General features: G+C 67.7%; 52 protein-coding genes (1 of these 52 only partly in view). 19 read left to right on the top strand and 33 right to left on the bottom strand.

The features are described from left to right. The 5 genes from AC5P9P_RS17245 to AC5P9P_RS17225 form a co-directional block, all read right to left on the bottom strand. A protein-coding gene (locus AC5P9P_RS17245) for a TonB-dependent receptor plug domain-containing protein (RefSeq protein WP_033833627.1) crosses the window boundary here: on the bottom strand, positions 1-1,756 show its 5' portion. It extends 1,103 nt beyond the left edge of the window; the window shows 1,756 of its 2,859 coding nt (coding positions 1-1,756); it begins with the start codon at positions 1,754-1,756; the stop codon falls past the left edge of the window. Positions 1,757-2,147: 391 nt separating this feature from the next. After that, positions 2,148-3,470, bottom strand: a complete 1,323-nt coding sequence (locus tag AC5P9P_RS17240) for an ABC transporter permease (RefSeq protein WP_005407726.1) — start codon at positions 3,468-3,470, stop codon at positions 2,148-2,150. A 13-nt stretch (positions 3,471-3,483) separates the two neighbouring features. Then, positions 3,484-4,641, bottom strand: a complete 1,158-nt coding sequence (locus AC5P9P_RS17235) for an ABC transporter permease (RefSeq protein WP_005407727.1) — start codon at positions 4,639-4,641, stop codon at positions 3,484-3,486. 14 nt (positions 4,642-4,655) lie between these two features. Then, the gene (locus AC5P9P_RS17230; RefSeq protein WP_004137569.1) at positions 4,656-5,345 is read right to left on the bottom strand and encodes an ABC transporter ATP-binding protein; all 690 of its coding nucleotides are present in this window, start codon (positions 5,343-5,345) and stop codon (positions 4,656-4,658) included. Positions 5,346-5,447: 102 nt separating this feature from the next. After that, positions 5,448-6,701, bottom strand: a complete 1,254-nt coding sequence (locus AC5P9P_RS17225; protein ID WP_495232981.1) for an efflux RND transporter periplasmic adaptor subunit — start codon at positions 6,699-6,701, stop codon at positions 5,448-5,450. A gap of 202 nt (positions 6,702-6,903) precedes the next feature. On the opposite strand from AC5P9P_RS17225, the gene AC5P9P_RS17220 reads away from it, so the two are divergent. The 4 genes from AC5P9P_RS17220 to AC5P9P_RS17205 are packed head-to-tail and all read left to right on the top strand — an operon-like array spanning position 6,904 to position 10,399. Continuing rightward, positions 6,904-7,800: an ABC transporter ATP-binding protein gene (locus tag AC5P9P_RS17220; RefSeq protein WP_353949711.1), complete on the top strand. Its 897-nt coding sequence runs from the start codon at positions 6,904-6,906 to the stop codon at positions 7,798-7,800. Next, entirely contained in the window at positions 7,797-8,579 is a 783-nt protein-coding gene (locus AC5P9P_RS17215) for an ABC transporter permease (protein ID WP_353949710.1), read from the top strand. Before AC5P9P_RS17220 ends, AC5P9P_RS17215 begins: the two co-directional genes overlap by 4 nt. Positions 8,580-8,585: 6 nt before the next feature. Beyond that, positions 8,586-9,800 carry a sensor histidine kinase gene (locus AC5P9P_RS17210; RefSeq protein WP_033833589.1) on the top strand — a complete coding sequence of 405 codons (1,215 nt, stop codon included), beginning with the start codon at positions 8,586-8,588 and terminating at the stop codon, positions 9,798-9,800. Further along, entirely contained in the window at positions 9,797-10,399 is a 603-nt protein-coding gene (locus AC5P9P_RS17205) for a response regulator transcription factor (protein ID WP_005407733.1), read from the top strand. The genes AC5P9P_RS17210 and AC5P9P_RS17205 overlap by 4 nt, the downstream gene beginning before the upstream one ends. A gap of 625 nt (positions 10,400-11,024) precedes the next feature. On the opposite strand, the gene AC5P9P_RS17200 is transcribed toward AC5P9P_RS17205, so the two are convergent. The 9 genes from AC5P9P_RS17200 to AC5P9P_RS17160 form a co-directional block, all read right to left on the bottom strand. Continuing rightward, complete coding sequence (locus tag AC5P9P_RS17200; protein ID WP_353949709.1) at positions 11,025-11,561, bottom strand: cytochrome b; 537 nt, start codon at positions 11,559-11,561, stop codon at positions 11,025-11,027. Beyond that, a complete protein-coding gene (locus AC5P9P_RS17195; protein ID WP_495232980.1) occupies positions 11,558-12,661 on the bottom strand; it encodes a catalase family peroxidase in 1,104 nt (367 codons plus the stop codon). Before AC5P9P_RS17195 ends, AC5P9P_RS17200 begins: the two co-directional genes overlap by 4 nt. A gap of 136 nt (positions 12,662-12,797) precedes the next feature. Further along, positions 12,798-14,165, bottom strand: a complete 1,368-nt coding sequence (locus AC5P9P_RS17190; protein WP_033833591.1) for a leucyl aminopeptidase family protein — start codon at positions 14,163-14,165, stop codon at positions 12,798-12,800. A gap of 3 nt (positions 14,166-14,168) precedes the next feature. Continuing rightward, the gene (locus AC5P9P_RS17185) at positions 14,169-14,888 is read right to left on the bottom strand and encodes an HAD family hydrolase (protein ID WP_033833592.1); all 720 of its coding nucleotides are present in this window, start codon (positions 14,886-14,888) and stop codon (positions 14,169-14,171) included. A gap of 31 nt (positions 14,889-14,919) precedes the next feature. Continuing rightward, positions 14,920-16,029, bottom strand: coding sequence for an AI-2E family transporter (locus tag AC5P9P_RS17180; RefSeq protein WP_005411982.1), 1,110 nt, complete (start codon positions 16,027-16,029; stop codon positions 14,920-14,922). A 67-nt stretch (positions 16,030-16,096) separates the two neighbouring features. Continuing rightward, positions 16,097-16,558, bottom strand: coding sequence for a hypothetical protein (locus tag AC5P9P_RS17175; protein WP_005411983.1), 462 nt, complete (start codon positions 16,556-16,558; stop codon positions 16,097-16,099). Beyond that, positions 16,555-17,025: a phage holin family protein gene (locus AC5P9P_RS17170; protein WP_033833594.1), complete on the bottom strand. Its 471-nt coding sequence runs from the start codon at positions 17,023-17,025 to the stop codon at positions 16,555-16,557. The genes AC5P9P_RS17175 and AC5P9P_RS17170 overlap by 4 nt, the downstream gene beginning before the upstream one ends. 8 nt (positions 17,026-17,033) lie before the next feature. Beyond that, positions 17,034-17,399 carry a hypothetical protein gene (locus AC5P9P_RS17165; protein WP_004153835.1) on the bottom strand — a complete coding sequence of 122 codons (366 nt, stop codon included), beginning with the start codon at positions 17,397-17,399 and terminating at the stop codon, positions 17,034-17,036. Positions 17,400-17,500: 101 nt separating this feature from the next. Next, a complete protein-coding gene (locus AC5P9P_RS17160) occupies positions 17,501-18,934 on the bottom strand; it encodes a Do family serine endopeptidase (RefSeq protein ID WP_012478904.1) in 1,434 nt (477 codons plus the stop codon). 491 nt (positions 18,935-19,425) lie between these two features. Here AC5P9P_RS17160 and AC5P9P_RS17155 point away from each other — a divergent pair, with 491 nt between their 5' ends. Both AC5P9P_RS17155 and AC5P9P_RS17150 read left to right on the top strand, forming a co-directional pair. Further along, entirely contained in the window at positions 19,426-20,319 is an 894-nt protein-coding gene (locus tag AC5P9P_RS17155) for a histone (protein ID WP_495232979.1), read from the top strand. Between the two features lie 107 nt (positions 20,320-20,426). Continuing rightward, a complete protein-coding gene (locus AC5P9P_RS17150) occupies positions 20,427-21,119 on the top strand; it encodes a hypothetical protein (RefSeq protein ID WP_010486925.1) in 693 nt (230 codons plus the stop codon). 15 nt (positions 21,120-21,134) lie between these two features. On the opposite strand, the gene AC5P9P_RS17145 is transcribed toward AC5P9P_RS17150, so the two are convergent. Beyond that, positions 21,135-21,494, bottom strand: a complete 360-nt coding sequence (locus AC5P9P_RS17145; protein WP_032130337.1) for a DUF1428 domain-containing protein — start codon at positions 21,492-21,494, stop codon at positions 21,135-21,137. Positions 21,495-21,585: 91 nt separating this feature from the next. Beyond that, on the bottom strand, positions 21,586-23,988 hold the full coding sequence (locus AC5P9P_RS17140) for a S9 family peptidase (RefSeq protein ID WP_033833596.1): 2,403 nt from the start codon (positions 23,986-23,988) through the stop codon (positions 21,586-21,588). Between the two features lie 211 nt (positions 23,989-24,199). Between AC5P9P_RS17140 and AC5P9P_RS17135 the strand changes: the two genes are divergently transcribed. Together AC5P9P_RS17135 and AC5P9P_RS17130 are read left to right on the top strand one after the other, a co-directional pair. Continuing rightward, positions 24,200-24,772 carry an OmpO family porin gene (locus AC5P9P_RS17135; protein ID WP_495232978.1) on the top strand — a complete coding sequence of 191 codons (573 nt, stop codon included), beginning with the start codon at positions 24,200-24,202 and terminating at the stop codon, positions 24,770-24,772. Between the two features lie 190 nt (positions 24,773-24,962). Continuing rightward, complete coding sequence (locus AC5P9P_RS17130) at positions 24,963-25,640, top strand: response regulator transcription factor (protein WP_049403468.1); 678 nt, start codon at positions 24,963-24,965, stop codon at positions 25,638-25,640. Between the two features lie 6 nt (positions 25,641-25,646). Here AC5P9P_RS17130 and AC5P9P_RS17125 read toward each other — a convergent pair whose 3' ends face one another. After that, the gene (locus AC5P9P_RS17125) at positions 25,647-26,084 is read right to left on the bottom strand and encodes a DUF6165 family protein (RefSeq protein WP_049403467.1); all 438 of its coding nucleotides are present in this window, start codon (positions 26,082-26,084) and stop codon (positions 25,647-25,649) included. Positions 26,085-26,214: 130 nt separating this feature from the next. On the opposite strand from AC5P9P_RS17125, the gene AC5P9P_RS17120 reads away from it, so the two are divergent. Then, entirely contained in the window at positions 26,215-26,913 is a 699-nt protein-coding gene (locus AC5P9P_RS17120; RefSeq protein ID WP_111188011.1) for a TorF family putative porin, read from the top strand. Here the strand turns inward: AC5P9P_RS17120 and AC5P9P_RS17115 are convergent. Next, positions 26,910-28,058 carry an MFS transporter gene (locus AC5P9P_RS17115; protein ID WP_329772748.1) on the bottom strand — a complete coding sequence of 383 codons (1,149 nt, stop codon included), beginning with the start codon at positions 28,056-28,058 and terminating at the stop codon, positions 26,910-26,912. The two genes, AC5P9P_RS17120 and AC5P9P_RS17115, sit on opposite strands and share 4 nt — an antisense overlap. A gap of 143 nt (positions 28,059-28,201) precedes the next feature. Here AC5P9P_RS17115 and AC5P9P_RS17110 point away from each other — a divergent pair, with 143 nt between their 5' ends. Next, positions 28,202-29,089 (top strand): LysR family transcriptional regulator, encoded by an 888-nt coding sequence (locus AC5P9P_RS17110; protein ID WP_005407753.1) that lies wholly within the window; start codon positions 28,202-28,204, stop codon positions 29,087-29,089. Here AC5P9P_RS17110 and AC5P9P_RS17105 read toward each other — a convergent pair. After that, positions 29,058-29,525 carry a YehS family protein gene (locus AC5P9P_RS17105; RefSeq protein WP_005411992.1) on the bottom strand — a complete coding sequence of 156 codons (468 nt, stop codon included), beginning with the start codon at positions 29,523-29,525 and terminating at the stop codon, positions 29,058-29,060. The genes AC5P9P_RS17110 and AC5P9P_RS17105 overlap by 32 nt on opposite strands. 83 nt (positions 29,526-29,608) lie before the next feature. On the opposite strand from AC5P9P_RS17105, the gene AC5P9P_RS17100 reads away from it, so the two are divergent. Both AC5P9P_RS17100 and AC5P9P_RS17095 read left to right on the top strand, forming a co-directional pair. Continuing rightward, positions 29,609-30,097 (top strand): hypothetical protein, encoded by a 489-nt coding sequence (locus AC5P9P_RS17100; protein ID WP_005407755.1) that lies wholly within the window; start codon positions 29,609-29,611, stop codon positions 30,095-30,097. 99 nt (positions 30,098-30,196) lie between these two features. Continuing rightward, a complete protein-coding gene (locus AC5P9P_RS17095) occupies positions 30,197-30,949 on the top strand; it encodes an SDR family NAD(P)-dependent oxidoreductase (RefSeq protein ID WP_005411994.1) in 753 nt (250 codons plus the stop codon). An 89-nt stretch (positions 30,950-31,038) separates the two neighbouring features. Here the strand turns inward: AC5P9P_RS17095 and AC5P9P_RS17090 are convergent, their stop codons facing one another. From AC5P9P_RS17090 to AC5P9P_RS17075, 4 genes are all read right to left on the bottom strand, one after another. Further along, a complete protein-coding gene (locus AC5P9P_RS17090) occupies positions 31,039-31,938 on the bottom strand; it encodes an SPOR domain-containing protein (RefSeq protein ID WP_033833599.1) in 900 nt (299 codons plus the stop codon). A gap of 21 nt (positions 31,939-31,959) precedes the next feature. Further along, on the bottom strand, positions 31,960-33,648 hold the full coding sequence (argS, locus tag AC5P9P_RS17085) for an arginine--tRNA ligase (protein ID WP_010486900.1): 1,689 nt from the start codon (positions 33,646-33,648) through the stop codon (positions 31,960-31,962). A gap of 113 nt (positions 33,649-33,761) precedes the next feature. Then, positions 33,762-34,466 (bottom strand): RadC family protein, encoded by a 705-nt coding sequence (gene radC / locus AC5P9P_RS17080; RefSeq protein WP_033834996.1) that lies wholly within the window; start codon positions 34,464-34,466, stop codon positions 33,762-33,764. Between the two features lie 69 nt (positions 34,467-34,535). Next, positions 34,536-35,162: a response regulator gene (locus AC5P9P_RS17075; protein ID WP_033834997.1), complete on the bottom strand. Its 627-nt coding sequence runs from the start codon at positions 35,160-35,162 to the stop codon at positions 34,536-34,538. Positions 35,163-35,390: 228 nt separating this feature from the next. Between AC5P9P_RS17075 and coaBC the strand changes: the two genes are divergently transcribed. From coaBC to AC5P9P_RS17060, 3 genes are read left to right on the top strand one after another with little or no spacing between them, the layout of a single operon-like run. Next, a complete protein-coding gene (gene coaBC / locus AC5P9P_RS17070) occupies positions 35,391-36,653 on the top strand; it encodes a bifunctional phosphopantothenoylcysteine decarboxylase/phosphopantothenate--cysteine ligase CoaBC (protein WP_033834998.1) in 1,263 nt (420 codons plus the stop codon). Further along, entirely contained in the window at positions 36,650-37,123 is a 474-nt protein-coding gene (dut, locus tag AC5P9P_RS17065) for a dUTP diphosphatase (RefSeq protein WP_495232977.1), read from the top strand. The genes coaBC and dut overlap by 4 nt, the downstream gene beginning before the upstream one ends. A gap of 12 nt (positions 37,124-37,135) precedes the next feature. Continuing rightward, positions 37,136-39,478, top strand: coding sequence for a phosphomannomutase/phosphoglucomutase (locus tag AC5P9P_RS17060; protein WP_033834999.1), 2,343 nt, complete (start codon positions 37,136-37,138; stop codon positions 39,476-39,478). 96 nt (positions 39,479-39,574) lie between these two features. Here AC5P9P_RS17060 and AC5P9P_RS17055 read toward each other — a convergent pair whose 3' ends face one another. From AC5P9P_RS17055 to pyrE, 8 genes are all read right to left on the bottom strand, one after another. After that, positions 39,575-40,288, bottom strand: a complete 714-nt coding sequence (locus AC5P9P_RS17055; RefSeq protein WP_005412001.1) for a response regulator transcription factor — start codon at positions 40,286-40,288, stop codon at positions 39,575-39,577. After that, positions 40,269-42,929 carry an ATP-binding protein gene (locus AC5P9P_RS17050; RefSeq protein ID WP_111108768.1) on the bottom strand — a complete coding sequence of 887 codons (2,661 nt, stop codon included), beginning with the start codon at positions 42,927-42,929 and terminating at the stop codon, positions 40,269-40,271. The genes AC5P9P_RS17055 and AC5P9P_RS17050 overlap by 20 nt, the downstream gene beginning before the upstream one ends. Positions 42,930-42,965: 36 nt before the next feature. Then, the gene (gene kdpC / locus AC5P9P_RS17045) at positions 42,966-43,616 is read right to left on the bottom strand and encodes a potassium-transporting ATPase subunit KdpC (protein ID WP_111108769.1); all 651 of its coding nucleotides are present in this window, start codon (positions 43,614-43,616) and stop codon (positions 42,966-42,968) included. Beyond that, positions 43,613-45,670 carry a potassium-transporting ATPase subunit KdpB gene (kdpB, locus tag AC5P9P_RS17040; RefSeq protein ID WP_049453639.1) on the bottom strand — a complete coding sequence of 686 codons (2,058 nt, stop codon included), beginning with the start codon at positions 45,668-45,670 and terminating at the stop codon, positions 43,613-43,615. The genes kdpC and kdpB overlap by 4 nt, the downstream gene beginning before the upstream one ends. Positions 45,671-45,680: 10 nt before the next feature. Next, on the bottom strand, positions 45,681-47,390 hold the full coding sequence (kdpA, locus tag AC5P9P_RS17035) for a potassium-transporting ATPase subunit KdpA (RefSeq protein ID WP_033835003.1): 1,710 nt from the start codon (positions 47,388-47,390) through the stop codon (positions 45,681-45,683). 12 nt (positions 47,391-47,402) lie between these two features. Further along, a complete protein-coding gene (locus tag AC5P9P_RS17030; RefSeq protein ID WP_005407770.1) occupies positions 47,403-47,495 on the bottom strand; it encodes a potassium-transporting ATPase subunit F in 93 nt (30 codons plus the stop codon). Between the two features lie 174 nt (positions 47,496-47,669). Next, a complete protein-coding gene (locus tag AC5P9P_RS17025) occupies positions 47,670-48,335 on the bottom strand; it encodes a hypothetical protein (protein WP_049403462.1) in 666 nt (221 codons plus the stop codon). 19 nt (positions 48,336-48,354) lie between these two features. After that, positions 48,355-49,014 (bottom strand): orotate phosphoribosyltransferase, encoded by a 660-nt coding sequence (pyrE, locus tag AC5P9P_RS17020; RefSeq protein ID WP_005407772.1) that lies wholly within the window; start codon positions 49,012-49,014, stop codon positions 48,355-48,357. 162 nt (positions 49,015-49,176) lie between these two features. Here pyrE and AC5P9P_RS17015 point away from each other — a divergent pair, with 162 nt between their 5' ends. The 3 genes from AC5P9P_RS17015 to AC5P9P_RS17005 all read left to right on the top strand — a co-directional run bounded on the left by AC5P9P_RS17015 (position 49,177) and on the right by AC5P9P_RS17005 (position 51,655). Continuing rightward, a complete protein-coding gene (locus AC5P9P_RS17015) occupies positions 49,177-49,977 on the top strand; it encodes an exodeoxyribonuclease III (RefSeq protein WP_024956358.1) in 801 nt (266 codons plus the stop codon). Beyond that, positions 49,974-51,347: an AmpG family muropeptide MFS transporter gene (locus AC5P9P_RS17010; protein ID WP_005412009.1), complete on the top strand. Its 1,374-nt coding sequence runs from the start codon at positions 49,974-49,976 to the stop codon at positions 51,345-51,347. Before AC5P9P_RS17015 ends, AC5P9P_RS17010 begins: the two co-directional genes overlap by 4 nt. Before the next feature lie 77 nt (positions 51,348-51,424). Further along, positions 51,425-51,655 carry a hypothetical protein gene (locus tag AC5P9P_RS17005; RefSeq protein ID WP_005407775.1) on the top strand — a complete coding sequence of 77 codons (231 nt, stop codon included), beginning with the start codon at positions 51,425-51,427 and terminating at the stop codon, positions 51,653-51,655. A gap of 79 nt (positions 51,656-51,734) precedes the next feature. Here the strand turns inward: AC5P9P_RS17005 and AC5P9P_RS17000 are convergent, their stop codons facing one another. Further along, the gene (locus AC5P9P_RS17000; RefSeq protein WP_088436400.1) at positions 51,735-52,862 is read right to left on the bottom strand and encodes an anhydro-N-acetylmuramic acid kinase; all 1,128 of its coding nucleotides are present in this window, start codon (positions 52,860-52,862) and stop codon (positions 51,735-51,737) included. A gap of 65 nt (positions 52,863-52,927) precedes the next feature. Then, the gene (locus AC5P9P_RS16995; protein WP_005407777.1) at positions 52,928-54,400 is read right to left on the bottom strand and encodes a M23 family metallopeptidase; all 1,473 of its coding nucleotides are present in this window, start codon (positions 54,398-54,400) and stop codon (positions 52,928-52,930) included. Between the two features lie 167 nt (positions 54,401-54,567). On the opposite strand from AC5P9P_RS16995, the gene tyrS reads away from it, so the two are divergent. Beyond that, positions 54,568-55,779: a tyrosine--tRNA ligase gene (gene tyrS / locus AC5P9P_RS16990; protein WP_005407778.1), complete on the top strand. Its 1,212-nt coding sequence runs from the start codon at positions 54,568-54,570 to the stop codon at positions 55,777-55,779. Positions 55,780-56,250: the final 471 nt, after the last annotated feature.

Below are 56,250 nucleotides of genomic sequence, written 5' to 3'. Positions count from 1 at the left end.
TGGTCGAACCGAAGGTGTTGTAGTCGGTGTAGCGGCCGGCCAGGTCCAGCGACAGTTCACGCGCGAACGGCATGTCGGCCAGCAGCGGTACCTGCAGCTCCAGGTAGACCTCGTTGAGCGAGTAGTCGCCACGGGTCGGCTGGCCGGTGGTGCCGGCAATCTGGCCCTTCTGCACCATCAGGTCCGGGGTGTAGCTGGCTTCTTCGTTGCGGTGCTCGAAGCCCATCGCGGCCATCACGTCGCCGGCCGGCAGGGTGAACACCGAACCGGAGATGTTGGCGCTGGCGACCTTCGTGGTGCTCTTCATCTTGTCGACGAAGCGGGTGAACAGGTAGTCCTGCACGTCCTGGTTGCTCAGCGAGCCCGGGCCCGCATAGCCCATCGGCGCGGCCGGGTTCCACGGCACGCAGCCGGCGATCACTGCACCCGGGCTGCCGCAGCGTGCCACGGTGCCATCCATGAAGGATGGGCCGACCGCCAGGTCGACGTGCGGCTGGTACATGCTGCCGGTACCGATGCGCTCGCCTTCATTGCGGTTGTACATGTAGCTGACGTTCCAGTCCCAGTAACGCGAACCGGTTTCGAAGCTGCCTTCCAGGCCGATGCTGGCGCGCTTGGTGTCCAGGTTGTTCTCGGTCGCACGCGGCATTTCTTCGGTGCGGTGCGAGAACAGCACGTCCTGGCCCCAGTGGTTGAACGCACTGTCCTTGGACAGGGCAGCACGGGAACCGTTGCGCGCCTGTGCGGTGGACACCGAGTAGGGGTAGCCGGCCAGGTGCTTGGTCGACTCGCGCTTGCTGTACAGCGCGTCGGCCACGATGCGCAGGTCATCGGTGATCGAGAAGCCACCGTTGGCGAACACCGAAGTGCGCTCCAGGCCGCTCAGCAGGCTCATGTTGGTCTTGGTGTTGGCACCATCGGCCGGATTGGGCGTGTGGAAATTGCCCTTCTGGCTCGGGTCGCCGCCCGGGCCCACGGTCAGCGACTTGCCGTCGACAGTGACGCTGCCCCACTGCGTGGTCTGGTTCAGTGCCTTGACGTCGTCGGGATGGCGCGGGCCACCCGGGTAACGGCTGAACTCGCGCTCGCTGCCGAGGATCTCGTCTTCCTTGGTGCGCTCGGCGCCGACGCTGAACCAGCCGCGGTCGAAGGTCTTGCCGAAGGTGGCGCTGTAGGAGCGCTTCTGGCCGTCACCTTCACCGTACTGGCCGACGTAGACGCTGGCTTCGCCACCGTCGAAGTTCTTGCGGGTGATGATGTTGACCACACCGGCGATGGCGTCCGAGCCGTACAGCGCGGACGCGCCATCGGTGAGCACTTCCACGCGCTCGACAATCGCCGAGGGAATCGAAGCCAGGTCGGAGTAGCCACCGGCGCTGACGCCCATGCGGCGGCCGTCGATCAGCACCAGGCTGCGCTCCGGGCCGAGGTTGCGCAGGCTGACGTACGTGCCGCCGAAGTCGCGCGAAGAACTCAGCGACGACGAGCGGCTCAGGCTCGGTGCGCCGGCGGCGGTGACGTCCTGCAGGATGTCGGCGACGTTGATGTAACCCTTCTTCTCGATCTCGGCGCGGCTGAGCGCGACGACCGGCTGTGCGGTCTCGACACTGGCCTGGCGGATGCGCGAGCCGGTGATCTCGATGCGATCGAGGTTGGTCGGGGTATCGCCGGCGCTCTGTGCGAAGGCGGGGGTGGTGCAGCTGGCGGCCAGCGCGATGACGATCGCGTTGCGCAGCGGATTGGTTTTCAGGGACATCCGTGAAATCTCGTGTTTCAGGAAAACAAGCGCCCGTTCTATGGACGCGTGGGGTGCTGCAAACCAACGTGGGGGGGCGATTCTAGAATGTTTCCATTCGTAACTGTTTGCCTCTGCGCCGCGGATGTGCGCGAAAATGAATCGCAACCAACAATCCACAGATGGGATGTGCGCGACGTCACGCGCGTTGCGCTTTCGATGGGCAGAGGCATCGATAGCGGCGTATTTCCCGCAATCTGTAGCCGTGCGCGTGCGCCGGCATCCATCCACGCATGGCGTGGATCTACTGGACGTTCTGGCTCACCAGCAAGCGTGGATGACGCGCAAAATAAAAGGGACGGAGTCTTCGCTCCGTCCCCTGCGTGATGCGCAGTCCACCGCTGCGTGATGCTCAGGTTTCTCGCAACGCCGTGGTGATCGGCAAACGGGCCGCGCGCAGCGCCGGGAACAGGCCGCCGACCAGGCCGATGCCCAGCGCCCATTTCAGTCCGGTCCACAGCAGTTCCGGCGACACATGGAACTTGAACACCACCGCGCTGAAGTTGCTGCCGATGGTGGACACGCTGTAGCCATTGAACAGCAGCCACGCCACCGCACACCCCAGAAGGCCACCCAGCAACGCCAGCAGCATGGTCTCCAGCATCACCGCCGTCACCACCGGCAGGCCGCGGAAGCCGATCGCGCGCATGGTGGCGATCTCGCGCGCACGGGTGGCCACGGCCGCGTACATGGTGTTGAGTGCGCCGAACACTGCACCCACCGCCATGATCGTGCCGATGACCTTGCCGAGGATGTCGATCAGCTTGGTCAGCCCGCCGCCCTGCTTGCTGTAGTAGACACGGGTGGTTTCCACGTCCAGTTTCAGGCGCGGGTCGGCGGCGACCGCTGCCTTGAACTGCTCGAAGCCGGCCTTGCCATCGGTACGCACGCTGATCGACTGCCAGGCGCTGCGCTGGTAGGTGGTGGCCAGCGTATCGGCGTCGGTCCACAGCTCCGAATCGTGCGCATCGCCGGTGGCGAACACGCCGACCACGGTCCAGGTCTGGTTGCCCAGGGTCAGCGTCCTGCCCACGTCCATGTCGCGGAACTGGCCCTTGGCACCCTGGCCGACCACGATCTCGCGCAGGCCGGCTGCGAACTTGCGGCCCTCGATGATCTTGACCTTGTCATGCACGGCCCAGGCCTGCGGACCAACGCCGCGGAACTGCGCGTTGACGTCGGTGCCGTCGGACTTCGATACCAGGTTGACCACCTGCGACAGCTCCGGCGACAGCAGCGGCCGGCCTTCGCCATCGCGGCTGATGCCGGGCAGGGTGGACAACGTCGGCACCTGCTCGCGGGTGATCACCGAGTTGGTCTCGGCCTGCGAGCCGCCGCGCAGCACGATGGCGGTGGTGTCGTCGCCGGTGTTGTTGAGCGTGGCCTGGAAGCCTTCGCCCATCGCCAGCATCGCCACCAGCACGCCGACCACGCCGGCGATGCCGACCACGATCACCGAGGACGCGCCCCAGCGCTGCGGCAGGCTGGCCACGCCGATGCGGGTGGCGGCCAGCGCCAACCGTCCGCCACGGGTCAGCAGCAGCCACAGTGCCACCAGCACGGCCACGGCCAGCACGCCGAACCACGGCAGGCTGATCCACAGCACCAGGCCGATCACCAGCAGCAGCACCGTCAGGCCGTTGCCCAGCCATTTCTTGAGTTTGCTCTTGAACATGTCGGTGTCCTCCTCAGCGGCCGGCCAGTGCGTCGACGATCTTCAGGCGCTTGGCACGCAGCGCCGGCAACAACCCGACGATGATGCCGATCACCACGATCAGGCCCAGCCCCATCAGCCAGGTCGGCGTCGGTACGTGTGGCGGCAGCATGCCCATGCTCTTCGGGCCGATCGCCGGCAGGATCAGTGCGGCCAGGCCCATGCCGATCAGGCCGCCCAGGCCGATCAGCAGCACCGACTCCACCATCACCAGGGTCAGCACGGTGCTGTCCTTGAAGCCCAGCGTCTTCAGCGTGGCCAGCTCCGGCACGCGTTCGCGCACCGCCTGCGCCATGGTGTTGCCGGTCAACAGCAGCAGGGTGAAGAACACCGCGCCCATGATTGAAGTGACGATCATGCCGATGTCGGCGAACTGCTTGACGAAGGCCTGCTGGAACGCCGACTCGGTCTGGGTCTTGGTCTCGTGGTCGGAGTTGGCCGAGATTGCATCAATGGCCTGCGCTACCCGCGAGGAATGATCCGGGTTGTCCAGCGTCACCGTGTACCAGCTCACCTGGTTCTTGATGTAGTCGTTGGATTCATCGAAGTACTTCCAGTTCATCATCAACTGGCGTTCTTCGTTGGCCGCCAGCGCTCGGTCCTTGGAACGGTAGATGCCCTTCAGTTCCAGCGGCCAGTCGTTGCTGCCGCCGCGCGGGAAGATCGTGGCCTGCAACGGGATGGTGTCGCCGATCTTCCAGCCGAACTGCTTGGCCAGCGATTCGCCGACGATGGCGCCGGTGCGGGTCTGCTTCCAGTCCTCCAGCTGGGCCGGATCGATCTGCAGCTCGCGGTAGACATCGAAGTAGTTGGGCGACACCGAGAAGTTCGGGAAGAAGTTCTTTGGATCCTGGTAGATGCCGCCGAACCACATGCCGTAGGCCACGTCGCGCACGCCGGCCACCTGGCGGATCTGGGTTTCCAGGCGGATCGGCAGCGACTGGGTGATCGACAGCCGCGAGGCCACCACCAGGCGGTTGGCGCCTTCCACGCTGCCGCCGGACGAGAACGCCACGCGCACCGAGTCGAGCATGCCGAACAGCAGGAACGCGGCCACCACCGACAGCAGGGTCAACAGGGTGCGCGTGCGGCTGCGGAACAGCTGCGCCCACACCAACGAGAAGTATTTCATCGCCGTGGCCTCCGTCAGTGGGCCAGCGGCGCGTCGGCCAGCTCGCCCTTGTCCAGGTGCACCGTGTGCGTGGCGTACTCGGCGGCCTTCGGGTCATGGGTGACCATGATGATGGTCTTGCCGTGTTCGCGGTTGAGCTGCTGCAGCAGGCCGAGGATCTCCTCGGCGGACTGGCGGTCGAGGTCGCCGGTGGGTTCGTCGCAGATCAGGAAGGTCGGGTCGGAAACGATCGCCCGCGCGATCGCCACGCGCTGCTGCTGGCCGCCGGACAGTTCATTGGGGCGATGGCTGCGGCGGTCGGCCAGGCCGACCAGGGTCAGCGCGATTTCGGCATTGCGGCGGCGCTGCGCGGCATTGAGATGGGTCAGCAGCAGCGGCAGCTCCACGTTCTTCTGCGCGGTCAGCATCGGCATCAGGTTGTAGAACTGGAACACGAAGCCGACGTGGTGGCTGCGCCAGGTCGACAGCTGGCCGCCGCTCATCTGGTCGATGCGCTCGCCTTCGATGCTGATCTCGCCGCCGCTGGGGTTGTCCAGGCCGCCGATCAGGTTGAGCAGGGTGGTCTTGCCCGAGCCGGACGGGCCCATCAGCGCGACGAAGTCGCCGCTGGCGATGTCCAGGTCGATGCCGTGCAGCACCTGCACTTTCTCGGGGCCACGCTGGTAGGTCTTGGTGATGTTGCGCAGTGAAACCAGGGTCGACATGGGTGGTTCTCCACGGAAGGCGGGAAACGGGGAAGCGCACCTGCGGTGGCCGCAGGCGTGCGTCGAGCGGTGTTGCCGGCGGCGCCCATGGGCGCCAGGCCGTTACTGCGCTTGTTTCTGTTGCACCTTGGCGCCATCGCGCAGGGTGTCCGGCGGGTTCACCACCACCGACTCACCCGCGCTGACGCCCTTGAGGATCTGGCGGTCCTTGCCCATCGCCTGGCCGGCCTCGACCGTGCGCTGCTGCACGCGGCTCTGGTCGCCCAGTACGAAGGTCACCGAGGCGCCCTCGCGCTGGACCACCGCGCCAGCCGGCACGCGCACGCCTTGCGGTTTGGCGGCCGTCTGCGGCTGCGCCTGCTCCAGGAAGCTGACCCGCACGCCCATCTCCGGCACGATGCGCGGGTCCTTCACCTTCAGCGCCACGCGCACCTTCACCGTGGCCTTGCCGCGGTCGGCAGTGGGGATGATGGCGATGACCTCGCCCGGAATCTTCCACTCCGGATAAGCGTTGAGCGTGGCTTCCACCGGCATCTTCGGTTGCACGCGGCCGATGAATGCCTCACCGACCTCGACTTCGATCTCCAGCGAGTCCATGTCGACGATGGTGCCGATGCCGGTACGGGTGAAACCACCGCCCGCCGACAGCGGCGAAACGATTTCGCCCGGCTGCGCGGCCTTGGCGGTGACCACGCCGGAGAACGGCGCGCGCACGATGTTGTTGTCCACGCCCAGATCGGCAATGGCCAGCTGGTCGTTGGCGACCTTGACGTTGCGCTGGGCCGTTTCCAGCTGCGCACGCAGGCTGTCACGCTGGGCCACGGCCTGGTCGTACTGCGAACGTGACACCAGTTGCTGGCCGACCAGCGCCTGCAGGCGGCTGGCTTCTGCGGCGGCCTGCTTCTGCTGTGCCTCCAGCCCGGCCACCTGGCTGCGCGCGGCCTGCAACTGCGAGGCATACAGGCTGCGCTGCGCATCGGCATCGATCGGATCCAGGGTGGCCATCACCTGGCCGGCTTCGACCCGCATGCCTTCCTCGATCATCACCTCGCGCACCTTGCCGGTGATCTTGGCCGAGACCGTGGCCATGCGCCGGGCGACCACGTAGCCACTGGCATCGAGCACCGAACTGCTGGCGCTGCCCTGCTGGATGGCCACTGCGGGCGCGGTTTCCACTTCCACGGCCGGCGCGCGGCCGAACAGGAAGGCCACGGCAGCGGCGATCAGCAGCACGACCACGATGATCGCGATCCACAGCCAACGACGGCCACCGCCATTGCTGCCACCACCGGAGGCGGGCGGCGGCGACTTGCGGTCGATACGGAGTTCCTTCAACAGCTCGGCAGAAGCGTTCATTCGTTCCATCACAGGCGTTCGGGCGGGTGTGGCCGGAAGCGCGGACGGCGGCGATTCCGGCGGTGGAGCGTGCGGCACAGCATGAAGGCAGGCACAGCGATGACGGCAGTGACAGCTGTCATCCGATGACACTGACGGCGGCAACTGCGAAATGTGACCACGGCGGCACAGGATGGCAACGTCCCCGCTACCGGTACCGCCCATGGATCCGATCGCCCCGTCGCTGGCCCGCCTGCAGCAGGTGCAGGTGCGCTACCGCGACCATACCGCCCTGCAGGGCATCGACCTGCAGGTCCGCGCTGGCCAGGTGCTGGCATTGCTGGGCCGCAACGGTGCCGGCAAGAGTACCGCGATCAGCGTGCTGTTGGGCCTGCGCCGCGCCGATGCCGGCCAGGTCGAGCTGCTCGGTGGCGACCCGCAGCAGCGCAGCAGCCGCCTCGGCCTGGGCGTGATGCTGCAGAGCACCAGCCTGCCGCCGATGCTGCAGGTGGACGAACTGGTGGCGCAGGCCAGCGCCTGCTATCCGGACCCGATGCCGCTGCAGGAGGTGCTGCAGCGCGCAGGCCTGCAGGCACTGGCAGGCCGTCGCTACGGTCAGCTGTCCGGTGGCCAGCAGCGCGCGGTGCAGTTCGCCATCGCGCTGTGTGGTCGCCCGCGCGTGCTGTTCCTGGACGAGCCCACCACCGGTCTGGACATCCAGGCGCGGCAGGCGATGTGGCAGGCGATCCGGCAGCTGGTGGCCGAAGGCTGCGGCGTGCTGCTGACCACCCACTATCTGGAAGAGGCCGAAGCGCTGGCGCAGCAGGTGGTGGTGCTGGAGCAGGGCCGGGTGCTGGCCGACGCACCGTTGAGCGAGCTGCGCCTGTCCGATCGGCCGCGCCGCATCCGCTGCCGCAGCGTGTTGACTGTTGAAGACGTACAGCAGTGGCCGGGCGTGCAGCAGGTGCAGCGTGATGGCGAGCACCTGCAGTTGATGGCAAGCCCGGCCGAGCCGGTGGTGGCGCGCCTGCTGGCCGCCGATGCACAGCTGCGTGAGCTGGAAGTACAGGGCGCGGCACTGGCCGACGCTTTCCTCGACATGACCCGGGAGGCCGCATGAACACGATGACCCGTACCGGCACTACACCCGCGCCGGTATCGGCGTGGCGCCAGGCCTTGCGCCCGTACGGCGCTGAACTGGTGGCCGAGCTGCGCCGCGCCTGGCGTACACCCGCCTTCGCGGTGCCTTCGCTGCTGTTCCCGGTGCTGTTCTACCTGTTGTTCGGCGTGCTGTTGGGCCGCGGCCATGCACCGCTCTACCTGCTGGCCACCTACTGCGTGTTCGGTGCGATGGCCCCGGCCCTGTTCGGCTTCGGCGTGCAGCTGGCGCTGGACCGTGAAGGCGGCCTGCTGACCCTCAAGCGAGCGCTGCCGATGCCGGCGGCGGCACCGTTGCTGGCGCGACTGGCGATGGCCGTGATGTTCGCGTTGCTGGTAGCCGCCCTGTTGATCGGGGTGGCGCGCGCGCTGGGTGGCGTGCAGCTGCAGGCAGTGCAGATGCTGCAGCTGCTGGCGGTGGCGGGCCTGGCAGCGCTGCCGCTGGGGGCGATCGGCCTGCTGATCGGCGGTCATGTCAGTGCCAGCGCGGCGCCGGCGATGGTCAACCTGGTCTACCTGCCGCTGGCCCTGCTGTCGGGCCTGTGGCTGCCGTTGTCGGCGCTGCCCAAGGTGTTCTCGATGATGGCACCGCTGTGGCCAACCTGGCATCTGGCGCAGCTGGCGCTGCCGGTGGTCGGGCTGCCGTCGGTGGGCAGCATGGCTGGCCACCTGCTGGTGCTGCTGGCGGTCACGGTGGTGGCGCTGCTGCTGGCGCGCCGCCGCCTGCGCCGGATCGGCTGAACTGGCATGATCGGCAGCGATCATTCCCGCCTGGATTCTTCCGTGTCGTCGAGCTGGCTTGCGTCCCTGCTGCGCCCCGCGCCGGACTCGGCGGTGGCCGACCTGCTGCGGCGTGGCAAGTCGCCCTGGAGCGGTGCGATCCACCTGCTGTGGTCGGTCTGGATCTTCCTCACCCCGGTGCTCGGCAATGGCTTCACGGTGCGCTGGCTGCTGCTGACCGTGGCCAGCTATCCGCTGTTCCTGCTGCTCTATGCGAAGGTGATGCTGGCGCCACGGCACCACGCATGGCGCTATGCGCTGGGCATGATCCTGATGGCCCTGGTGCTGCTGCCGTGGTATCCGTCGGGACTGAGCTACTTCGTGTTCGGTTGCGTGATGATCCGCATGAGCAGCCGTGGCGGCTGGTGGGTGTACCTGTTGCAGCTCACCGGCCTGAACCTGTTGTTCTGCGGCGCTGCGCTCTACGTGGGTTATCCGTGGCAAGCCATGGTGTGGATGCCGGCCGTGTCGTTCATCGTCGGCCTGGTGGTGAACGTGGAGGCCTTGAGCCATCAACGGGACGTTGCCCTGCAGCTGTCCCAGGACGAGGTGCGGCGGCTGGCCACTACCGCCGAGCGCGAGCGCATCGGCCGCGATCTGCATGACCTGCTGGGCCACACGCTGTCGCTGATCACGCTGAAGCTGGAACTGGCGCGCAAGCTGTACGACCGTGATGACGCGCGCGCGCGGCAGGAGATCGGCGAAGCCGAGGCGATCGCCCGCGAGGCGCTGGCCCAGGTGCGCAGTGCGGTGACCGGCATCCGCGCCAGCGACCTGGCCGGCGAGCTGGCCTCGGCGCGCCTGCTGCTGGAATGCCAGCAGGTACACCTGCAGTACACACCGCCGCCGCCGATGCCGGTCGACGTGGAACGTGGGCTGGCGCTGGTGCTGCGCGAGGCTGCGACCAACATCGTGCGCCACGCACAGGCGACCCGGGTGCAGGTGGATTTCATGCTTGAGGAACGACAGTTGGCGATGCAGATACGCGATGACGGCCGCGGTGGCGTACAGGCCGAGGGCAACGGATTGTGTGGCATGCGCGAACGGGCGATGGCGCTGGGCGGCCAGTTGTCACTGCAGTCGCCGCGCGGAGAAGGCACGGTAGTGACCGTGCGCGTGCCACTGGTGGCCGCGACCACGCCGCTGTCGCCAGCGTCATTGGCACGGGATGGTGCCGCATGATCCGCATCCTGCTGGCCGAAGACCAGGCGATGGTGCGCGGTGCATTGTCGGCGCTGCTGGGCCTGGAGCCGGACATCGAGGTGCTGGGCAGCGCTGCTGACGGCGAGGCGGCGTGGCGCATGCTGCAGCAGCTGCAGCCGGACATCCTGGTCACTGACATCGAAATGCCTGGCCTGTCCGGGCTGGAACTGGCCCAGCGCATCGCCCGCCACGAGTTGCCGATCAAGGTCGTGATCGTGACTACCTTCGCCCGTGCCGGCTTCCTGCGCCGCGCGCTGGAAGCGGGCGTGCTGGGCTACCTGCTGAAGGACGCACCGGCCGAGAACCTGGCCGATGCCCTGCGCAAGGTGAAACAGGGCATCCGCGCGATCGACCCACAGCTGGCACTGGATGCGTGGTCGCAGGCCGACCCGCTGACCGACCGCGAACGCCGCGTGCTGCGGCTGGCGGGCGAGGGCCGTACCGCCAGCGAGATTGCCGAGCAGCTGGGGTTGTCGCATGGCACGGTGCGCAATTACCTGTCCGAGTGCATCGGCAAGCTGGGCGTGGCCAACCGGATCGAGGCGTACCGGCTGGCGCGGCAGAAGGGATGGTTGTAGCGGCGCCCAGCTGTTCCCAATGATGTCGTTTCCGCGACCGCGGGTGGGTGTCACTTTCTTTGCGCGCAAAGAAAGTAACCAAAGAAACGCTCCGCCGGCCGCGAGCCGGCGTGCTTCGCACGCCGGTGCCCTGCGCTCCTCGGTCCGTCGAGGGACGGCGCGGGAACTCGCTGCGCTCAGACACCCGCACCTCTTCGCCCTCGCCGGACCTGCGGTGCTCGGCTCGCTCAAGGCGGACTTGAAGGGCAAGATCAACAACAAGAGCATTCACGCGCGGCGTGGATCTACGGGGTGCAGCTTTTGCCTTTGACGTCGGGTCCGCCTTTTAGCGAGCCGAGCATCGCAGGGGAATCAGGGGCGTAGAGGCGCCGATGTCTGAGCGCAGCGAGTTCGGCGCCGTCCCCTGATTCACCGAGAAGCGCAGGGCACCGGTGCGCAGCACCGGCTCGCGATCTGGCGGCGTGTTTCTTTGGTTACTTTCTTGATGGCGCACATCCATGTGCGCCACCCTACGGGCCGGCTACGCCGTTCCACGCTGCTCCTGCAGCGTGGTGCACGAGCAAAGAAAGTGACACCCACCCGCGGTCGCGGAAATGACATCACCGGGAACACCCGGCGAACCCGATCAATCCTTCCCGCGCGCCATCGCCTGGAACACGCCATCCCGCCGCACCCACCAATGGAACAGCGCCGCCCCCACATGCATCAGCACCGTGGCGAACAACACATACGCCAACAAGCTGTGCGCATTGCGCAGCGCGGCATACAACGCCGGGGTGTGCGGCACGATCGGCGGCAGGTGCAGGCCACCCCACAGCACGATCGGGTAACCGCCGGCCGACAGCATCGCCCAGCCGATCAACGGCATCGCCAGCATCAGCGCATACAACATCCAGTGCGAGGCCTTCGCTGCCAGCACCTGCCAGGCGGGCAGGTCGGAAGGCAGCGGCGGCGGGCGATGGCGCAGCCGGTTGTACAGGCGCAGCAGCACCAGCAGCAGGATCGCGATGCCCAGTGGTCGGTGCAGGTCGATCAGCATCGGCCGCAGGTGCAGCGAGGCGACCATGGTCACGCCGATGAACAGCATGGCGATGATCATCAGCGCCATGGTCCAGTGCAGCACCCGCGCCAGCAGGTTGAAGTGGCCGTTATGGGTGTTCATCGCGCGGCCTCCTTCGGTTGCTCGACGTTGCCGCTGGCGCGCTCGCGCTCGCGGCGGTTGAATGACTGCGAGTACACCGCAGAGCGTGCGGCCAGGATCGGATCGTCACTGCCGCGCACGCCGCTGGGCAGGATCAGCGGATCGAAGTTGATCTGGCCGCACGCGCCTTGTTCCTGCGACTGCATGCGGTCCAGGCTGAGTACGCCGGCCACCACCTGATCACGCGACTCTGGCCACGGCACCGATGGATCATCGATGGCATCGCCGGGCGCGGCGGTAGTGACGACCAGGTTCCAGCGCACCGGGCCGCTGGCCAGGCGCTGCTGCAGTTCCTGGCTGAGGAAATCGACACTGGCCTGCTTGCGCGTTTCCGCATCTATCTCCACCACCGGCGCCTGCGGCTGCCAGCGCCAGCGCACCGCACGCTTCTGGCCCTGCGCGTTGGTGAACCAGAAGCTGTTGACGCTGTTGAAGGTGGTGTCGGCCCAGCCGCTGGTCCACGGCGCCGTCCTGGCCCACTGCTGGAACGCCTGTGCACTGGGGTATTTCGCCAGCACCGCGGCCATCTTCTGCGGGTCGGGCTTGCCGGTGGCCGGGTCGGGAATGGAGGCGCGCGTCTGCTCGTAGAACGCCTCGGCATCGGGCACCGCGAAGAACGGGAAGCTGTTCATCGCCATGCGCCATTCCTGGCCGTCATCGCTGACCATCTGCACCGCCAGGCTGCGTACGCGCGCGGTGTTGTCGGCGCCGTAGGGATCACCGCCGCCGATCGACAGGCGGCCCATCACCGGCACGCGGCGCTGCGAGAAAACCCGTGCACTGGATAGGGTAGGGGCCTGTGCACTGGGTTCGAACCAACCGCTCACGCAGATGCCCTTGCTGTGCGCCCGGCGGAACCCGGGATGTGCCGGGCCGGTGGCTTCGATGGTGTCGGTGAAGCGCTGCGCGGTCAGGCGGCCGCCAATCCAGCCGGCCAGCCAAGCGAAGGCCAGCGCGACCGCACCCAGGATGAGTGCGATCAGTGCGATCCAGAGCAGGGGTGAATGCTTGCGTGGCGCGCCCGGCGTCTGGCCAGCGCGGGTGTAGCGAAAGAGCGACATGGTCGGAGTCCTGCCTTCACGGAGCGTGTGGGTGGTCGACCCACACATCCTCGCAGAACCCGGCCGGGGCCGAAATTCAATTTTTCGTCAGATTTTCCGGGGACGGCGTGCCGACCAACGGTCGGCACCCACCCGATCAGCTGTAGCGCTGCTTCAGCATCGCCCACGCCGAGCGCAGCGCCAGCGCTTCGCCACCGGCCGGACGACCCGGGCGCTCGCCGTCGTTCCAGGCATACACGTCCAGGTGCGCCCAGCGCTGGCCGTCTTCCAGGAAGCGTTCCAGGTACAGCGCGGCGGTCACCGAGCCGGCCATGCGCGAACCGGCGTTGGCCAGGTCGGCGATGCCGCTGCTCAGGTAGCGCAGGTAGGGGCGCCACAGCGGCATGCGCCAGACCGGGTCGCGGGTCGCGTCACCGGCCTGCAGCCACTGCTGGGCCACCGTGTCGTCGTTGCTGAACAGTGCCGGCAGGTCCGGGCCCAGGGCGATGCGCGCGGCACCGGTGAGGGTGGCGAAGTCCAGCACCAGGTCCGGTTTCTGCTCACCGGCGAAGGTCAATGCGTCGCACAGGATCACGCGGCCCTCGGCGTCGGTGTTGTCGATCTCCACGCTCAGGCCCTTGCGGGTGGCGATGACCTCGCCCGGACGGAACGCATCGGGGCCGATCGCGTTTTCCACTGCCGGCACCAGCAGGGTCAGGCGCACCGGCAGCCCGCGCGCCATCACCAGGCCGGCCAGGGCCAGTGCGTGCGCGGCGCCGCCCATGTCCTTCTTCATGTTGCGCATGCCGTCGGCCGGCTTGATGTCCAGCCCGCCGGTATCGAAGCACACGCCCTTGCCCACCAGCACCAGTGCCGGGTCGGTTTCCCTGCCCCAGCGCAGCACGACCAGGCGCGGCGCACGATGCGAAGCGCGGCCCACGGCGTGGATGGCCGGGAAATTCTGCTTCAGCAGTTCGTCGCCGGTAATCGCCTCGACCTGCGCACCATGTGCGTCGGCCAGCGCACGCGCGGCGTCTTCCAGCTGCTGCGGGCCCATGTCTTCGGTCGGGGTGTTGACCCAGTCGCGCACGCGCAGGCTGGCGGCGATCAGGTCGGCCACTTCGCCGGTCGGCGAGGCCACCAGCTGCGCCGGTGCGCGGTTGCGCTTGCGGTAGCGGTCAAAGCGGTAGCTGCCCAGGCCCCAGCCCAGCTGCAGCAGCGCCAGTTCGGCGGCCGGCAGTTCATTGGCCAGCTGCCAGACGCTGCCTTCCGGCAGCGCGTGCGGCGCATGCGCATAGCTGTAGGCATCGGCACGATCACCCACGCCCATCACGGCACCGGCCAGGCCATCGGCGCCCGGTAGCAGTGCCACGCTGTGGGCGCCGGCGTTGAAGCCCTGCGATGCCAGCCACGCCTGCGTGGCAGCCGGCTGGCTGTCCTTCCAGGCGGTGAACTGCTCGCGGTCCAGCACGTACAACGGCAGCGCCGCAGCGGTGTCGGCGGTGAAACCAGTGATCTCGCTCATGCGTCAGGTACTCCGGGGTGCGGCGGCGTCGAGGTTGGCATCCAACCAGTCGGCCAGGCCGGTAAGGGTGTCGAACTGCAGGTCCGGCTGCAGCTGCGGATGGGTCCAGGTGGCTGCGTCGCGGTTGATCCAGCAGCCGCGCAGGCCGGCGGCAATCGCCCCGGCCACGTCCATGTCGACATGATCGCCGACGTGCAGCACCTGTGCCGGCGCCACACCCAGGCGGGTGCACGCGGCATGGAAGATGCTGGCTTCGGGCTTGGCCGCGCCGTGTTCGCGCGAACCCAGCTGGAAGGCGAAATGATGGGCCAGGCCGATCCGCTCCAGGTCGGCGTTGCCGTTGCTCAGCGCCGCCACCGGTACCCGTGCGGCAATGCGCGCCAGCGCGTCGATCGCATCGGGATAGCACTCCACCTGGTTGCGCGCGGCGTAGAACACTTCATACGCAGGCTCCAGCAGATCGAGGCTGGCACCGCTGGTGCGCAGTGCTTCGTGCAGGGTCAGCCGGCGCAGCGCACTCAGGTCGTGGTGGAGGTGCGGATGGGCGTGGTACAGCCGCTCGCGCAGTTCGCGCATCGCCTCCACCGGATACATCGCGGCGGTAGCGGGGCTGTGTTCGCACATCCAGGCGTGCAGGACCTGTTCGATGCGGGCGCCGATCGGAGCGAACGGCCACAGCGTGTCGTCAAGGTCGAGGGTGATGGCTTGGACGGGGAAATTCACCCCGCCATTCTACCCCTGCCCGCGCGGGCTTTCATTCCAGCAGGCGTGCCCAGCCCTGCATGCCGTCCAAGCGTGCCAGCACCAGCTTGATGCACACCAGCAGCGGCACCGCCAGCAGCAGCCCGATCATGCCCCAGGCCCAGCCGAACACCATCAGCGCCAGGATCAGCACCAGCGGCGACAGCTTCATCCGACGACCCAGCACGATCGGGGTCACCATCTGCCCTTCCAGTGTGTGCAGGCCCAGGTAGGCGGCCGCTGGCAGCAGGGCCTGCAGCGGGTCGCGGAACTCGACGAAGCCCATCAACAGCATCAGCGCCACGCCGATCAACGGACCCACATACGGCGCAAAATTCAGCAGCGCGGCCACCGTGCCCCACAGCAGCGCTTCCTGCAGGCCGATACCGAGCAGCATCAGCACGCCGGCGAACACCAGCCCGACCAGAGTGTTGATGACGCTGATGGTCAGCACGTAACGCGAGACCTCGCGTTCGATCGAACGCAGGATGTCCGTGGTGAAGCGCTGCTGCTGGCGGTTGGGGAACAGGGCGATCGCCGCGCGCTGCAGGCTCTGCCCGTAGATCATGAAGAACAGCGTCAGCAGCACCACGGCCAACACCGAGGCAGCCAGCCGCGGCGCACGGGTCAGCATGCGGTAGGGGTCGTCCAGCTGGGTACGGATCACCTGCACCTTGTGGTTGCTGTCACCGCCGGCCACACGGGCGAAGTTTTCCGCCGCTTGGTTGGCCTGCTGCACCGGCTTGGTCAGGTCCTGCACCTGGCGGGCGACCTTGCGCAGCTGCTGTGGGGCTTCCTGCGCCCATTCCATTGCCGGGCCGATCAGCTGCACGGCGAGCGAACCGGTCACGCCCAGGCCCGCACCGAGGATCAACAGTGCGCCCAGCGCGCGCGGAATCCACAGCTTCTGCAGCAGGCGCAGGATCGGGTTGCCGACCAGGGCGAAGAACATCGCCAGCAGCACCGGCAGGATGATGTCCTGCGCGGCCCACAGCGTGTAGCCCACCGCCAGGGTCGCCAGCACCACCAGCGACATCGGCCCGCGCGGGCGCGACGGTGGTGGCAGCGCTGCCTCTGGCTCGTCGGGGCCGGCCGGTGGCGGGGACAGGAGGGACTCGCTCATCGACGCATCAACCGGAAAGGGGAGCGCATTATCCGCCGGCCGCGATCGGCGCGGCGGATTCCATGGATCAACGTTCGGACAGCTCGGTGGCCGCTTCGGCCGGACGTGGTCCGCGCAGGTCCGGTTCTGGCTCCGGCACGGAGCGTGGTGCCGGTGCCGGCCGTGCTCCGGCAGCGGAGGCCGCTGCCTGTGCCTGCTCGCTGGCATCGTCGGCTTCTTCGGCCGCATCGTCGGCGGTGGCCGCAGCCTGCGCCGCCATCGCCGTGGCGAACGCCGCCTGCGCACTGGCGAACAGGTTCGAGACCGAACCGACCATCTGCAGCCAGCGGGCACCGTTGACCTTGCCCGGTACCTCCAGCTTGCCGGCGATGAAGCCACCGGCAAGGCCGACCACTACGATGCGCAACGGCGACCAGCCCTGTCGCCACACCTGGCCGAGGGTGGACCAGTGGTCCTGTGTCTCGCCCAGACGCACGGTCACCACCTGTTCGCAGCGCTTTACCCGCCGCTGCAGCGCGCCGAACTTCATGGCTTGCCCTCGGGCAGCTGCACGCCGGCATCAGGGTCGTTTTCGCTGGGTTCGTCAAACAGGCCCAGGCGTGACAGCTGACGCCGGGTGGCGTGCATGCCGGTGTGGTGGAAGAAGTAGGACACCCGCCAGATCGCATAGCCGGTGACGGCCAGGCTCAGCAGCGAGGTGATCAGCAGGGCCTGCAGCCAACTCAGGCCCCAGCTCTGTAGCAGCGCGATGAGGGTGGCGGCCATCAGCAGCCACGCCGATGCACCAAACACGATCGCCACGCCGGCCCAGGCCAGCGCACGACCGAATGCGCTGCGCGCCAGTGCGAAGTCGGCCGAGGCCAGCCGGCGCAGTGAACGCAGCGTGTGCTTGGCCGAATCGGCAGCGGCACGACCGGCCGCGCCGACCTGGCGGATGCTCTCATCCAGCGGCGGGGTGGCCGCCGGATCAGGCGCTTGCGTGTTGTCTTCGCTCACGCTGCGGCTTACTTGTCGCTGCTGCCGCGGGCCAGCTTGGCGATGATCCAGCCGGCTGCGAAAGCGACGCCGAACGAGGCCAGCGGACGTTCGCGGATCAGTTCGGCGGCGCTGTCGATCAGGTCCTTGCCCTTGTCCATCAGCGCATCGACCTGTTCCTTGGCGGCGGCACCGCCGAACTCGGCGGCGGCCAGGCCGGACAGTGCACTGTCGGACAATTCAGCCTTGACGTTGGCCTTGCCGATGCGAAGCTCGTCGGTCGCTGCACCGGTTGCACCCTTGATCGCACCGCCGGCGGCCGTAGCGGCCTGCTTCAGGTGGGAACCGGCTTCACCCAGGTGTTCCTTCAGGTTCTCGGTATTGGTGGGGCTCATCGAATCACTCCTGTTGCGATGGGGGAACGGGAGTCGGCGGTGCCGACCTGGACTGACAGCAATAGCATTGCCGGGGTATAGGGGGTGTTACGGCAGGGCGATCAGCGCATCACGAGCTGGCCCTGCTGCTGGCCATTGTTGCGCAGCACGCGCAGCACCAGCGTCGGCGGGCGCTGCTGGAAGTTGGCGCGCCAGCTGGCCAGGTCGGCGAATTCACCGACGGTGGCATCGGTGATGATGTCGCCCTGCTGCAGGCCGTTGCTGGCGGCGCGGCTGCCGCGCTTGACCTCGCTGACCAGCACGCCGCTGGCGCCCGACTGGCGCAGCGACTCGGGCAGGTCGACGAAGGTGGCCCCGCCCAAGCGCGGGTCCAGGCTGTCGCCGGTGACCGCGCGTGCCTGTTCCTTCAGCGTCGCCTTGATCTGCAGCGGCTTGCCTTCGCGGCGTACGTCCAGCGTCATCGGGCTGCCGACCGCCGCCAGGCCTTCCACGTTGTGCAGGGCTTCGGCGCTGTCCACGCGCTGGCCATTGGCCGACACCACCACGTCGCCCGGCTTCAGGCCGGCGGCGGCGGCCGCCGAACCGGCCAGCACGCGGGTGATCAGCGCACCGCGGGTTTCGCCCAAGCCCAGGCCCTGCGCGATCTGCGCGGTCAGGTTCTGGCTTTCCACGCCCAGCGTGCCGCGCACCACCACGCCGTGCTTGACCAGCTGGTCGACCACGCTGCGCGCCAGGTTCGAGGGAATCGCCAGGCCCAGGCCGATGTTGCCGGCCATGCTGCCCTGCGGGTTGAAGCTGGCAGTGTTGATGCCGACCAGCTGGCCCTGCAGGTCGACCAGCGCGCCACCCGAGTTGCCCGGGTTGATCGACGCGTCGGTCTGGATGAAGTTCTGGTAGCCCAGCCCGCGGATGCCGCTGCGGCCCACCGCCGAGACGATGCCCGAAGTGACCGTCTGGCTGAAGCCGAACGGATTGCCGATGGCCACCACGAAGTCGCCCACCCGCAGCTGGTCGCTGTTGCCGAGCTTGATGTCGGTCAGGTTCTGCGCCGGAATGCGGATCAGCGCGATGTCGGTATCGCGGTCCGAGCCGAGGAATTCGGCCTTGACCGTGCGCCCGTCGGCCAATGTCACCTGTACGTCATCGGCGTTGTCGATGACATGGTGGTTGGTCAGCACCAGGCCCTCCCTGGCGTCGATGATCACGCCCGAGCCCAGCGATTCGTTGATGCGTTCCTGCGGGATGTCCGGGAACAGGCGGCGGAAGAACGGGTCGTTGAAGAAGGGATTGCGTACGCGCACCACCTGCTTGGTGTTGACGCTGACCACGGCCGGCATCGCCTTCTCCAGCATCGGTGCCAGTGACGGAACCTGCTGCCCGGCCACTGCGGCTGGCAGTGCCGCCATGGTCGGCACCACCGCTGGAAGCGGAGCGGCATCGGCACGGTTGTCCAGGTGGGCGTTGATGCCGGTGGCAACGAAGCCACCGAAGGCGGCGGCGATTGCGAGCGTGAGCAGGGTAGGTAGCGGTCGCATGGGAGTCGGTTTGCTGGCGGGAATGGGGGCGGTTCGGCTCTACGGTAAAACAAGCTGAATGAGTGTGTCGCGATCTGGATAAATGCGCCATGAAAACCGCGCGTCGGGAGCGCGGATCGCGACGACCAGCGCTGGGCCGGTGACGACAGCGGAGGCGGCGCCCGGCTGTGTGCGGACGTCAGCCGCAGGTCGCGCGGATACAGGACGATACTTGCGCAGTTCTGCGCATCCCGGTGCCGCGACGCGCCATATTGCATGCCTTCCGCGGCATCCGGGCGGGTGCACACAACCAAGGCCTGTCACGACGCGGATCATGCGGCGCAGCACTGAAAAAAAGGGGTTTCCTGTAAACACGGTGTGCCTGCAGGGATGGTCGACTACACCATCGCCGTCGCAGCAGATGCGATTGGTGGCGCATGCCCCGTTCCACGATCGTCAATGTCGGTATAGCATCGCCCCGTTTTGATACTTAAGGCCCCCAGGAGGGCAACATGAGCAACGGTAATGGTGTGTCGGTCGTGACCGACGCTGTCGAGAACGTCAAAGAAACCGCCACCAACGTTGGCGAGACCATCGCCCACGCTGCCGAAGACGCAGTGAAGTCGGTCAAGAAGACCGTCAAGCGCGCCACCAAGGCTGCCGGTACCCGCGTTGCCAAGGCCAAGAAGGCCGTGGCCAAGGTCGAGAAGACCGTTGCCAAGAAGGCCGAAAAGGCTGCCAAGTCGGTCGGCAAGACTGTTGCCAACGCCAAGAAGAAGCTGGAAGCGGCCAAGAAGAACGCCAAGGCCGAAGCCGCTGCCCTGAAGAAGGAAGTGGCCAAGAAGAAGGCCGCTGCAGGCAAGGCTGTGACCAAGAAGGCCGCCGCTGCCAAGAAGACCACCAAGGCCGCCACCAAGGCTGCCGGCAAGAAGGTCGCCACCGTGAAGAAGGCTGCCACCAAGAAGGCCGCCGTCGCCAAGAAGACCGTTGCCAAGAAGACCGCGGCCGCCAAGAAGGTGGTCGGCAAGAAGGTCGCCACCGCCAAGAAGGCTGTGGCCAAGAAGACCGTCGCCACCAAGAAGGTCGCTGGCAAGAAGGCCGTGGCTGCGAAGAAGGTTGTCGGCAAGAAGGTTGCCGCCACCAGGAAGGTCGCCACCAAGAAGACCGCCGCCGCCAAGAAGGTTGTCGGCAAGAAGGCTGCTGTGGCCAAGAAGGCCGTCGGCAAGAAGACCGCTGCTGCCAGGAAGGTTGTCGGCAAGAAGACCGCCGTTGCCAAGAAGGCAGTTGGCAAGAAGGTTGCCGCTACCCGCAAGACGGTTGCCAAGAAGGCTGCCCCGCTGAAGAAGGTCGCCGCCAAGAAGGCTCCGGCCAAGAAGGCCGTGCGCAAGGCCGCCAAGCGCAAGTAATCGCGCCGTGACCAAAGGCCCTGCCACCCACCGGGTGGTGGGGCCTTTCGCGTTTCCGGGACACTGTCCGGGGCAAGATGCAGGTTCTTTCCGCTGGAGCCCCGGGCATGCGCGGTATCGACTTCAGTTCCTGGCAGGGCGTGCTGTCCACCTTGGCCGGCCTGGTCCTGATCACCCTGCTGGGCGTGGGTATCCGCCTGCTGGTGATGCAGACCCTGCAACAGCGCCGCGAACGCGAGAACCGGCAGATCAACGAACGGCTGCGCACGCTGATGGCGGCCTACAAGACCCTAGGCGGTTCGTTCACCGGCGAACTGGGCGTGGATCCCAGCCATCGCCGCGACCTGCGCCAGCGCGAAGATGCCGAAGGCATCGCCGAACCCCGCTCGGATCGCGCGCGCCGCATCCGCGATGCCGTTGAAGCGGCGTTGTCGGACATCCTGCTGCTGGGCACCGACGAACAGGTGCGGCTGGCCGCGCGTGCCGCCAATGAACTGGCACAGGGGCGGCCGGTACATACCCACGAACTGGTGGTCTCGCTGCGCGACTTCGTGCGCGAAGCGCTGGATCTGGCGCCGATTCCGGCCGACCTGCAGATACCGCCGCAGGGGCCGACCCGGCCGGGTGGCGCCAGTGGCGGCGGCAAGGGCCGCAACGAGGGCGATGCCAAGGGCGGTCGTGCGGGTGGAGGAGGTGGCGGTGGCGGAATGGGCGCTGGCATGGGGGGGGTCGGCCTCGGCGCCGGCGCCGCTCTGGGCGCCGGCCATGCGTCTGCCAGCGATGAAACGGACGCGCGCTGAGCACGTCCGCCCGGTTCAGCGCGTCAGCTCGTAGAGCGGCACGAAGCCGCCGTAGATCATCCGCGCGCCGTCGAACGGCATCGGATTTGTCGCCGGATCAAACCTTGGGTCTTCCATCATCTTCTTCATGCCGGCGTCGCGGGTCGGCTTGTCCGGCCATTCGATCCAGGAAAACACCACCGTCTCGTCCGGCGTGGCTTTCACTGCGCCGAAGAAGTCGGTGGTCTTGCCGTGCGGCACGTCATCGCCCCAGCACTCGACCACGCGCAGCGCGCCGTATTCGATGAAAACGGGATCTCCTGTGCGTGCGTGGGCGAGGAACTTCTCCTTGTTGGCGGTGGGCACCGCCAGGACGAAACCATCGATGTAGCTCATTGCCTGCCTCCGGATGGACCGTGCCGCATGCACGGCCTTCAAGTACCCGACGAACCAGGGCGTCGTGGATCGACATCCTGTGTGCGCCTGTTCAGCCCGGGCCACCGGGCAGCGGCGCCAGCACCGTATCCGGTGGCTGCTGGCCGGCCAGGTGGCGCACGAAGTAGTCCCACATGCGGTGCGTGTAGGTGGCGTCGTTGCGGAACAGTTCGTGGTCCTGCCGGGCCAGGTACAGCAGGTCGTAGCTGCGCTGGGCCTTGTTCAGGGCGGCGGCCAGCTGCAGGGTCAGCGCCGGTGGCGCGTTCTCGTCCAGTTCGCCATAGACCAGCAGCAGATGCCCGCGCAGGTTGCCGGCCAGTGCCGCATTGTCGAGCCCGGCAAAGGGCGCCGGCACGCCTTCGGCAGTGGGCGTGGCCGGCAGCACCCCACCGAACAGCCGGTCCATGCCGTGCAGGGCGCCGCCGTACATACCCTGGAAATTGTGGCTGCCAGCCGAGGCCACGCCCACCTTGTAGAACGTGGGATAGCGCAGCAGGGCGCGCGCTGCACTATAGCCGCCGAACGAATGCCCGTAGATGCCGACCCGCTCCAGGTCGATGCCCGGGTAGCGTTCGCCCAGCTGGCGCAGCGCAGCCACATGGTCATCCAGCTGTACATCGGCGGCGCGCAGGAAGCTGCTGTCATGGAACGCCTTGTCGCGGCCACCGGTGCCGCGCGCATCGATGCTGACCACCATGAAGCCGAGTTCGGCCAGGCTGGCGCGGGATACCGGATTCAGGGCAGACACCGCCTCGGCGTAGGTCACCGGCGCATTGCTGATGAAGGAACCACCGTACATCGCGTCGATCACCGGGAAGCTGCCATCATCGCGATAGTCGCGGGGCAGGTAGACGGTGGCGAAGATCGGCGTGCGTCCATCGGCGGCCAGCAGCCGTTCGCGCCGTGGTGCGCGCCAGCCGGCAGCAACGATCGCGCTGTCATCGGCTGTTTCCAGCACCATCACTTCACGTCCGTCGTCGCTGGCGCGCAGCACCGTGCGCGGTGGCTGTTCCAGGCGCGAGACCGTATCCACCAGGTAGCCACCGTGCGGTGACAGTGCCTGTGGCGCGCGTCCGCCGAACAGGGCACCGGTGCCCGCATCGGCCATGTGGTCGCTGCCATCGGCGGCCAGGCGCTGGATCGGACCGCCCTGCAGCGATACCCGGTACAGGCCGCGCACGTAGGGGTCGCCACCGTCGACGCCACCGGCGCTGAAGTACGCCCAGCCACCCGCAGCGTCCACACCCAGCAGGTCACGCACCACCCATTTGCCGCGGGTGAGCTGGCGCAGCACCTTGCCATCGGACAGGCGCACCCGGTACAGATGGCCCCAGCCATCGCGCTGCGAGAACCACACGGCGGTGTCCTGCCCGGGCAGGATGGCCACCGCTGGCCGGTTGTAGGAATACACGTTGAGCTGGAGGCGAGTGTCGCTGGCTTCTTCCACAACCGTGCGCAATGCACCGCTGTTGGCATCGATCTCCACCAGGCGCAGCCTGCGCGGCGTGCCGAAGTGCGCGATCACGGCATATAACCGATCGCCGTCCCAACCCAGGATGCCGGCCTCACTGAGCGTGTTCCAGCCCTCGGGCAGCGCGATGTCATGCTGCCTGCCGCTGGGGATATCGATCACATACAGGCTGTCGCATACCTGCTGTGCATCGCCCAGTACCCCCAGCTTCACGGTATGCACGCGCGGCCGCGCGCTGTGGGTCGGGCTGCTTTCCAGATAGGGATAGTCCTGCAGCGCGCGCTCGTCGTAGCGGATGCCGGCTGCGTAACGGCCATCGGGTGACCAGCTCACCGCAAACGGTCGTGCCGGCATCCGGCCCTGACGGCGTGGAATGCCGCGCAGGGTGAAGTCCGGCAGTACGCCATAGCCATGCCCAGCTTCACCGCCCTGGGTCAGTAGCTGCGGCGCCGCTCCAGAGCGCTGCAGCCACAGGTTGTGGTCGCGTACCTGCAGCCAGGCATCACCGCCGGGCGACGGCAGTGCATCAGCCGGCGGCAATGCCTGTTGTGCGGCCGTGCACTGCAGGCGTGGCCATTGGCAGTTGATCTCCGCCTCGCCGTTGAACTGCAGGCGCAGGCCATCATCCAGTACCTGCACGTTGTTCAAGCGCAGGCGTGGCCCGCTGGCACCCAGAGGTGCAACTGCGGCGTCCAGCGCATCGGGTTCGAACAGGATCTGGCGCGTAGCCTGGATTGGATCGACCAGTATCGCCTGGCGCCGGCCCTGTGTGTCTTCGCGTTCGTACCAGAAGCGCCCATCGGCCAGCCACTGGGGCAGGACCGATGCATTGCGCAGCGCACCGCGCAGATGACTGTCATGCACGCGTTCGGCGCGCTGGTAGTCAGCCGCCTGCAGCGCGTGCGCAGCATGGATCGGAAACAGGGAAGCGCAGGCCAGGAGGGCGGCGCGAACAGGCATCAGCAGCGGATCGGAAACGTGCAAGGCAACCTCCTGTTGCAGTCGGTGACGAACCACAAATGCACGCGCGCCGCGCGCGTATGCCAGAGACAGCCTGAATCAAGCCAAAAAATTCAGCAATGCGAAGAACGCTGTTTTCAGGGAGCGTTGTGGCGAATAACGGAGAATTTACATTCCCGATGCGATGGCGCCCTGGCGCTGCTGCACACCATAAGAAAGTAAAAGGTGTACCCCCATGAAGAATTCGCTGATTGCTCTGGCCCTGGCCGCTGCCCTGCCGTTCACCGCCTCGGCTGCTGAGAACCTGTCGTACAACTACGCCGAAGCCGACTACGCCAAGACCGATATCGACGCGTTCAAGGCCGACGGCTGGGGCGTGAAGGGTTCGTACGGCTTCCTGCCGAACTTCCACGCTTTCGGTGAGTACAGCCGCCAGGAAATCGACCACACCAACATCAAGCTGGACCAGTGGAAGATCGGCGCCGGCTACAACGTTGAAATCGCCCCGACCACCGACTTCGTTGCCCGCGTTGCTTACCAGAAGCGCGACCAGAAGCACGGCCTGGACTTCAACGGCTACAACGCTGAAGCGGGTATCCGCACCGCCTTCGGTGCCCACGCCGAAGTCTACGGCATGGTCGGCTACGAAGATTTCTCGAAGAAGCACGGCATCAATCCGGAAGGCCAGTGGTACGGTCGCCTGGGTGGCCAGGTCAAGCTGAACCAGAACTGGGGCATCAATGGCGAGCTGAAGATGAACCGCGACGGCGACAAGGAATACACCGTCGGCCCGCGTTTCAGCTGGTAATAGCTACCTCGGCGCGCCTGCGCGCTGAAGATGCCTCGACAGGCCCGGCGCATGCCGGGCCTGTTGCGTTGTGACGACCCGAAACCGCAGCTGAGCATGTTCCGGGGCCGCTGCTGCGTTGCAATAAATTGGATTCCGCTGCTCCCGGCGCGGGCCTACGGTGGGCACTTCGTACCGTCGGATCCATGTGATGCCGCCTGCCGTTCCCGCTCTGCCCCTCGATCGGCCCCGCCGCCTGGCAATGCTGGCGCCGCATCCCGTGCTGCGCCTGGGGGTGGAGGTGGTGCTTTGCCAGCACGGTGGCGTGCAGGTCTGTGGCAGCTTCACCCGCGAAGGTGATCTGCTCGATCTGCTGCAGCGCCAGCCGGATGGCATCGACCTGTTGCTGATCGACCTGCTGGCGCCGTGCGGACCCGAACAGGGCCTGGCCCTGTTGCGGCTGTTGTCGCGGCGCTGGCCGCTGCTGCCGGTGCTGGTGCTGTCTGCGCACTGCAATGCCAGCACGGTGACCATGGCGATGCAGGCCGGCGCGCGCGGCTTTCTGTCCAAGGGAACCACGCCGGAGATGCTGCGGCGCGCAGTTGACGTACTGGCGCGTGGCGGCCGCTTCGTGCCCCCGGAGTTGCGCACGCAGTTGAGCCGATCGCGCATGCGGCGCACACCGGCGCCGGTGCTCACGCCCTTGAGCCGACGCGAGCGCGAGGTGCTCCGGCTGGTCCTGCAGGGCTGCACCACCGGGGAGGTGGCGCGGCGCTTCGGGCGCACGGCCAGTACGGTCAGCACGCAGAAGCGGACCGCCTACGAGAAGCTGGGCATCCACAGCGATGGTGAGCTGTTCCGCATCCGGCACCTGCTCGAATGCGGATGAGCGGGCTTACTCGCCCTGGTACTGTTTCTCTTCCACCAGCGCCGAACCGGCCACGCGGTTGATCTCGTTCTTCACCTGCACGCGCTCACCATTGGTGCCATAGACACCGCGTGCCAGCTGGATGAAGGCATCGTCGAATACCTGGGCCGCTTCCTTGTCGCGCAGCTGGTCCTGGATGTCCCACATGCGCTCGTTGATCGCCTTCAGCTGCTGCTGCAGCGCGGCCAGGGCCGGCTGTGCCTGCAGCTGCTGCTGCAACAAGGGCAGCAGGCCGTCCAGTTCGGTGCGCACGTTGGCCAGCTTGGCCGCATCGTCGATGCGCTCGGCCTTGATCTGGAGAATGGTGATCTTGTCGATCAGCTCGCCGATCGATACCGGGGTCAGGATGGCGTCCACGCGGTTGGTTCCTGGAAACAGGGCACCATGATACCGCGCTGCTGGCATGTGGCCCCGATCCGCGGGATTTACGCCGAATTTGCGCCACGGGCCCGGCAGCACCCTCGATCCGTTACGGCCCTCGCCTCGACACTGCGTTCCCGGCGGCGTGACCGCCTTCGACGAGGAACACAGTGCAGTGAACAGCAAGGGGATGATGGCGGCGCTGGTGGCCGCCCTGGCAGGGCTGCTCGGGATCGGCAGCGCGCAGGCACAGGTGCAGGTCAGTGGCAGTGCGGCGTTGACCAGTGACTACGTATGGCGTGGCAGCTCGCAGAGCGATGGCGACCCGGCGGTGCAGGCTGGCGCGAAGGTCTCGATCCCATCGGGCTGGTATGCCAGCGCGTGGGGGTCCAACGTTTCGTTCAAGCCGGACAATGGCGCGCGCAGCGAGTTCGACCTGGTGGCGGGCTGGTCCGGCGCACTGGCACCGGACTGGAGCCTGGATGCCAACCTGACCCGTTACGTGTACCCGGGCACCGGCCGCGCGCTGGACTGGACCGAGCTCAACACCACGGTGACCTGGAAGCAGCGCGCCTGGCTGCAGGTCGCCCATTCCAACGATGCGTTGGCCGGTGGCCATCGCGGTACCTATGCCCAGCTGGGTGTGCGTGTGCCGTTGCACGAACGCCTCCGCCTGGAAGCAGCGGTGGGCCAGTACTGGCTGGCCACCGCGCAGGGCCCGGACTACCTGCATGGGCAGCTCAGTGCCATCGCCTCGCTGACCCCGGCATGGGAACTGCGCGCCACCGTGCATGACACGGACAACGCAGCCAAGCGCCTGTTCCCCGGCAACGCCGGTGGGCGATGGGAGCTGGCGCTGCAGGGCAGCTTCTAGTCGGCCAGCGACGCCTGGCGCGCGCGCAGCGCGCCGGGCAGCCACAGCAGCAGGGCCAGCGCAGCCACGGCAGCGCCGGCCACGCAGACGCCCGTCCAGCCGAAGCGCTGGTAGACCTGCGCAGACAGCAGCGAACCCAGCGAACCGCCGATGAAATAGCCGGTCATGTAGCCGGCATTGAGGCGGTTGCGTGCCGCCGGTTGCAGTGCGTAGATCAGGTTCTGGTTGCTGACGTGCAACAGCTGCGCGGCCAGGTCCAGCACCACCACGCCCACCAGCAGCGCCAGCAGCGAGTGTGCCGACAGCCCCAATGGCAACCACGACAGCAGCAACAGCAGCAGTGCAATGGCGGTGGCACGCCCGGTCTGGCCACGGTCGGACATGCGGCCAGCCAGGGCGGCCGCCAGCGTGCCGGCCGCGCCGACCAGCCCGAACAGCCCGATGGTGGCGTCGCTGTAGGCATACGGCGGCTGTGCCAGCAGGAACGCGAGCGGGGTCCAGAAGATCGCGAACATGGCGAAGCTGCAGGCGCCCAGCAGCGTGCGCTGGCGCAGCACCGGTTCCTGCACGAACAGCACGCCGATCGAGCGCAGCAATGCGAAATAGCCCAAGCCGGCGCTGTGGTGGAATCGCGGCAGACCGCGCTGCAATGCCAGTGCGGTCAGCACCAGGGTGGCAGCGGCGATCGCATACACCAGGCGCCAGTCGCCCAGGCTGGAAAGCAGGCCGGCCACGGTGCGCGCCAGCAGAATGCCCAGCAGCAGGCCACTCATCAGCGTGCCGACCACGCGACCGCGATGTTCCGGCGCGGCCAGCGTAGCGGCGAACGGCACCAGCACCTGGGCGACCACCGAGAACAGGCCGGTGATGGCGGTGCCCACCAGCAGCCAGGTCAGTGACGGTGCGCAGGCACTGATCACCAGTCCGCCGGCCGACAGCAGGCTCATCACCACGATCAGGCGGCGGCGTTCGAACAGGTCTCCCAGCGGCACCAGCAGGATCAGTCCGGCGGCATAGCTCAGCTGCGCGGCGGTAACGACCATGCCGACCTGGCCGAACGGCACACCGAAGGCGTCGGCGATGGTGTGCAGCAGTGGCTGCGCATAGTAGTTGCTGGCCACGGCCACGCCGGTAGCCACGGACATCAGCAGCACCTGCCAGCGGTGCAGAGGGGGGAGGGACGGGCTCACGCGGTGTTCCAGGAAGCGGGGGGCACAGTGTCCACCTGCTGCGGCCATGATGGAAATGAATCATCATCATCCATGCCATCTGGAAACGAGATAGTTGGATGAATCTCAAACAGCTCGAGTTTGCCGTTGCCTTGGCCGAGGAGGGCAATTTCACCCGTGCCGCCGAACGCTGCCATGTGGTGCAGTCCGCGTTGAGCCACCAGATTGCCTACCTGGAGCAGGAACTGGGCACGCCGCTGTTCGAGCGCCTGCCGCGGCAGGTGAGGGCGACGGCAGCGGGTGAGGCGCTGCTGGTGCACGCACGCCAGGTGCTGGTCAGCCTGCGCCATCTGCGCGCCGACGTGGCCGCAGTCAGTGGCGAGGTGCGCGGGCTGCTGGCGATCGGGCAGATCTCCTCGCTGACCGATATCGATGTGGTGGCGATGCTGGCCGCGTTCCAGCAGGCGCACCCGCAGGTGGAATTCCAGTTGCGGGTGGACAAGAGCGAGGACCTGATCGCGCAGGTGCAGTCGCGTGACCTGGATGTTGCACTGGTGGGGTTGGCGCCCTCGGCCGGCCTGGACGGGGTCTGCCACCAGATGCTGCAGGAAGAAGACCTGGTGGCGGTGCTGGCGCCGTCGCACCGCTTGGCCCGGCGCAAGCGGCTGCCATTGACCGAATTGCAGGACGAGGCGCTGGTCGACTTCCCGCGCGGCACCGGTGCGCGGCGGCAGACCGACGATGCTTTCGTCGCCGCTGGCCTGCCGCACACAGTGCGTTTCGAGGTCAACCTGATGGAACTGGTCGAGCGCTTCGTCCGCCATGGTCTGGCGGTTGGCATCGTGCCGGCGCTGATTGCCGAAGGCTTCCAGGGCGTGGTGCGGATTCCGCTGCAGCCAACCCCGACCCGCCGCGTGCACCTGGTCTGGCAGCGGCTGCCGACACCGGCGGCGCGGGCGTTCGTCGAGGCCGTGCTCAGCCGCGCAGGCGCAGGCTCAGGCCCTTGAGGAAGTTGCGCAGCATCTGGTCCAGGCAACGCCGGTAGTTGGTGTGCCCGGGCTGGCGGAACAGCGCACCGACTTCCGACTTGGAGACGTTGAAACCGGCGCTGGCGAAGATTTCCATCAGATCGACGTCGCGCAGCTGGAACGCCACGCGCAGCTTCTTCAGCACCAGGTTGTTGTCGATGCGGGTTTCCACCGCGCGCTGCGGCTGGCTCTCGTCGCGACCGCGCAGGTGCACGATCAGGCCATCGAGGAAGTGCGCCAGCGCGCTGTCGCTCATCGCTTCGAAGCCGGCTTCGTCCTCGCGGCGCAGCCAGGCCTTCACCTGTTCGGGATCCACGGCGAAGGCCGGGTCGGCCATCTGGCACAGGGTCACCACGTGGTGGTCGCCCAGGTCCAGGGAATAGCGCACGCTGCGCAGGACATCGTTGTTGATCATGGCCCATTGTACCGGCCCCTGGCGTGTCACCGGACTGTCATCGAACTGCAGCATCGTGGGCACTCGTTCGCTGAGACCCTTGCATGCGCCGGTATCTGTTTTCCGCACTGCTGCTCGCCAGCAGCTTCGCTGCCTTCGCCCAGGACCGCTTCGTACCCGTCGAGCGGCGCCTGAGTGCATCTCAACTGGCCGAGGTCGGGCTCAGTCCAGCGCAGTTGCAGGCGCTGAACCGGGTACTGCGCGAGGCAGAGCGCGCGGCCACCGGGCCGACGGCAGCGGTGGCCCCCGCCGCTGCGCCGCTGCCTGCCAATGTGCCGGCACCGGCAGCAATGCATCTGGGCCTGGAAGAAGGACCGGTCAATGCACGCGTGGTCGGAGAGGTCGCAGGCTGGCAGCCCGGCACGCTGTTCACCCTTGATAACGGCCAGCAATGGCAGGTGATGAAGGGGCAGATGAAGCTGCGCAAGGTGCTGCAGTCGCCGCAGATCGCCGTTGTTCCAGGAATTGCCGGGCGCTGGTTCCTGCAGGTCGACGAAGACCTGCCCAAGGCCCGGGTATTCCGCGTGCGCTGAGCCGCGCACGCCTCGGGCGTGGTCAGCCGGCATCGACAACGCAAGGGCGGGCCGACGGTGCCAGAATGGGCGTCCGGTTTTTCCCCCTGGAGTTGCCTGATGACCCGCACTGTCCTGATTACCGGCGCCACGTCCGGCTTCGGCGCCGCCGCCGTCCACCGCTTCGCCCAGGCCGGCTGGAAAGTGATCGCCACGGGCCGCCGCGGCGAACGCCTGCAGCCGCTGGTCGATCGCTACGGCAAGGACGTGGTGCATGCCGCCGCCTTCGACATCCGCGATCCGGTTGCGATGGAAGCGGCGCTGCTGGCACTGCCGCCGGCCTTTGGCGAGATCGATCTGCTGGTCAACAACGCCGGCCTGGCGCAGGGCACCGCGCCGGCACAGAGCGCCAAGTTGTCGGACTGGACCACGATGATCGACACCAACATCACCGCGCTGGTGACCCTGACCCACCGCCTGCTGCCGCAGCTGGTGGAGCGCAAGGGCGCGATCATCAATATTTCGTCGGTGGCCGGCGTCTACCCGTACCCGGGTGGCAACGCCTACGGTGGCACCAAGGCTTTCGTCAGCCAGTTCTCGCTGGGCCTGCGTTCGGACCTGCACGGCACCGGCGTGCGCGTGACCACGATCGAGCCAGGCATGGCTGAAACCGAGTTCACCGTGGTGCGCACCCACGGCGACCAGGCGGCGTCGGACAAGCTCTACAACGGCGCCAACCCGATGACCGCCGAAGACATCGCCGAACAGATCTTCTGGGTGGCCAGCCTGCCGCCGCACCTGAACATCAATCGCCTGGAACTGATGCCGGTCAGCCAGTCCTTCGCCGGTTTCCAGGTCGCCCGCGAAGGCTGACCGCCGTTTGTAGAGTCGAGCATGGCTCGACTCTGCAGAAACAAGAAAAAGCCGGGCAATGCCCGGCTTTTTCATTCACAGCGGCAGGCTTACTGGGCCTTGATCGCCATCGCCTGCAGGCCGGTGCCATCCAGCTTCTGCTTGGCTTCGGACAGTTCACCGGCACTGCCATACGGCCCCATGCGCACGCGGTACACGGTCTTGCCGTTGATCTGTGCTGACTCCACGCGTGCCGCAAGTCCCATCATCGCCAGCTTGGCCTTGGTTGCTTCGGCATCGCCGGAGGCGCCGAAGGCGCCTGCCTGCAGGATATAGCGGGCGTTGTCGGCGGCCGCGGGTGCGGCAGTGGCCGGGGTACCCGCCGTTGCCGTTGCGGTTTCCGCGCGCGCTGCCGGCGTGGCGGCGGCGGTGCTGGTCGAGGCCGTGCTGGCCGGCGGCGTTGCCGCAGCCGGACGTTCACTCAGCGGTGCCGGCAGCGGACGGCTGGTGGCGGTCACCTGCGCGGTGCTGGACACGCTGGCGGTGGCCGCCGGTGCCGGTGCGGTCGTGGTCGCCGGCGGAACCGGCTTGCCTTCCAGTGCCGCCTGCGCGCGCTGTGCTTCGGCCTTGGCCCGGCGCTGGTCTTCGGCACGCGCGCTGGCGGCCAGTTCGGCGTCGGACATCTCGACTTCCTTGCCCGGCAGCAGGGTGTAGAAGTCGTACTGGGTGGCGGCCGGCTTTTTCGGTTCGGCCTGCTTCGGCGCAGCCGGCTGCGCGGCCGGCTGGGTACCGACATCGCTGTCGGCATCGGCGACCGGGGCCGGCTGCGCGTTCGGGTTCGGCTGCGGACCGGCGCGCAGGAAGCCATCGCCCTCGCCCTTGAACAGGTTCGGCGCCGCCAGGAACACCACGGCCGCGATCGCTACACCGGCCACCAGCCACACCCATCCGGGGGTGCCCTGGCTGCCGCTGTTGCGTCGTGCCTGGCTTTTGCCGCGTCGTGCTGCCATGTGTACTGCGTCTCCTGATGCTTACATTTTTTCCGGGGCGCTGACGCCCAGGAGTTCGAGGCCATTGGCCAGCACCTGGCGTGCCGCACAGGCCAGGGTCAGCTTGGCATTGCGGTCGGCGGCGTCATCCACCAGTACCGGCGTCCCGTGATACCACGTGTGGAACGCATGCGCCAATTCACGCAGGTACTGCGCCACCAGATGCGGTTCCAGCGCCACGCCGGCCGCTTCCACCACTTCCGGATAGCGCGAGATCTCGTTCATCAGCAGCAGCGAGGCGTCGTCGGCCAGGCGGCCGAGGTTGGCCAGGCCGTTGCCCTGCTCATACACCAGGCCCTTCTCCTGCGCCTGGCGCAGCAGGCTGCAGACGCGGGCATGCGCGTACTGCACGTAGAACACCGGGTTGTCGTTGCTCTGCTGGCGGGCCAGGTCGATGTCGAAGGTCAGCTGCGAATCTGGCTTGCGCGCGATCAGGAACCAGCGGGTGGCATCGCGGCCGGCTTCCTCGATCAGGTCGCGCAGGGTGAAGTAGCTGCCGGCACGCTTGGACAGCTTCACTTCCTCGCCGCCACGCATGACGGTGACCATCTGGTGCAGCACGTATTCCGGCCAGCCCTGCGGGATGCCCACTTCCATCGCCTGCAGGCCGGCGCGCACGCGGGCCAGCGAGCCGTGGTGGTCGGCGCCCAGCTCGGTGATCGCGCGCTCGTAGCCGCGCTGCCACTTGGACAGGTGGTAGGCCACGTCGGGCACGAAGTAGGTGAAGGTGCCGTCGGACTTGCGCATCACGCGGTCCTTGTCGTCACCGAAGTCGGTGCTGCGCAGCCACAGCGCGCCACCTTCTTCATAGGTATGACCCGACGCCTGCAGCTTGGCCACCGCTTCGGCTACCTTGCCGTCGGCGTACAGCGAGCTTTCCAGGAAATAGATGTCGAAGTCGACGCCGAACGCGGCCAGGTCCAGGTTCTGCTCGTTGCGCAGGTAGGCCACGGCGAAGCGGCGGATCGCCTGCATGTCGTCCGGGTCCTTGGCGCCGACCACGGTGCTGCCTTCCAGGTCGACGCTGGCGCCGGCCATGTAGGCGCGGGCGACGTCGGCGATGTACTCGCCGCGGTAGCCACCTTCCGGCCAGCCGTCCTGGTCCGGCGCGATGCCTTTGATCCGTGCCTGGGTGGACAGCGCCAGGTTCTCGATCTGCACGCCGGCGTCGTTGTAGTAGAACTCACGCTTGGCGTTCCAGCCGTTGGCATCGAGCACGCGCGCCACGCAGTCGCCGATCGCCGCCGCGCGGCCATGGCCGACATGCAGCGGGCCGGTCGGGTTGGCCGACACGTACTCCACGCCCACCGTGCGGCCATTGCCGGACAGGTTGCGACCGTAGTCGTGGGCTTCCTTGATGACCGACGCGGCTTCGCGCTGGTACGCGGCCGGGGCCAGGTGGAAGTTGATGAAGCCGGGGCCGGCGATCTCGACCTTGCTCACGTCCTCGCTGCGCGGCAGCGCCTCGACCAGCGCCTGCGCCAGTGCGCGCGGATTGCTGCGCGCGGCCTTGGCCAGCAGCATCGCGGCGTTGGTGGCGAAGTCGCCGTGGTCGCGGGTCTTCGGGCGCTCGACCACGAAGTCCGGCGGCAGGGAGTCGGCGGGCAGGGTGCCATTGGCGCGCAAGGCTTCGATGCCTTGGCTGATCAGGGCGCGGAGGAGATTTTTCACGAGGCCTGCTGTGAGAATGAGCGGCGGAATCGCCCATTTTAGCGCAGATACCCACGCCCACGCTGACCAGAACATGCCTGTGGGGGCGGCCGATGGCGCCTGAAGGGCCGCGCTCAGCCGAACAGCCGCGGCTGGGGCAGGGATAGCAGGCCCCGTTCAGCAAATGAAACGGGACGGCCCTCGCCGACCACGAAGTGGTCCAGCAGGCGCACGTCCACCATCGCCAGCGCCTGCTGCAGTTCGTCGGTGATGCGGGTATCGGCGCTGGAGGGTTCCGGGTCGCCGGAAGGGTGGTTGTGGCTGAGGATCACCGCCGCCGCGTTGTGCAGCAGAGCGCGCCGCACCACTTCGCGGGGGTAGACCGGTGCGGCGTTGATGGTGCCGTGGAACAGCTCTTCACAGGCGATCAGGCGGTGGCGGTTGTCCAGGAACAGGGCCATGAAGACCTCGCGGGCCTGGCCACGCAGCCGGTGCTGCAGGTAGCGGCCGACCGCCGCCGGATTGTTGCCAACCGCCTCGCCGTGCTCCAGCTCGGCCGCCAGGTAGCGATGGGCCAGTTCCAGCCCGGCAGCAAGCGTGCAACTGCGTGCCGGGCCGAGCCCGGGCAGGCGGGCGAGCTCGGCGGCGGGGCGGTCGAGCAGTACCCGCAACGGGCCGTGCGCCTGCAGCAGGTCGCGCGCGGTCTGCACGGCATCGCGGCCACCGAACCCGGAGCCGAGAAACAGGGCCAGCAGTTCGGCGTCGGAAAGTGCCGTGGGCCCGCGCGCGATCAGCTTCTCGCGGGGGCGTTCCTGTTCGGGCCAGTCATGGATGGGCATGGCCCATCATCGCCAGACCTTGCGGTGGCTCCCATCGGGGCATGCCGCGGACTGGGGTCGGAGGTTGCCTCAGCCGCGCCGGGTCTGCAGGTAGTCGAACAGTTCCTGGTTGTTCTGCAGGCCCAGCTTGCGCTTGGCTTCGGCCTTCTGCCGGCTGATGGTCTTCGGGCTGCGCCCGCAGCGCTCGGCGACTTCGTTCACGCTGAGGCCGGCTGCCAGCAGCTCCAGCACTTCCTGTTCGCGTGCCGACAACGGCGCCGGCTGACGCGGAAACAGCAGGTCGCGCGCCTGCAGGTGGTGGCGCAACTGCTGGGAGACGAATACCTGCCCGGCCAGCGCGGCGTTCAGCGCGTGGGGCAGTTCGGCGAAATCGGCGCACTTGTCGACCAGGCCACTGATACCCTCCCGCAGCAGGCTGTCCAGCAGGCCGGGATGGCGGGCGCCGGTCAGCACCACCACCGGCAGGCCAGGGCGGCGCATGCGCAGCGCGTCGATCAGCTCCGGACCGTCCGGACCGGCACCCGGCATCGACAGGTCGGTCAGCACCGCATCGCAGTCGTGGTGATCCACCAGCTCCAGCAGCTGGGCGCCGTCGCGCGCACTGCCGACGATGTCCATCAGGTAGGTCTGCAGCACGATACGGATGCCATGCAGGACCACGGGATGGTCGTCGGCGATGATGATGCGCGGATGCACGCGGCTCCTCGAAGGTCGGACAGGCCACGGCGGGCGGCAGCCAATGCCTGATTCTGCAAAAGCGCAGACCCGTAGAGGTATAGGAAAGGTCCGAAACTGGTACCGGGTGAATCCCGGGTCAACGGAGACGGACTCCATCTGCTGATAGCCGCCCGCTATGTGCGCCCTGCACCGGGACATTACCGGCCATCGGGTAAGCTAGCGCCCTCGTTTGCACAGGAATTCCAGGTGGCTGACTCCCCCAACGCTTCCCCCGCGCCGGCCCGCGCGCTGGAAGGTCAGAAACTGCTGTTGTGCGTCGGAGGCGGGATCGCGGCCTACAAGGCCCTGGAACTGGTGCGGCGCCTGCGCGACGCCGGTGCCCAGGTGCAGGTGGCGATGACCGCCGGAGCACAGCAGTTCGTCACTCCGCTCAGTTTCCAGGCCCTGTCCGGGCAGCCCACCCGCACCACGCTGTGGGACAGCGCCGCCGAACAGGCCATGGGCCACATCGAGCTGGCCCGCTGGGCCGACCGCATCGTGGTCGCCCCGGGTACCGCCGATCTGCTGTCCCGGCTGGCCCAGGGCCACGCCGATGATCTGGTCAGCACCCTGTGCCTGGCCAGTACCGCGCCACTGACGATCTGCCCGGCGATGAACCACCGCATGTGGCTGCATCCGGCCACCCAGGCCAACATCGCCCTGCTGCGCCAGCGCGGCGCGCAGGTGGTCGGCCCGGTCGACGGTCCGCTGGCCGAAGGCGAGTCCGGTCCCGGCCGTCTGGCCGAACCGGGCGACATCGTTGCCGCGCTGGCTGCCAATGGCAGTGCTGCAGCGGCGGTTGTCGCACCGGAAACCCGCGCGCTGCAGGGCCTTCGCCTGCTGATCAGCGCTGGCCCGACCTATGAAGACATCGATCCGGTGCGCTACGTCGGCAACCGCAGCAGCGGCAAGATGGGCTTTGCCCTGGCCGCGGCCGCCGCGACGATGGGCGCCCAGGTGGTGCTGGTCAGCGGTCCGGTACAGCTGCCGACGCCAGCCGGCGTGCAGCGCGTGGACGTGCGCTCGGCCGCGCAGATGCGCGATGCCGTGCTGAAGTCGTTGCCGGCCGACATCTATATCGGTGCCGCCGCGGTGTCCGACTACACGCCACGCCAGGTCGCGCCGCAGAAGCTGAAGAAGACCGCCGACAGCCAGTCGCTGGTGATCGAGCTGGTGCGCACGCCGGACATCCTCGCCGAAGTCGCTGCACAGACGCAGTCGCTGAAGCTGGTGGTCGGCTTCGCCGCCGAGACCCACGACGTGGAGAAATATGCGCGTGGCAAGCTGGTCGACAAGCGCCTGGACCTGGTGATCGCCAACCAGGTCGGCATCAGCGGTGGTGGATTCGAGAGTGACAACAACGCCGCCACGGCCTTCTGGCAGGACGGTGAACAGGTATTCCCGGCCACCTCCAAGCGCGAGCTGGCCGAACAACTGCTGGCGCTGATCGCGCGGAGACTCCAGGCATGACCCAGGCTTTCACTTCCCAACCGCTGCAGGTCAAGCTGCTTGATCAGCGTTTCGGCGACAGCTGGCCGCTGCCCGCCTACGCCACCGAAGCCAGTGCCGGCATGGACCTGCGCGCGGCGCTGGATACCGCGCTGACCCTGCAGCCGGGCGACACCGCGCTGGTGCCCAGCGGCCTGGCCATCCATATCGCCGATCCGCACCTGTGCGCGGTGATCCTGCCGCGTTCCGGGCTGGGCCACCGCCACGGCATCGTGCTCGGCAACGGCACCGGCCTGATCGACGCCGATTACCAGGGCCCGTTGCTGATCAGCGTCTGGAACCGTGGCCGCGAGGCCTTCACCATCGAGCCGGGCGATCGCATCGCGCAGCTGGTGGTCGTGCCGATTGCCCGCGTCAGCCTGCAGGTGGTGGATACTTTCACCGACAGCGTGCGGGGAACGGGTGGATTCGGCCATACCGGGGTGCGTTGACGGGGGACATTGATGAGCGGCATCGGGGAAGGGCAGCGGGAACGGTCGTTGGGACGCAGTGCGCCACTACTGGGGGTGCTGCTGGTCCTGCTGGCCGGCTGGTTCGGATGGAGCGCGGTGCAGCAATGGCGGCAGGAGTCCAATGGCCAGGCGCTGGAAGAAGCGCGTGACCAGGCCGTGCAGGGCTTGCAGGAGGCCGCAGCCGGCCAGCTGAAGCAGCTGCAGCAGCAGTTGAAGAACGAACGCGTGCAGCAGGCACTGCAGGCCGGTGACGCCGCGGCAGCGGCGCTGGCCGTGCGCGAGAGCTGGACCGGCGTGGAGCAGGCTGACGTGCTGACCGCCGATCTGGCCACGGCCTATGCCGACCCGGCCACCTTCGGCTACGCACGCCTGGCCCTGCTGGAACAAGCGCTGGCCGAGGGCAAGCCTGGCCTGCGCGTGGTGCGCGATGCAGGTGGCAATCGCCTGGGTCTGGCGGCTCCGGTGCAGCTGGGCAGCCTTGGCCCGGCAGTGCTCTACGTGCGCCAGCCATTGCTGCGGCTGACCTCGCCGCTGGACCAGGTGAGCGCCCCGTCCACCGGTTTCCTCGGCCTGCGCCAAGGCACGCATGACCTCGTTGCCCAGGGCGACGCCGGCCTGGCCGAGAGCGCCGAAGCGCTGGCGCGCCCGGTTCCGGGCACGCCGTTGCGGCTGGTGGCCGCCGTACCGAATGTCGAAGCGGGTCCACTGGGCCTGGGTTCGCTGGCCAGTGCCATCGTCGCGCTGCTGCTGGCGTTCATCGCCGTGCTGCTGGTGGTGGGTCGCGGCCGGCTGCCGAAGTCGCTGCCGTTGCCGCGCCGTGCGGCCGTGGCGGAAGCGGATCATGGCCCGACCCTGAGCGAGAGCCTGCAGATGGCGCCGCCACCGGTGGCCGCCGCCAGCGCCGCGGACACTGCGCCGCCGCCGCCACCGGTCCCTGCCGGGGAACTGGCCGCCGGCATCTTCCGCGCCTACGACATCCGTGGCGTGGTCGGCAGCGAACTGACGCCGAAGACCGCCGCGCTGATCGGCCAGGCCATCGGTACCGTGGCGCTGGAACAGGGCCTGCGCGAGGTGGTGATCGGCCGTGATGGCCGCCTGTCCGGCCCGGAACTGGCTGCGGGATTGGCCGAGGGCCTGCGTCGCACCGGTTGCGCGGTGATCGACGTCGGCCTGGCACCGACGCCGGTCGTCTATTACGCCGCCTTCCACCTGCGTACCGGCACCTGCGTGGCGGTCACCGGCAGTCATAACCCGCCCGAGTACAACGGCTTCAAGGTGGTCATCGGCGGCGAGACGCTGTCAGGCGATGCCATCACCGATCTCTACCAGCGCATCGTCGAGGGGCGCCTGGCGCAGGCGGCCGAGCCGGGCGATTACCAGCAGCGCGATGTCAGTGCCGACTACATCCAGCGCATCGCCGACGACGTGCAGCTGGACCGCCCGTTGAAGGTCGTGGCCGATGCCGGCAACGGCGTTGCCGGTGCGCTTGCACCACAGCTGCTGGAAGCCATCGGCGCCGAAGTCATCCCGCTGTACTGCGATGTCGACGGTACCTTCCCCAACCATCATCCCGACCCGAGCGAGCCGGCCAACCTGGAAGACCTGGTGCAGACGGTCAAGCGCTTCGGCGCCGACCTCGGCGTCGCCTTCGACGGCGACGGAGACCGGTTGGGCGTGGTCACCGGCGAAGGCAGGATCATCTATGCCGACCGCCTGCTGATGCTGTTTGCCGCCGATGTGCTGATGCGCAACCCCGGCGCGATGGTGATCTACGACGTGAAGTGCACCGGCAAGCTGTCCGATCACGTGCTGCGCAATGGTGGCAGCCCGTTGATGTGGAAGACCGGGCACTCGCTGATGAAGGCGAAGATGCGCGAGACCGATGCCGAGCTGGCCGGCGAGATGAGCGGCCACTTCTTCTTCAAGGAGCGCTGGTTCGGTTTCGACGATGGCCTGTATGCCGCCGCACGACTGCTGGAGATCCTGGCGCAGCGCGAGGAAACCCCGGACGAGGTGCTGGCCGAGCTGCCGGAGATGGTGGCCACGCCGGAACTGAAGGTGCCGGTGGCCGAAGGCACGCCGCACGCGCTGGTGGCGATGCTGGTGGCGGCGGCACAGTCGCCGGAGAATCCGTACGTGGGTGGGCGGCTGTCGACCATCGACGGCCTGCGCGTGGACTTCCCCGATGGTTGGGGCCTGGTGCGCGCGTCCAACACCACGCCGGTGCTGGTGCTGCGCTTCGAGGGCAACGACGAGGCGGCACTGGAGCGCATCCAGGCGCTGTTCCGCAGCCAGCTGCAACCGGTGCTGGGCGACACCCCGCTGGGGTTCTGACCCCTTTGGAAGCTGCAGCAGAATGGGTAGTGCCGGCCGCTGGCCGGCAAGCCCATGAACCTCACACACCCTGCAGTTGCCGGGCTGCGGCCGGCACTACCCCTTGAAACGCAAGCCCACGCCTGGCTCGGTGAACAGGTAGCGCGAATCCAGCGCTGAATCACCCAGCTTGTGCCGCAGCTTGCCGACCAGGATGCGCAGGTAATGGGTGTCGTGCTGGTGGGTCGGGCCCCAGATTTCCTGGAGGATCTGCGGCTGGGTCACCACCCGCCCGGCATTGCGCAGCAGCAGCGACAGCAGCGCGTACTCCTTGCGGGTCAGCGCCACCGGCTCGCCATCCAGCGCCACTTCGCGGCGTACGAGATCCACATGCAGATGGCCATCGTCGAACACCGGTGGCGTGCCGTCGCTGGGCACGCTGCGTGTGCGCAGCAGCGCCCGCACCCGCGCCATCAGCTCCTGGGTGCCGAACGGCTTGGTCACGTAGTCATTGGCGCCGGTATCCAGTGCGCGCACCTTTTCGGCTTCACCCGCACGCACGGTCAGCATGATCACCGGCACCTGGCTCCACTGCCGCAGTTGCTCCAGCACCTCATGGCCTTCCATGTCCGGCAGGCCGATGTCCAGGATCACCAGGTCCATGTCCTCGCTGGCCGCCAGCTGCAGGCCTTCCTGGCCGGTGGCCGCCTGCCGCACCTGGTAGCCCTGCGCGCGCAGGCTGATGTCCAGGAACCGGCGGATCTGGGTTTCATCATCGATCACCAGCACGCGCGGGGCCGGCGCGCTGGCGTCAATCGGAGTCGGGCTCATCGTGGGAGGCTGGCTTGAGCAGGGGCAGGGTGATGCGGATCAGGGTACCGCGACCGTCGCGTCCGGGCAGCGCCTGCACGCTGCCGCCATGCGCACCGACCATGCCCTGGCAGATGGTCAGGCCCAGGCCGGTGCCGTGGCGGCCACGGTCGCCGCGCTCGACGCTGTAGAACATGTCGAAGATGCGCGCGCGCTCGTCATCGGGAATGCCGGGGCCGGCATCGATCACATCGATGCGCAGCTGTCCGTCCAGTTCGCGCGCCTGCACCTGCACGGCGGCATCGGGTGGCGAGAACTTGGCCGCGTTCTCCATCACGTTGAACACCGCCTGTTCAACCAGCGCCGGGTGTACCCAGATCGGCGCGAGCGTGGCCGGAATATCCAGCTCCAGCCGCACCTTGGGCTGGTAGCGCTGCAGGCGCCGCGCCGCTGAGCCGATCAGCTCGTCCACGCCGATCCAGTCGCGGTTGATCTTCAACCCTTCGTGGCCGAGCCGGGTCATGTCCAGCAGGTTCTGGATGTAGCGGTCCAGCCGCTCGCCTTCGACCAGGATGGTGTCCAGCAGGGCACGGCGATCAGCCGTATCCATCGCCGCACCGTAGCTGGCCAGGCTGTCGGCCGAACCGATCATCGCCGCCAGCGGCGAGCGCAGGTCGTGTGACACCGAAGAGAGCAGGGCCGAGCGCAGCCGCTCGGTCTCGTTGCTGACGTGGGCCTGCTCCAGTTCGGCCACCAGCCGCGTGCGCAGCGCGGCCTGGGCGATGTCGTCGACCATCGCCTCGGCCAGCTGCCGCTGCTCCGGCAGCAGGCGCGCCTGTGCGCCGGGCAGGTAAAGGCCCGCCACGCCGATGGCGCGGTCTTCGCCATCCAGCAGCGGCAGGAACCACCATTGCGCACCGGCCAGGGTGTCGGTGAAGCGCCCGCTCGGCTGGCCGTGGCGCAGTGCCCAATCGGCGGCGGCCAAGTCGGTATCGCCCGGCTGGCTGCGGCCACCGGTTGCGGTATCGGCGCCGATCCGTAGCCACGCTGGAACGTCCATGGCCTGTTCCAGTGCATGCCGACCCGCCTGTGCCACCTCGCCGTTGCCGGCCGCGCTGGCCAGCTGCCGTCCCAGCTGCTGGCGCGCACGCGCATGTCGATTCGCCGCACGCAGCGCGATCACCTGCATGCGCAGGCGCGAGGCCAGGCGTCCGGCCACCAGCGCGGCGGCCAGGAACAGGAACACGGTGATCACGCCCTGGCGCGCGCCGATGGCGAAGGTGAAGCGCGGCGCGATGAACAGGAAGTTGTAGGCGAGGAAGCACAGGATCGCCGCCATCACCGCCACGCTGGCACGCGTGCGTGCGGCCACCAGCACCACCGCCACGATGAACACCATCGACAGGTCGGCCATGCCGACCCAGCGTTCGGCCAGCCATGCCACCGCACAGGCCAGCGCGGTGGCGATCAGCGCCTGCACCGGTTCGTAGCTGATGCCGCGCATCGGCGGCAGCAGGCCCTCCCGGCGCGAGCGCGCACGTGCCTGCGGGGTGCTGATGATGGTGATCTCGTAATGCGCGCCGCGCTGGATCAGCTGCTGGGTCAGGGTGCGGTTGAACATCCGCGCCAGTGGACGTTCGCGGGTCCGGCCGAGCACCAGGGTCGACACGCCGTTGTGCGCGGCATGGTCGAGCAGGGCATCGGCGATGCTTGATCCGTGCAGCAGTTCGGCGTCGCCGCCGAGGCGCCGTGCCAATGCGAAGGCCGCATCGATCTCGCGCCGGGTCGCCTCGTCCTGGCGTCGGCCCTGCACGGTCACCACCGTCCACGGCGCATCGCGGCGTTCGGCGATGCGCCGCGCCACCCGCACCAGGTACTCGCTCTGACCGCCGCCATCAATGGCCACCAGCACGCCACGACGCAGTGGCAGGTTGCTCTCGCCGCGCGCGGCGCGCGCTTCACGCAGGCTGCTGTCGACGCGGTCGGCGGCCTCCTGCATGGCCAGCTCGCGCAGTGCGGTGAGGTTGGCCGGCGAGAAGAACGCCTGCAGCGCCTGCGCGGCCTGTTCGGGCACATAGACCTTGCCCTGCTGCAGGCGCGCGATCAGCTCGCGCGGCGGCAGGTCGACCAGCACGATGTCATGCAGGCGGTCGAGCACCCCATCCGGCACGGTCTCGCTGACCCGCACACCGGTGATGCGCATCACCACGTCATTGAGGCTTTCCAGATGCTGGATGTTGACCGTGGTCCAGACGTCGATGCCGGCATCCAGCAGCTCCATCACATCCTGCCAGCGCCGCTCGTGGCGGCTACCCGGGGCATTGCGGTGTGCCAGTTCGTCCACCAGCACCAGCGCCGGATGCCGTGCGAGCACGGCATCCAGGTCCATCTCCTGCAGCACATGGCCGTGGTAGTCCACGTCCTTCAGCGGCAGCTGTGGCAGCCCCTCCAGCAGCGCCTGGGTATCGGCGCGGCCATGGGTTTCCACCAGCCCGACCACCAGGTCAACGCCGCGGCGCAGCTGTTCCTGCGCGCGGGTCAGCATGGTGTAGGTCTTGCCCACGCCCGGCGCCGCGCCGAGGAACACGGTCAGCTTGCCGCCGGCTTCGCGTTGCAGGCCTTCGACCAGGGCATCGGCCTGGCGGGTACGCGCATCAGTCATGGGTGCCATTGTGCGCGCAGCCGGTGCAGGCTGGCATCACGGCGCCTTGGCCGCGTGGTCCAGCGCGAAGTTCAGCGTCACCACGTTCACCCGCGGCTGGCCGAACAGGCCCCACTGGCGACCTTCGGTATGCGCCTGCACCAGTGCCTGCACGCGTTCCACCGGCAGGCCACGGGCACGCGCCACGCGGGCTACCTGCAACTGCGCTGCAGCCGGTGACAGCTGAGGATCCAAGCCGCCGGCGGACTGGGTGACCAGGTCCGCAGGAACCTGCGCCGGGGCAACGCCTTCGCGTGCGGCCACCGCCGCGGTGCTGGCGGCAACACGCTCGGCCAGCGCCGGGTTGCTGCGCGCCATGTTGGAACCGGCTGCCGCCATCGGGTCGTAGTTGGCCGCCGACGGACGTGCCTGGAAGTAGCCGTCACCGGCGAACGGCTGCGACAGCCACGCCGAGCCGCGCACCTGGCCGCTGCCATCGCGCAGCAGGCTGCCCTCGGCCTGGGTCGGGTAGGCCAGGCCGGCGAAACCGGTGGCGATACCGGCGTAGACCGCACCGGCCAGCAGCAGGGTGGCCAGGCCCAGGCCGATCGCCGGGCGCCAGCTGGCGCCGTCCTGCAGGCTGGCCACGCAGGCCTCGGCCTTCGGTTCGCGGGACAGGGAAGTGGATTTGGAAGCAGAACGGTTCATGCGCCGAATACCAGGACAAGAAGGAGGTCGATCAGCTTGATCGCTGCGAACGGCAGCAGCACGCCGCCGAGGCCGTACACCAGCATGTTCCGGCGCAGCAGCGCCGTTGCGGTCGCCGGGCGGAAGCGCACGCCACGCAGGGCGAGCGGGATCAGGGCGGGAATCACCAGGGCGTTGAAGATCAGCGCCGCCAGCACCGCGTTGCGAGGGCTCGACAGCTGCATCACGTTCAGTGCGGCCATGGCCGGAACCGCAGCGGCAAACAGCGCCGGCAGGATCGCGAAGTACTTGGACACGTCGTTGGCCAGCGAGAAGGTGGTCAGCGCACCGCGGGTGATCAGCTGCTGCTTGCCTACTTCCACCACTGCCAGCAGCTTGGCCGGGTCCGAATCGAGGTCGACCATGTTGCCGGCCTCTTTCGCCGCCTGCGTACCGGAGTTCATCGCCAGGCCGATGTCGGCCTGGGCCAGTGCCGGGGCATCGTTGGTACCGTCACCGACCATCGCCACCAGGCGGCCACCGGCCTGCTCCTGGCGGATGCGTGCCAGCTTGTCTTCAGGGCGGGCCTCGGCGATGTAGTCGTCGACACCGGCTTCGGCAGCGATCGCGGCGGCGGTCAGCGGGTTGTCGCCGGTGATCATCACCGTGCGGATGCCCATCGCCCGCAGCTGCGCGAACTTCTCGCGCATGCCGTGCTTGACCACGTCCGACAGTTCGATCACGCCCAGCACGTGGCGGCCCTCGGCCACCACCAGCGGGGTGGCACCGTTGCGTGCGACCTGCTCGACGCGGCCGGCCAGTTCAGCCGGTACATTGCCGCCCAGCGCCTGTACGTGGGCACGGATCGCATCGGCGGCGCCCTTGCGGATCTGCCGCCCATGTTCAAGATCCACGCCGGACATGCGGGTCTGCGCACTGAACGCCAGGTACTCGGCGTGGTCCGGTTCGGCGGTGGCGCAGCCCTGTTCGCGCGCCAGGCGCACGATCGACTTGCCTTCCGGGGTCGGGTCGGCCAGCGAGGACAACAGCGCCGCTTCACGCAGCTGGCTGGCATCGATACCGGCCAACGGATGGAAGTGGCTGGCCTGGCGGTCGCCGTAGGTGATGGTGCCGGTCTTGTCCAGCAGCAGCACGTCCACGTCTCCCGCGACTTCCACCGCCTTGCCCGACTTGGCCAGCACGTTGGCGGCCAACGCGCGGTTCATGCCGGCGATGCCGATGGCCGGCAGCAGGCCGCCGATGGTGGTCGGGATCAGGCAGACCAGAAGTGCGATCAGCAGCAGCGGGTCAACCTGCACGCCTACCGCCGCGCCGATGGCCGGCAGCGTCGCCACCACCACCAGGAAGGTCAGCGTCATCGCCGCCAGCAGCAGGGTCAGTGCGATCTCGTTCGGCGTCTTCTGCCGGTTGGCGCCTTCCACCAGCGCGATCATCCGGTCCAGGAAGCTGTGGCCCGGCTCGGCGGTCACCCGCACGATGATTTGGTCGGACAGCACCTTGGTTCCGCCGATCACACCGGAACGGTCGGTACCGGCTTCGCGCAGCACCGGTGCCGATTCGCCGGTCACCGCTGCTTCGTTGATGGTGGCCAGGCCCTGCACGATCTCGCCATCGGCCGGTACCAGCTCACCGGCACTGACGATTACATGGTCGCCCGGGCGCAGCTCGGCGGCTGGCAGCTGGGTTTCCGCGGCACCCGGCTGCGGTGCGGCCAGGCGGCGCGCCACCAGGTCCTGGCGGGCGCGGCGCAGCGATGCGGCCTGGCCACGGCCACGTGCTTCGGCCACGGCTTCGGCGAAATTGCCGAACAGCACGGTCACCAGCAGGATCGCGGTCACCGCCAGGCCAAAGCCCAGCGGCGCATTGCCGGTCAGGGTGACGATCGCGGCCACGATCGTGCCGGCCATCACCACCGCCATCACCGGGCTGCGCACCAGATGCATCGGCGACAGCTTGCGCACTGCCTCGACCAGTGCGCGGCGCAGGCCTGCGCCATCCAGCAGGGCAGGGCGCGGTGCGAGGGAACTACGGGTTGAACTTGCGTGGGTACTCATTGCGGTGTCCTCAGTGCAGTCCCAGGCTCAGGTGGTCGGCGATCGGGCCGAGTACCAGCGCCGGCATGAACTGCAGCACGGTCAGGATGACGATCACCGAGACCAGGGTCAGGGCGAAGGTCGGCGTTTCGATCTGCAGGCTGCCGGCAGACTCCGGCGCCTGGCGCTTGGCAGCCAGCTGTGCGGCCACCACCAGCGGGATGATCAGCAGCGGGAAGCGGCCCAGCAGCAGCACCAGCGAGCAGCTCAGGTTCCACCACAGCGTGGCGTCACCCAGCCCTTCGAAGCCCGAACCGTTGTTGGCATAGGCCGAGACATACTCGTAGAACACCTGGCTGATGCCATGGAAGCCGGGATTGGAGGTGCCGGCCAGGCCGGGTACGGCCAGGGTGATCGCGGTGAACACCAGCAGGGTGATCGGCTGCAGCAGCACCAGCAGGGCCAGCAGGCGTACCTGTGGCGTCTCCAGCTTGCGGCCGAACAGTTCCGGCGTACGCCCGGTCATCAACCCGGCCAGGAACACGCCCAGCAGCAGGTACACGATGAACTGCTGCAGGCCGCAGCCGATGCCGCCCCAGATCGCGCTGACCAGCATGTTGACCATCGCGATGCCGCCACTGAGCGGCGCCAGCGAATCGTGCATGCCGTTGACCGAGCCGTTGGAGACCTGGGTGGTCACCGCCGCCCACAGCGCAGTGCCGTCGGCGCCGAAGCGCACTTCCTTGCCTTCCATCAGCAGCGGGGTGGCGGCGCTGGCGCTATGCCCTTCGCTCCACATCATCGCGCCGGTGGACAGCAGCGACATGCCCAGCATGCAGCTGAACACCAGGGCGCCGAAGCGGCGCCGGCCGGTGAACGCGCCGATCATGAAGATCACCGCCATCGGCACCAGCAGGATGCCGACGATCTCCAGCGCGTTCGACAGCGGGGTCGGGTTCTCCAGCGGGAAGCTGCTGTTCGGGCCGTACCAGCCGCCGCCGTTGGCGCCCAGCTGCTTGGCTGCGACCATCGCCGCCACCGGTCCCAACGGCAGTTTCTGTTCGGCCATGCCGGCGCTGGCATCGATCGGCGTGGCCTGTGGGCCACCGGCCATCGTCGACGGCACGCCCTGACTGGTCAGCACCAGCGTCCACACCAGGCACAGCGGCAGCAGGAAGCGCACGCACAGGCGCACCACGTCCACGTAGTAGTTGCCCACCGCCACCTGGCGGTCATCGCCGGCCCCGGTGGTCGCCGCAGCCTGCGGCGCACGCGAGAACAACGCGCGCAGCGTCGCCACCGCCAGCGCCAGGCCCATCATCGGCGTCACCACCTGCAGGCCGGTGATGCCGGTCATCTGCGAGAAGTAGGACAGCTGCGCCTGGCCCGAATAGTGCTGCTGGTTGGTGTTGGTCAGGAATGAGATCATCGTGTGCAGCGCGGTGTCCCAGCGCATGTTCGGGATCTGGTCCGGGTTCAACGGCAACCAGGCCTGGGTCATGAACACCGCCTGGGTCAGCACCGCGACCACCACGTTGCTCAGCACGAAGGCCAGCACATAGCCGCGCCAGGACATGGCGCGCGATGGATCGACGCCAAGCACCTTGTACAGCGGCTTCTCGATCCAATGGAACAGCACGTCGACCTTCATCGGCGTGCCGCGCATCACGCGCGCCAGGTACAGGCCCAGCGGCCACGCCAGCAGCAGGCTGGCGGCAATAATCACAAGCATCTCAGTCATGGCCGGCTCCGCTCAGAACGACTCGGGCCGCAGCACGACATAAAGGAGATAGGCGGCGGCAACCAGCACCAGCACGCCACACAACAACGACAGCCAGGGGGACATTGCAATAGCGTCCTGGTGGAACCCCTCCACCTCAGGCCGCCATCGTCGTCCTACCCCCCATAAACGCACTACGCGCCGGACCGGGCCGACGCGTAAAGAGTGCATAAATTCCGTGGGCCAACCCGTAACCAGGCCCGGGGTAGCGCCGGGCCATGCCCGGCGGAGGCCGCGCCGTCAGCCCGCCGGAGCGTCCGCCGGCACCAGCCCCTTCAGCTCGCGATAGCGCTGCAGGGTGCTGTCGATCTCGGCCTTCAACGCCTGCTGCTGCTGCACCAGCCCGGCCTGCAGGCGCTGCTGCGCCTGCAGCTGCGCATGCCGCTTGCGGATCGCCTCGGCCTGCTTGTCGACCACCTTGGCGCCGGCCAGCTCGCGGTCTCCCGCCGCCGACAGCAGCGCCACCAGCGACTCACGCAGGCTGGTGACGTTGTACTCGGCGGTCTTCAGGTTGTTGTCCAGCACTTCCTGGCGCTCGGCAAACACCCGGCGCAGGTCGGCCTCGCTGCCGTAGGTGGACAACATGGCCTGCTCGGTGCGCTGGCGGGTCTGCTCGGCCATCAGGTCCAGCTGTTGCTGCTGCGCAGCGGTGCTGGCAGCGGCACGCTCCTCGTCGGTCAACGCGCGCTGGACCTGCGCATTGCGCAGGCCCGTGCTCGCATTGAATTCCTCGCGGGCATGGTTGACCGCGTCGGCCGGCAGCGAATCACTGCAGATCCGCTCCTTGCCCTCGTTCCAGCAGTACAGCTTCTTTTCCGCCTTGCCGCTGTCGCGCGACTGCGCCGGTACGGTGAATGGCACGACCAGCAGCAGGCCGGCGAAGAGGACAGCAGGAACTCGGGACATGACCTTTCCCCTGGGTCGGTCAGCGGATCGAACGAACGCCGTACTGGGCCCGGTAGGCTTCCAGCGGCTGCCGGTAACCCACAAGTTCCGGGTTGCCGGAGGCGAAATCAAGCAGATCGGCCAGCGATGCCACGGCGATCACCGGGATACCGGCTTCTTCGGCCACCGACTGCGCGGCAGAACGGCGGTCGGTCTCCGAAGCGATCTCCTGGCGGTCCAGCGCCACCACGATGCCGGCCGGGGTGCCACCGGCGGCGCGGATGATGCCCAGCGCTTCGCGGATCGCCGTACCGGCGGTGATCACGTCGTCGACGATCAGCACGCGCTTGCCCTGCATGTCGGCGCCGATCAGCTGGCCACCCTCGCCATGGTCCTTGGCTTCCTTGCGGTTGAACGACAGCGGCAGGTCGCGGCCACGCTGGGCCAGCTCACAGGCCATCGCGGTGGCCAGCGGGATGCCCTTGTAGGCCGGGCCGAACACCACGTCGTACTTGATCCCGCTGGCATCGATGGCATCGGCATAGCACGCGCCGAGCTGGGACAGCAGCGAGCCGGAGTCGAAGCGCCCGGCGTTGAAGAAATAGGGGCTCAGCCGGCCGGACTTGAGGGTGAACTGGCCGAAGCGAAGGGCGTCGGCGGTCAGGGCCAACTGCAGGAAACGGTGGCGGTGGTCGCTCATCAAAACTCGATTCATCTTCATTTGGAGCACAAATCCTAATCCAGCTGGGCGTTTCGCGCTCGTCCGGCCCCGTGTGAAGGCGCTGGCGGGCCCACCCGGCGGACTGCGCAGCCCTGCAGTCAACCGGTATGCTTGCCCGGTTTCCCGCCGTAGGTCTTCCGCATGCGCATCATCAGTTTCAACGCCAATGGCATCCGTTCCGCCGCGACCAAGGGCTTCCTCGACTGGTTCCGTGCCCAGGATGCCGATGTCCTGTGCATCCAGGAAACCAAGGCCCAGGAAGACCAGCTGAGCGACCCGATGTTCCGCCCGGACGGCCACCACTGCTTCTACCGCGACGCCATTACCAAGAAGGGCTACAGCGGTGTGGCGATCTACAGCAAGCGCGAGCCGGACCAGGTCATCACTTCGCTGGGCTGGGCCCCGTTCGACGACGAAGGCCGCTACATCGAGGCACGCTACGGCAACCTCAGCGTGGTCTCCTTCTATATCCCGTCCGGCAGCTCGGGCGACCTGCGCCAGGGCTTCAAGTTCGAAGTGATGGAATGGCTGCGGCCGATCCTGGAGGAGTGGGCGCGCAGCGGCCGCGACTACGTGCTGTGCGGCGACTGGAACATCGTGCGTTCGGCGCTGGACATCAAGAACTGGAAGTCCAACCAGAAGAATTCCGGCTGCCTGCCGGAGGAACGCGACTGGCTCAACGCCCTCTGCGCCGACCACGGCCAGGCCACCGACGTCGCCGCCGGTCGCGGCTGGGCCGATGCCTACCGCCTGCTCAACCCCACCGGAGAGGACTACACCTGGTGGAGCAACCGCGGCGCCGCCCGTGCCAACAATGTCGGTTGGCGCATCGACTACCAGTTCATCACCCCGGGCCTGCGTGACCGCCTGCGAAGCTGCTCGATCTACCGCGACGAGCGTTTCTCCGACCACGCCCCGTTCACCGTGGACTACGACCTGTGACCGAGGCTGCCAAGCCGCGCCGACCGTGGCAGCAGGTGTTGTCCAACCTGAGCCAGCGCAAGGTGCTGGCGATGCTGCTGCTCGGCTTCAGTTCCGGCCTGCCGATCTATCTGGTGGGCAACACGCTCGGCTTCTGGATGCGCAAGGAAGGCATCGAGCTGAGTACGATCGGCTTCCTGTCATGGGTCGGGCTGGCCTACACCATGAAGTTCCTGTGGGCACCGATCGTCGACAAGACCGACGTGCCTCTGTTCGGCCGCTTTGGCCGCCGCCGTGGCTGGATGCTGCTGTCGCAGCTGGTTGTGGTGGTGGGCCTGGTCGGCATGGCGCTGGTCCAGCCCAAGGGGGGCCAGATCCAGTTCCTGGGTATCGCATGGCAGCACATCGTCGTGTTCGGCGTGATGGCTGTGATCGTGGCGTTTGCTTCGGCCACCCAGGACATCGTCATCGATGCCTGGCGCATTGAAAGTGCTGACAACAGCGAGCAGCTTGGACTGCTGACCTCATCCTCGGCACTGGGCTACCGCACTGCATTGCTGGTCACAGATGCGCTGATCCTGATCATCGCGGCCCGTGTCGGCTGGCAGGTTTCCTACGAGATCATGGCCGTGCTGATGGCGCTTGGCGTGGTGGCCGTGGTCATGGCCCGCGAACCCGCGCGGGAAGTGGCTGCCGTGCAGGCGCAGGCGACCTCGCTGTGGACACCGCGCGGATTGTTCGACGCCGTAGCCGGACCGTTCATCGCCTTCGTCCGCGAGCATCGCAGCGGCGCGATCCTGATCCTGGTGGCCATCAGCGTCTATCGCATGGCCGACTTCGTCATGGGACCGATGGCCAACCCGTTCTACGTCGATCTCGGCCTGGACGAGGACACCGTGGGCGCGGTGCGTGGTTCGGTCGGGCTGGTCGCGACCTTCGTCGGTATTGCCGCAGCGGGCCTGGTCTCGGTCCGCTGGGGGGTGCTGGCGGCGCTGATGGTAGGCGCTGTGCTGGGGCCGGCCTCCAACCTGGCGTTTGCCTGGCTGGCCTATTCCGGCCCGGACACAACCCATTTCGCCGTGGCCATGGCAATCGACAACTTCGCCAGCGGCTTCGCCGGTACGGCGCTGATCGCCTACATGTCGAGCCTGACCAGCATCGGATACACCGCAACCCAGTACGCACTGCTGAGTTCGTTCTACGCGATGCCCGGCAAGGCGCTCAAGGGGCTCTCGGGGTGGTCGGTACAGACGCTCGCACAGGGCCGGACGTTGCTGGAAGGCTACGCGCTGTTCTTCGTCGGTACCGCGCTGGTGGCGATCCCGGTGGTGATCCTCTGCGCCCTGCTGATCCTGCAGCAGCGCCGTCGCCAGGCCGCCGGCTCGACCTGATTGCCTGCCCGCCCGGTCTGCGGGATCATCGCCCCGACGCGCCGAGGGGGCGGTGCCTTGCGAACGGGGAAGTGAGCATGGCCGACGTTGTGCTGCGGGACCTGGACCCGCTGCTGCTGGAACGTATCAAACGCGTCGCGGTCGCCCGCGGCTGGACCCACGAACAGACCTGTGCCGCCTTGCTGGAGCAGGGCCTGTTCAGCAGTGAACTGGAAGTCCGCTCCGGCTTCGGCGATCCGGAAGTGGATGCCCTGTCCGATGCCATTGCCGCCCTGCAGGCCTTGCCCGCAGGGCAAGGCTTCGATTAGCGGCCGCGCCGCAATGCTGTAGAGCCTAGCCCACGCCCGGCTGCCCGGTAGATCCACGCCACGCGTGGATGGCGCCACCTCACGCCAGGTGGATCGCACCCAGGATCCGCGGGCCCTTAGCTCCGGTCACGCTTGGCAGGTTGCCGGCCAGCCCGTCCATCGTCCGCTGCGCCAGCCATGCAAAGCCCATTGCCTCCACGTACTCCGGGTCCAGCCCGTGCACGGCGCTGGATTCCACCTGCACGTCCGGCAGCCGCGCCGCCAGGCGCTTCATCAGCTGCCGGTTGCGTACCCCGCCGCCACAGACCAGCAGGCGGCGGGTCTGCGGCTGCTGCGCCAGCAGCGCGTCGGCCACCGTTGCCACGGTCAGCTCCAACAGGGTCGCCTGCACGTCGGCCGCCGCGTACTGGCCCTCGGCCATGTGCGCCTCGGCCCAGGCCAGGTGGAACTGCTCACGGCCGGTGCTCTTCGGCGGCGGCAGCGCGAACCACGGGTCCGAGCGCCAGCCCGCCAGCAGGCCCTCGTCCACCGCGCCGCTGGCGGCGTACGCGCCGTCGGCATCAAAGGTGCGGCCGGTGTGGCGCTGGCACCAGGCATCCATCAGCGCATTGGCCGGGCCGGTATCGAAGCCACGTACCGCACCTTCGCGCGGAATCAGGGTCAGGTTGGCGATACCGCCCAGATTGAGCACGGCGCGGTCTTCGTCGGTCGTGCCCAGCATGGCCAGGTGGAAGGCCGGCATCAGTGGCGCACCATGGCCCCCGGCCGCCACGTCGCGTCGGCGGAAGTCGGAGACCGTGGTGATCCCGGTCAATTCGGCGATGCGGTTGCCGTCGCCCAGCTGCACGGTGAAGGCGGGGTCGGCCAGCGGCCGGTGACGCACGGTCTGCCCATGCGAGCCGATCGCGCGCACCTGGCTGCGGTCCACGCCAGCCTCGGCCAGCAGCTGGTTGGCGGCCCCAGCGAAGCTGATCGCGATCCGGGCGTCCAGCTCGCCCAGCTCCTCCAGCGAATCCAGTGGACCACCTTCGCCCAGCGCCACCAGCCGTGCACGCAGCACCGGCTCCCAGCGGGCGGTCAGGCCGTGCACGAAGCGGCAGCCTCCGCCGGCAGGAAACTGCACCAGCGCGGCATCGATGCCGTCGGCACTGGTGCCCGACATCAGGCCAAGGTACAGGGGGGCGTCAGTGTCGGCAGTCGTGTTCATGGCGGGCATAAAAAAAGGACGCGGCAAGCTTGTGCTGCCGCGTCCTTCTTCGTCAACGCAGGGGCTCAGCCGCGCTTGCGGCCGGTGCTGCTCTTGTCCTTGGCGCTGGCCACCTCGGGGGCGGCCTCGTCGCGGCTGGTCGGTGCCGGGCTGGCATCGGCGTAGATCAGCTTCTCCATGCCCTGGATGCGGGCCATCGCCGGCGCGGTCTGCGCGCGGAAGGCGACCAGCTCGGCGCCCTTCAGCGGCTCCGGCGGCGGCATGGTCACGGTCAGCGGGTTGCGGTGCTCGCCGTTGACGCGGAATTCGTAGTGCAGGTGCGGGCCGGTGGCCAGGCCGGTCGAGCCGACATAACCGATCACCGTGCCCTGGGCCACCCGCTGGCCGGTCTTGATGTTCGCAAAGCGCGACATGTGCCCATACAGGGTCGTGTGGCCACGGCCGTGGTCGAGGATCACCACGTTGCCGTAACCGCGCTGCACGCCGGCGAACTGCACGCGGGCGTCGCCGGCGGCCATGATCGGGGTGCCGGTGCGCGCGGCGTAGTCCACGCCCTTGTGCATGCGCATCTTGCCCAGCACGGGGTGCTTGCGCGCACCGAAGGTCGAGCTCAGCCGCGCGAACGGGATCGGCATGCGGATGAAGCTCTTCTTCAGCGAACGGCCGTTGATGTCGTAGTACTCGGACTTGCCGTTGCGGTCGAAGCGGAAGCCGGAATAGGTCTTGCCACCGGTGGTGAACGTCGCCGCCAGAATCTTGCTGGTGTCCACCTTCTCGCCTTCGCGCCAGGTTTCATCCATCACCACGCTGAAGCGGTCGCCCGGCTGCAGGTCCTTTGAGAAGTCGATGTCGTACTTGAAGATGTCGTCGGTCATCGTCGCGATCGCCGACGGCGACAGCCCGGCGCGGCGGGCCGCGGCATACAGCGAGCTGGTGATCTCGCCACTGGTGACCACCGTGCGCGTGGAGGTCTCGCGCTTGGTCACCTTCTCCTTGATGTCGTCACCTGCCAGGCTCAGCTCCACCCGGTTGTCGGCATCGCGGTCGAAGCGGATGCTGCGCAGGTCGCCGGACAGGGGCATGTCGAAGGCGATCTCGGCGCCCGGGCGAAGCTTGGTCAGCGCCTCGCGCGCCCCCGGGTGGTCCAGTACCCGGTGCAGGGTGGTCGCCGGGATACCGGCCTTGTCGAACAGATCGCTCAGGGTCTGGCCGCGTTCCACGCGCAGCACCTGCCAGCTGTCACCGGGCACCTGCTGCTGGCGGGCCATGGCCAGCGGCGGCAACGGCAGTGCCAGGCTGGTATGGCTGTCGGCAAAGGGGGCGTCGATGGTGTGCGAGAAGCCCGGCACGATCGTCGCCACCAGGGCGCCGATGGTCGCGAACAGGCTGGCATGCATCCAATGGCGCCGGGTCCAGCGCTCGTTGAAGGCCGCGGGAAGATGTTGCCTGAGCTTCCGATGCAGGGCGTTGTCGTGCAGGACGTGGAGGCGTTCCTGGAAGCGCTGCTTGCGTGCGCGCCCTTGTTCGGAATTGTGCATCGGCGGTTTTTTCCTGGTGGCCCGGGAGCGGGGGCCTGATCGCCGGTTACCATAGACACCTGAGAAAACCGCGTCAAACCCTTGTGCCCATTGGCTTTTGTGAAGCCAATCGGGTTAACTTTGCTTTAACACCCCACACAAGAATCGGCGTTGCCGGGAGTAGTCACGTGTCCTCGATTGAAGAAGCCCTTGCCCAGATCGGCCGTGGTGCCGACGAGATCCTCAAGCTCGAGGATCTGCGTGCGCGCCTGCAGGAGGGCCGCCCGCTGCGGATCAAGGCCGGCTTCGACCCCACCGCGCCCGACCTGCACCTAGGCCACACGGTGCTGCTGAACAAGATGCGCCAGTTCCAGGACCTCGGCCACCAGGTCATTTTCCTGATCGGCGACTTCACCGGCATGATCGGCGACCCGTCCGGCAAGAGCCTCACCCGCAAGCCGCTCAGCCGCGAGGACGTGCTGGCCAACGCGCGTACCTATGAGGAGCAGGTGTTCAAGGTGCTGGACCGCAGCCGTACCGAAGTCCGCTTCAACTCGGAGTGGTTCGGCAAGATGGGCGCGGCCGACATGATCCGCCTGGCCGGCCAGCACACCGTGGCACGCATGCTCGAGCGCGACGATTTCGCCAAGCGCTACGCCGCCCAGCAGTCCATCGCCATCCATGAGTTCCTGTACCCGCTGGTGCAGGGCTACGACTCCGTGGCCCTGGAGGCCGACGTGGAGCTGGGCGGTACCGACCAGAAGTTCAACCTGCTGATGGGCCGTGGCCTGCAGGAGCATCACGGCCAGAAGCCGCAGGTGGTGCTGACCATGCCGCTGTTGGAGGGCCTGGACGGCGTCAACAAGATGTCCAAGTCGCTGGGCAACTACATTGGCATCAGCGAACCGGCCATCGACATCGTCACCAAGACCATGAAGGTGGACGACACCCTGATGTGGCGCTGGATCGAGCTGCTGTCCTTCGACATCAGCCAGGCCGAAGCCGTGCAGCTGCGCGAGCAGGTGGCCAATGGCGGCCTGAACCCGCGCGTGGTCAAGCTGCGCCTGGCGCGTGAACTGGCGACCCGCTTCCACGACGCCGCAGCGGCCGAGCAGGCGATCGCCGGCTGGGAAGCGGCGGTGACCGGGCAGGGCGACATCACCCAGCTGCCGCTGCAGGACGTGGCGATCCCGGTCGAAGGCCTGCGTATTGCTGCGCTGCTGACCGCGGCCGGCCTGACCCCGAGCAACTCCGAAGCCAACCGCAAGCTCAAGGAGCGCGCAGTCAAGGTGGATGGCGAAGTGGTCGAAGACGGCCAGCAGGTGCTGCAGCCGGGCTTCGAAGGCCTGTTGCAGGTCGGCAAGCGTACGTTTGCCCGCGTGCGCCTGGTTGCTGCCTGAGACAAAGGAAGGGCCGGCGCTAGCCGGCCCTTCCTTGTGCTCTTGTAGAGCCAAGCCCACGCTTGGCTGCTCTTCGCGGGAACCTACCGCAGCGCGCCGGATGAACGGATGCAACATCCGGTGAAAAAAATCGCCACACCCCCTTCACAAACGATGGGAATAGGGACATACTTCTCCTCCCCCGTCGCAGGGGTCGCCACCAAGGGGCTTCAGCGACAACAGGGCGCCCACTACCGCCGAACGAGATGATCGAACGAAGGTGTTGACGGACTGAAAAAGTCTGGCATAATGGGGGGCTCGCTACGAAGGAAACTTCGCAGCACACGGGAGCGGCGCTGAGGCCACTTCCCTCGATCTTTGAAAGTATGCGCAGGTATCTTGTGAAGGCGCCTGCAGGAAGGATGATTGTCCATCTTGCAGACGTTTGATCAAGCAACTATTAATTGTTTTAAAGCAAGCGATACGTTGCCA

The sequence above is a fragment of the Stenotrophomonas sp. YJH_SMC_14-1 genome (assembly GCF_059372275.1).
The sequence above is the reverse complement of the archived record's forward strand: the minus strand, read 5'-3'. Positions and strand labels throughout refer to the sequence as shown.

Excerpts from the sequence above, each read along its gene's own strand:
- AC5P9P_RS17240 (WP_005407726.1), bottom strand. The coding sequence starts at position 3,470 with ATGTTCAAGAGCAAACTCAAGAAATGGCTGGGCAACGGCCTGACGGTG.
- AC5P9P_RS17235 (WP_005407727.1), bottom strand. The coding sequence starts at position 4,641 with ATGAAATACTTCTCGTTGGTGTGGGCGCAGCTGTTCCGCAGCCGCACG.
- AC5P9P_RS17230 (WP_004137569.1), bottom strand. The coding sequence starts at position 5,345 with ATGTCGACCCTGGTTTCACTGCGCAACATCACCAAGACCTACCAGCGT.
- AC5P9P_RS17225 (WP_495232981.1), bottom strand. The coding sequence starts at position 6,701 with ATGAACGCTTCTGCCGAGCTGTTGAAGGAACTCCGTATCGACCGCAAG.
- AC5P9P_RS17220 (WP_353949711.1), top strand. The coding sequence starts at position 6,904 with ATGGATCCGATCGCCCCGTCGCTGGCCCGCCTGCAGCAGGTGCAGGTG.
- AC5P9P_RS17215 (WP_353949710.1), top strand. The coding sequence starts at position 7,797 with ATGAACACGATGACCCGTACCGGCACTACACCCGCGCCGGTATCGGCG.
- AC5P9P_RS17210 (WP_033833589.1), top strand. The coding sequence starts at position 8,586 with ATGATCGGCAGCGATCATTCCCGCCTGGATTCTTCCGTGTCGTCGAGC.
- AC5P9P_RS17205 (WP_005407733.1), top strand. The coding sequence starts at position 9,797 with ATGATCCGCATCCTGCTGGCCGAAGACCAGGCGATGGTGCGCGGTGCA.
- AC5P9P_RS17200 (WP_353949709.1), bottom strand. The coding sequence starts at position 11,561 with ATGAACACCCATAACGGCCACTTCAACCTGCTGGCGCGGGTGCTGCAC.
- AC5P9P_RS17195 (WP_495232980.1), bottom strand. The coding sequence starts at position 12,661 with ATGTCGCTCTTTCGCTACACCCGCGCTGGCCAGACGCCGGGCGCGCCA.
- AC5P9P_RS17190 (WP_033833591.1), bottom strand. The coding sequence starts at position 14,165 with ATGAGCGAGATCACTGGTTTCACCGCCGACACCGCTGCGGCGCTGCCG.
- AC5P9P_RS17180 (WP_005411982.1), bottom strand. The coding sequence starts at position 16,029 with ATGAGCGAGTCCCTCCTGTCCCCGCCACCGGCCGGCCCCGACGAGCCA.
- AC5P9P_RS17175 (WP_005411983.1), bottom strand. The coding sequence starts at position 16,558 with ATGAAGTTCGGCGCGCTGCAGCGGCGGGTAAAGCGCTGCGAACAGGTG.
- AC5P9P_RS17165 (WP_004153835.1), bottom strand. The coding sequence starts at position 17,399 with ATGAGCCCCACCAATACCGAGAACCTGAAGGAACACCTGGGTGAAGCC.
- AC5P9P_RS17160 (WP_012478904.1), bottom strand. The coding sequence starts at position 18,934 with ATGCGACCGCTACCTACCCTGCTCACGCTCGCAATCGCCGCCGCCTTC.
- AC5P9P_RS17155 (WP_495232979.1), top strand. The coding sequence starts at position 19,426 with ATGAGCAACGGTAATGGTGTGTCGGTCGTGACCGACGCTGTCGAGAAC.
- AC5P9P_RS17150 (WP_010486925.1), top strand. The coding sequence starts at position 20,427 with ATGCGCGGTATCGACTTCAGTTCCTGGCAGGGCGTGCTGTCCACCTTG.
- AC5P9P_RS17145 (WP_032130337.1), bottom strand. The coding sequence starts at position 21,494 with ATGAGCTACATCGATGGTTTCGTCCTGGCGGTGCCCACCGCCAACAAG.
- AC5P9P_RS17135 (WP_495232978.1), top strand. The coding sequence starts at position 24,200 with ATGAAGAATTCGCTGATTGCTCTGGCCCTGGCCGCTGCCCTGCCGTTC.
- AC5P9P_RS17130 (WP_049403468.1), top strand. The coding sequence starts at position 24,963 with ATGCCGCCTGCCGTTCCCGCTCTGCCCCTCGATCGGCCCCGCCGCCTG.
- AC5P9P_RS17125 (WP_049403467.1), bottom strand. The coding sequence starts at position 26,084 with ATGCCAGCAGCGCGGTATCATGGTGCCCTGTTTCCAGGAACCAACCGC.
- AC5P9P_RS17115 (WP_329772748.1), bottom strand. The coding sequence starts at position 28,058 with ATGTCCGTGGCTACCGGCGTGGCCGTGGCCAGCAACTACTATGCGCAG.
- AC5P9P_RS17110 (WP_005407753.1), top strand. The coding sequence starts at position 28,202 with ATGAATCTCAAACAGCTCGAGTTTGCCGTTGCCTTGGCCGAGGAGGGC.
- AC5P9P_RS17105 (WP_005411992.1), bottom strand. The coding sequence starts at position 29,525 with ATGATCAACAACGATGTCCTGCGCAGCGTGCGCTATTCCCTGGACCTG.
- AC5P9P_RS17100 (WP_005407755.1), top strand. The coding sequence starts at position 29,609 with ATGCGCCGGTATCTGTTTTCCGCACTGCTGCTCGCCAGCAGCTTCGCT.
- AC5P9P_RS17095 (WP_005411994.1), top strand. The coding sequence starts at position 30,197 with ATGACCCGCACTGTCCTGATTACCGGCGCCACGTCCGGCTTCGGCGCC.
- AC5P9P_RS17090 (WP_033833599.1), bottom strand. The coding sequence starts at position 31,938 with ATGGCAGCACGACGCGGCAAAAGCCAGGCACGACGCAACAGCGGCAGC.
- radC (WP_033834996.1), bottom strand. The coding sequence starts at position 34,466 with ATGCCCATCCATGACTGGCCCGAACAGGAACGCCCCCGCGAGAAGCTG.
- dut (WP_495232977.1), top strand. The coding sequence starts at position 36,650 with ATGACCCAGGCTTTCACTTCCCAACCGCTGCAGGTCAAGCTGCTTGAT.
- AC5P9P_RS17060 (WP_033834999.1), top strand. The coding sequence starts at position 37,136 with ATGAGCGGCATCGGGGAAGGGCAGCGGGAACGGTCGTTGGGACGCAGT.
- AC5P9P_RS17055 (WP_005412001.1), bottom strand. The coding sequence starts at position 40,288 with ATGAGCCCGACTCCGATTGACGCCAGCGCGCCGGCCCCGCGCGTGCTG.
- AC5P9P_RS17050 (WP_111108768.1), bottom strand. The coding sequence starts at position 42,929 with ATGACTGATGCGCGTACCCGCCAGGCCGATGCCCTGGTCGAAGGCCTG.
- kdpC (WP_111108769.1), bottom strand. The coding sequence starts at position 43,616 with ATGAACCGTTCTGCTTCCAAATCCACTTCCCTGTCCCGCGAACCGAAG.
- kdpB (WP_049453639.1), bottom strand. The coding sequence starts at position 45,670 with ATGAGTACCCACGCAAGTTCAACCCGTAGTTCCCTCGCACCGCGCCCT.
- kdpA (WP_033835003.1), bottom strand. The coding sequence starts at position 47,390 with ATGACTGAGATGCTTGTGATTATTGCCGCCAGCCTGCTGCTGGCGTGG.
- AC5P9P_RS17030 (WP_005407770.1), bottom strand. The coding sequence starts at position 47,495 with ATGTCCCCCTGGCTGTCGTTGTTGTGTGGCGTGCTGGTGCTGGTTGCC.
- AC5P9P_RS17025 (WP_049403462.1), bottom strand. The coding sequence starts at position 48,335 with ATGTCCCGAGTTCCTGCTGTCCTCTTCGCCGGCCTGCTGCTGGTCGTG.
- pyrE (WP_005407772.1), bottom strand. The coding sequence starts at position 49,014 with ATGAGCGACCACCGCCACCGTTTCCTGCAGTTGGCCCTGACCGCCGAC.
- AC5P9P_RS17015 (WP_024956358.1), top strand. The coding sequence starts at position 49,177 with ATGCGCATCATCAGTTTCAACGCCAATGGCATCCGTTCCGCCGCGACC.
- AC5P9P_RS17005 (WP_005407775.1), top strand. The coding sequence starts at position 51,425 with ATGGCCGACGTTGTGCTGCGGGACCTGGACCCGCTGCTGCTGGAACGT.
- AC5P9P_RS17000 (WP_088436400.1), bottom strand. The coding sequence starts at position 52,862 with ATGAACACGACTGCCGACACTGACGCCCCCCTGTACCTTGGCCTGATG.
- AC5P9P_RS16995 (WP_005407777.1), bottom strand. The coding sequence starts at position 54,400 with ATGCACAATTCCGAACAAGGGCGCGCACGCAAGCAGCGCTTCCAGGAA.